The following is a 57,671-nucleotide window of genomic DNA, read 5'->3' as shown; positions in this document are numbered from 1 at the left end:
GCAAAGATTGAATGGTAGGTTGGGCTAAACAACGTGCAGCCCAACAATTTCATGTCATCCTAAGCGCCGCAAAGGATCTTTTAAGGTAGATAATAAAAAGGATTAGGTAGTTTAAATTCTTTTTTAGCATATCCACCTAATAAATCACTATACTGATCGCCAATGGTTGCAACAACAGTATAGCCTTGCTCGGTAATGAGTTTGCGTGTTTTTGCTTTAAAATTAACAATTGATGGTAAGGCATAGTTATCTGGTTTACAGTAAAGGCCTGCCCAATCTTTGTAACCTGCTATTAACAGGTTTTTTTCCGTCGCTCTACATTCAGATTGGCTTCTCCCGGTTACAAAGAAGACTTTTACACCATATTTTAAAGCGTCATTATAAAGCGAGAGCATAGGTTTAATTGGTGCTGAATCTGCAGCAAGTATTTCTTTATGAATAACATCCTGAGAACCAATAAAACCACGACGTACAAGCTTCTCATAATTGCTTAGACTGGTTTCATCAATATCTAAAACTAATGCCAGTTGTTGCTTGATTTGGTTTTGTTTATTGATTTCTACTTGCTTAAGCAAATATTGATGTGCTGTATTAATAGCATTAGTTAATTCTTTTTCATAATTTCCAGAATCATAGTAATGCTCAATTTCTTTCTTTACTAAGGTAAGATTAGGTGGCTCTGCTATTACAGCAAAAGATAAAAAACTAAAAAAAACTAAAAAAAGTTTGCTAAAAGGCATAAGTATAATCCAAACGTTTTTTGGCATTATATTCAGTAAAAACTGTTTGTCAATTGTTCATTCTGCTCATGGTGCTTGCACTAAATATCAATTAGTATAAATAAAGATTGAGCTGCCTATATTTTAAGCTATTAAAAGTTATGATTTTACCCTATGATATCCTTTTATTTTTAGGAGAAACCGTGTTTATTGTCTTTATTGGTGGGCCGTCTGGTGGTGGTAAAACTACCTTAGCAAATCAACTTAAGTCAGGATTTAAAAGCATTAATTTAGATGCAGAAATTTTAAAAATGGATAATTATTATAAAATACGCGATAACACTAAACCACGACAAAACTATGATACACCAGAGGCAGTTGACCTTGATCTTTTGGTTGAAAATTTAGAAAAATTACAAGCAGGACAAGCTATAGAAAGTCCATTATATTGCTTTAAAACAAGTGATAGACTTTCAGAAACCGAGCAAGTTAAACCAACTGATATTCTAATTGTTGAAGGTATTTTCGCGCTACTAATTGCTAATTGTTTAGAAACCTCAGATAAAATAGGCGCTTATATTCAACCTGATTCTTATTTGGCTAATATAGAAAGACGAGCAAGTCGTGATGAGGAAGAAAGAAATACTTCCATTGAAGAAACTAAGCGACGCGAATTAAAATCGTTTGTAAGAGATGGCTTTTTTAATTATATAGCGCGTACCAGATATCAAGCTGATATTGTTATAGCTAATAATGCGCCTGAAGATATTAATAGTGGTATTCATGAAATAATCACCCTTTGTAAAGGGCGACTTCAACAAGCTGGTCAAAATCCTGAATCTATAAGGCAAGGAATGCACTAATTATAAAAAGTGAAGGCTATTAATTTATTTAATTTGTCACCTTAATAGGCTTCACTTCATTTAAAGTTTTATTTATCAAAGGTGGGCATAAATTTTTTTAAAGTGCTTCCTTCATGCGCTTTAGCCGGATCGATTGTTAAAATGGGTGCACCGAAGGCAAAATTAATTTTGTTTAAATCAAGCCAAATTACGTTAGGGGTTGATGTAGAGTGAAAATAATAAGTTTTATTAGTTAAATCAGCTATGGTAATCCAGCGCGTTGGCCATGCTGATTCTTTACTACCTGAAAATTCCTCGGCACCAAAGGGTACCATGGCTGTTCTTATAACAGATAAAAGGTCGTTTACGGATTGAGTAAAATGAATTTCTTTTGGTAGAGTTTTTAAAAAAAATGCTACACGAACAAAGCGACTAATAGGGTCAACATCACCAGGAAGTGGTAGATTGCCGCCAAAGCCTTTATAATTTTTCAAGTTAGTAAGTTGAATATTATATGCTGGTTCATTAGTCATTATTTGGTATTGGTGACCATGATAAACATTCATTTTCCCGTTAATAAATTCAATAACTGCCGAATCTCCTGTTGCATCTTCCATCGTTAAATGAAGTGGCCAGACTTGTCCATCTAACTTTGTTGCTACAATTTCTAAATTTTTGGTACCTGCTAATGCTTCGTTGACAGTAGAGAAGTTATCTAAGATATATTTAGCCCACATTAGGTTAGAGATTTTAGGTCGATTATCATTATAATGTGGATACTGAGTATTCTTTAAATAAAGTAAATGAACAGCTAACCCTTTTTCATTTATCCCATCGGTAACAGTATTTCCATGAAGTGCTGTTACCGATGTGGTACCATATTTAGAGCGCCACTGTAATGAATTTTTATCTGTTTGGCCATTGTGTTCGGTACCACGAGGTTCGGCAATAATTAAAGGTAAATCAGAAATATATAGATCCATTGTGCGGGCTACTACTAAGGACTTAGATGTAGCATTGGAAAAAACGGTAGTACAGGCATAAACACTAAAAACATTTATTAATAAACACATTAAGATAATCGTACGCAAACTTGTTACATTCATTAACATAAGGTAGCCCTTTCGTTACTAATTTATTATTAAGCATAAATCAATATAAAAAATTATGTTGCTAAAGTAGGCTTACTGTAAAAAATAGTTTACAATATCGGCTGTTTTTACTGTAAATAGAACTAAATTGGTACTATATTATTAGTTATGAGGCACATTCATAATTAATGGATGATTTCTTGATACTTAATATTAATTTTCAGTAGATTTATAGTCTTGTTTTTAATTAAGGACCAATTTGGTACTAGATTATTTAAGGTGGTAGTGATATGCTGCGTATCAGCAAATTGGCCGATTATGGAACAGTGGTCATGGTGTATTTAGCGAGGCGTCACAATAAACTTTGTAATGCTCGTGATATTGCTTTACATACTCATCTTTCAGTACCAACAGTAAGCAAATTACTAAAACAGTTAACTGCTGCAAAATTATTAACTTCCGTGCGAGGTGTATCAGGTGGATACCGCCTCCAAAGAGTAGCAGCAGAGATTTCTGTTGCTGAGATTATTTATGCATTAGAAGAGCAAGAATTGGGTTTAACTGAATGCAGCATTCACCCCAATGAATGTTCTCTACAAGGCGTTTGTCATATCCAAGGAAATTGGCAATTGATAAGCCGAGCAATAAAGACAGCTTTAGATAGCGTAAGTTTAGAAATGCTAGCAAAACCTTCTTTACAGCCTATTGAAATTGAAAAAATTAAAGAGCTAGCAAGTGGAGTACATCGTGGCTAAAAGTAATGAGCAAATAAATACCCTTCTGGAAAGAGACTACCAGCATGGTTTTGTAACTGAGATTGAAGCTGAGACCTTTGCACCAGGCTTAAATGAAGAGGTGGTTCGACGATTATCTGCTATTAAAGGCGAGCCTGAGTTTATTTTAAATTGGCGCCTTAAAGCGTTAGAATACTGGCGAACTATGCCGCAGCCTACCTGGGCAAGTGTACATTATCCGCCTATTGATTATCAGGCTCTTTCTTATTATTCAGCGCCTAAACAAGTCAAAAATGCGCCTAAGAGTCTAGACGAAGTTGATCCAGAATTATTACGTACGTATGAAAAATTAGGTATTCCATTACGAGAACAAGAACTATTGGCAGGTGTTGCGGTAGATGCTGTATTTGATAGTGTCTCGGTGGCAACAACCTTTAAGGCGAAGTTAGCAGAAGTAGGCGTTATCTTTTGTTCTTTCTCAGAAGCTGTTCATAATCATCCTGATTTAATAGAACAATATTTAGGGTCAGTGGTGCCTTATCGTGATAATTTTTATGCAGCACTAAACTCAGCTGTATTTAGTGATGGATCATTTGTCTATATTCCTAAAGGTGTGCGTTGCCCCATGGAGTTATCAACTTACTTTCGAATTAATGCAGCTTCCACGGGACAATTTGAGCGAACCTTAATTATTGCTGACTGCAATAGTTATGTATCTTATTTAGAAGGTTGTACAGCACCTATGCGTGATGAAAATCAATTGCATGCGGCAGTAGTGGAATTAGTTGCACTTGAAGGTGCACAAATTAAATATTCTACAGTACAAAATTGGTATCCAGGGGATAAAGAGGGGAAGGGAGGAATCTATAATTTTGTAACCAAACGTGGCGCTTGTCGTGGTAAGCGTTCTAAAATTTCTTGGACGCAAATTGAAACAGGCTCGGCAATCACTTGGAAATATCCAAGTGTTATTTTGCAAGGTGATGATTCAGTAGGTGAATTTTACTCTGTAGCACTTACTAATAATTTTCAGCAAGCTGATACTGGTACTAAAATGATTCATTTAGGCAAAAATACTCGTTCTACCATTATCTCAAAAGGAATTAGTGCCGGAAAATCACATAATGCATATCGAGGGCTGGTTAGAATTGCGCCAACGGCAACTAACGCGCGTAATTTTACTCAATGTGATTCTTTATTAATGGGTGATGAATGTGCAGCGCATACGTTTCCCTATATCGAAGTCAAAAATCCCACAGCACAGCTTGAACATGAAGCGACAACATCAAAAATTAGTGAAGAGCAGTTGTTTTATTGTCAGCAACGCGGTATCGATACGGAAGATGCTGTATCAATGATTGTAAATGGTTTTTGCAAACAAGTCTTAAAAGAACTCCCAATGGAATTCGCGGTAGAAGCGACAAAATTGCTAGGTATTAGTTTGGAAGGGGCAGTAGGTTAATATGTTAAAAATTAAACAATTAAATGTAGCTATCAATGGACAGCCAATTTTAAAAGGAATTGATCTTAACGTTAATGCTGGTGAAGTTCACGCTATTATGGGCCCTAACGGCTCAGGAAAAAGTACCTTGTCTAAAGTGTTAGCTGGCCATCCTGCTTATACAGTGACAAGTGGCGAAATTAATTATCTAGGCCAAGATTTGCTACCTTTTTCGCCTGAAGAACGTGCAAGAGCTGGTGTCTTTATGTCTTTTCAATATCCTGTAGAAATTCCTGGTGTAACCAATATTAATTTTCTTAAAGCATCAGTCAATGCAGTGCGTAAAGGACAGGGCAAAGAGCCATTAGATGCTATCGAATTCTTAAATTTTATTCGTAAACTATGTCAGTTATTAGATATGGATGAAAGTTTTTTATATCGCAGTATTAACGAGGGTTTTTCAGGTGGGGAGAAGAAGCGTAACGAGATTTTACAGCTACTGGCCCTTGAACCTAAATTGGCAATTTTAGATGAAACTGATTCAGGCTTAGATATCGATGCACTGCGTATTATTTCCCAAGGTGTAAATGCGATGCGCTCACCAAGTCGCGCTATTATTTTGGTAACGCATTACCAGCGACTATTAGATTATATTGAACCTGATTTTATTCATGTTTTAGCAAATGGCCGAATTATTAAGTCTGGGGATAAGTCCTTAGCATTAGAATTAGAGAAGAAAGGCTATAGCTGGCTTGAGGAGAAAGAGCAAGTATGAGTGACATTCTTGAATTCTACCAAGGTCAAGCGAAAGCGAACTATTTAGCTGAACCATGGTTGGCATCTTTACAAAAACAGGCCTTAGAAGATTTTAATTATTTTGGCTTTCCAACGCGCAAACAAGAGGAATGGAAATATACAGCCCTAGATAGCTTTCTACAGCAACGTTTTCATAATCGCTTGCCATTAGATAGTTTTTGTCAAGATAAATTAGTTCACAATTTGCCCCCAGCAGGCTTAGGTATAACCATTTGTAATGGACAAATTGTTAAGCTCGATGAGCTTTCTTTACAATTACCCAAAGGGGTAATTATATTGCCTTTACTAGAAGCAGTTAAAGCCTATCCAGAGAAGGTAAAACCGTATCTTGCGCAATTATTAAAGCATGAACATGGTTTTCAAGCTTTAAATACAGCGTTTTTACAAACTGGTTTATTTATCTATTTGCCAGAAAATGTCCATTTAACTCAGCCTTTGTTGCTAACGCATTGGCAAGATGAACAAGAACAAGGTATTTACCCACGTCATTTAGTTATTGCAGAGGCAAATAGTCAAGCCACTATTATAGAAACTTTTAATGGGCAGGCAGATAGTAGCTATTTAACTAATACTGTAACTGAAATCTATTTAGCTAAACAGGCTAAATTGGTTCACTATAAAATTCAAAATGAAAGTAAGTCTGCATTTCATATTGGTCATTTAGCAGTAAAACAGGCGCTTGAAAGCCAGTTTGAAAGTCATTCTATTAGTTTAGGTGGCCGCTTAGTACGTAGCGATGTTTCAATCTATTTAGTAGAAGAAGAAGCAAAAAGTGTAATGAATGGACTTTATTTGCCTAATGATAATCAACATATCGATCATCACACTACGGTCTATCATCAAGTGCCTAATTGTCAAAGTGATCAAGATTATAAAGGTATTTTAGCAGGACGCTCACGTGCTGTTTTTAATGGAAAAGTAATTGTTGCTAAGCATGCACAACATACGCAAGCAAGGCAACAGAATAAAAATCTATTGTTATCAGCGCAAGCTGAAGTGGATACTAAACCACAATTAGAAATTTTTGCAAATGATGTTGTTTGTTCTCATGGTGCCACAGTGGGGCAGCTAGATGAAGAGGCACTATTTTATTTAGCTACACGTGGAATTTCACGTATGCAAGCTAAACTTTATCTAGTTCATGCCTTTGCTGCAGAAAATTTAAGTCAGATACCGCATACTGAAATAAGAGAATGGATAGCTACTTTAATCAACAATCAGTTGAGGTGATTATGAATACAGCTATTTTAAATACCAATTTTGATGTTGATGTTATCCGTAATGATTTTCCGGTTTTACAACAAAAAGTTAATAACTACCCGTTAATTTATTTTGATAATGCAGCCACAACACAAAAGCCTAAAGCAGTTATTGAAGCGATAAAACACTATTATACCTATGATAATGCGAATGTGCATCGTGGTGTCCATGCTTTAAGTGCTCGCGCTACATTACAATTTGAACGTGTTCGTAATAAAGTACAGCGATTTATTAATGCACCATCCGTTAATGAATGTATATTTGTACGTGGTACCACCGAGGCTATTAACTTAGTAGCCCAGAGTTTTGTAGCGCCTCGCATCAAACCTGATGAAGAAATTCTAATAACCCATATGGAACATCACTCCAATATTGTGCCATGGCAAATGGTTTGTAAGAAAACAGGGGCAAAATTGCAAGTAGCGCCTATTTCTTATAGTGGTGAGATATTGCTTGACGAATTTGAAAAAAAATTAAATGAGAATACGAAATTTGTAGCTATTACTTATGCGTCTAATGCATTGGGTACAGTAAATCCCATCAAGCAAATGATTGAAATGGCGCACGCTTATGGTGCGGTTGTGTTAGTCGATGGGGCTCAGGCAACAGCGCATTATCCTGTTGATGTAGTTGATTTAGGTTGTGATTTTTATGCCTTTTCTGGTCATAAAATGTATGGTCCAACTGGTATTGGCGTTTTATGGGGGAAAACGCATTTATTAGAAGATATGTCTCCCTATCAAGGTGGTGGCGAAATGATTAATTTTGTTACCTTTGATGCCACGGAATATGCGCCTATTCCTTATAAATTTGAAGCAGGTACACCAAACATTGCTGGTGTTATGGGATTAGGTGCGACACTAGATTATTTAGCTACCTTAGATATGGAAGCGGTTTCTGCTTATGAAGATTATTTGCTGCAGTATGCGACAGACGCTCTATTAAATGTAAAAGGTTATCATATTATTGGTACAGCAAGGCAGAAAGTTCCCATTATTTCATTTGTGCATGGTAAAATACACGCTCATGATATTGGTACAATTTTAGATAATGAAGGTATTGCTATTCGCAGTGGCCATCATTGTGCTATGCCTGTAATGAGCTTTTATGATGTCGCTGCCACAACTCGAATTTCTTTATCTTTCTACAATACAACAGCAGAGGTTGATCGTTGTATGAATGTACTAGAAAAAGTGAAAGAGGTATTTGCATGAACACGGAATTACGAGAATTATATCAAGAAATTATAATCGATCATAATCGTAATCCACGTAATCATTACCAAATGGAAGAACCTACGGCAACTGCTAATGGTTATAATCCTTTGTGTGGTGATAAATTAACTGTTTATCTAAAAGTAAGAGATAATATTGTTGAGAGTTTAAGCTTTGTTGGATGTGGTTGTGCTATCTCCCAAGCGTCGGCATCTTTAATGACAGAAGCTTTAAAAGGAAAAACTGTCGAAGAAGTAAAACATATTTTTGAAGGGTTTCATCATATGCTAACTAGTGATGAAGAAAGTCAATGGATAATAGTTGACAAATTATCAGTACTAGCAGGTGTTAAGGCATTTCCTGCTCGGGTTAAATGTGCGACACTCGCCTGGCATACCCTAAATGCCGCTTTAAACCATTGCCAAGACCCAGTTAGTACGGAGTAGTATTATGTTTGGCTTGAAGAAAAAATCTAATGATGAGGCATTAAAAGAGCAAGTGATTGCCGCATTAAAAACAGTCTATGATCCAGAGATCCCAGTTAATATTTATGATCTAGGCTTAATTTATGACGTTAGTATTAATGAAAAGCATCATGTTCATATTCAAATGACTCTGACAAGCCCTGGTTGTCCAGTCGCGCAAACTTTTCCTGCTACAGTAGAACAAGCGATTAATCAAGTTGAAGGTGTAAGTGATTGCACCGTAGAATTAGTCTGGGAGCCAATGTGGACGCAAGAGCGCATGTCTGAAGTGGCAAAACTTGAATTAGGAATTTTTTATTAATGACTTGGCAGCCCTCCGCAACTTTATCAACATTACGCCAACGTGCACTTTTAATTAATAATATTAGAGATTTCTTCAATAAACGGGGTTATCTTGAAGTAGAAACACCTTATATGGCGCAATTTGGTATTACCGATGTTTATTTAAGTAATATTAAAGCCTCGTTTCGTGGACAAACCTACTACTTACAAACTTCACCCGAATATCATATGAAAAGGCTACTTGCAGCAGGTAGCGGCCCTATTTTTCAATTAGCGCGAGCGTTTCGAGATGATGAGTTGGGCCGTTGGCATAATCCTGAATTTACTATGTTGGAATGGTATCAATTAGATATTGATCATCATGGTTTAATGACAGAAATGGATGAATTACTCCAATTAATATTATCGTCAGCCCCGCTAATTAAAAAAACCTATCAGCAAGTTTTTGCAGAAATTTGTGATTTTGACCCGCTAACTATCACAATTGAAGAATTAAAAATAAAGTTAAAAAATTATAATTTAGACAATGTTTTAGCTGCAGACGAGGAAGATAGAGATCAATATTTATTTTTATTAATGAGTCATATAATAGAGCCTGCATTAGCGAGTCTACCGGCACCGGTAGCTATTTATAATTTTCCTATATCACAAGCTGCCTTAGCCCAAGTAAATGATGGCGTTGCTGAACGTTTCGAAATTTATTTTAAAGGAATTGAACTTGCTAATGGATTTCATGAGTTAAGAGATGCAAATAATCAGAAAAAACGCTTTGAAACAGATATTTTTTTGCGTCAAGCGAAAGGGCTGGAAAGTGCAAAGATAGATAAAAATTTATTAGCTGCGCTAGAAGCAGGTTTGCCTGCTTGTAGCGGCGTAGCTTTAGGTGTAGATCGTTTAATTACTTTAGCATTACATCATGAAGATATAAGCTCGGTATTAGCATTTGATTTTGCACGCGCCTAATTAGTACTTACATAGATATGTGGAAAGTTTAATTAAGTTTACTTTTAATTTAAGTAACCACTTAGCTACTGTCTTAATGACTACTTGAAATTTACTATGACTAAAAACCGTGTTTTTTTAATGACCACCTTTACCGTAATTAATACGGTAAAATGTATGCTATGGCTCATGTATACTGCGCATTTTACAAAGTAGACATTTTTTGTACCTAAGGATAAGTTGTGACCCTATTTGTAGCAGAAAAAACCTCTTTAGTTAGAAATGCAACTCTCAATGATATAGAGCAATTAATTGAATTAAGAAAGCTATTACTTAGCCAAGGAACAGGACATTATGTAGCTCAAACGCCGGAAGATGAGCTAGCCTGGCAAAACAGTTATGATACTTGGTTAAAAACTAACCTCAATCAAAGTGCCAATATCAAAGTAATTGTTACGTACTCTGCTTCTGATGAGAATATTATTACGGGTTGTGCAATTGGAATTATTGATGCGCGTGTACCTTTTAAAGGATGCTTAAATGGGAAAATGGGTTGGGTGCAGACTGTGGTCGTGCGACCTAACTATCGAAGGCAAGGGCTGGCAGAACAGCTGATGAATCATCTTTTTAAATGGTTTCATAACAATGAAGTTGGTAAAGTGACCTTACAAACAACCTCAGTGGCTAAATCACTATATGACAAGCTAGGTTTTATAGATTCTGGCGAAGCCTTTTTAATTAAAACCTTATCTTAAGGAATTATAATGAATATTCTAATTGTTGGATTAGGCTATGCTGGTAATCGTTTCTTACGTGCTTTGCAATACGTAGCTTCGCAACATCAACTAACTAGTTCATTATCGATAGCTTATGTTGATAAGCAGCAAAAAAAGCCTGATCTTCCCTATTTTAATACTGTCTCTACAGCGCTAAGTTCTTTTCAACCCGATCTGATCATTGTTACAGTTAATGATGAGTTTCATGCAGAAATTTTAAATCAGTTAACTAATTTCAGCGGTTTTGTTATTTGCGAAAAACCTTTAGCCAATAACAAAGATGATTTGAATCACTTAGCTGAAAATTTAAGCAAAATTTCTGGCTTTTGTTTTGATTTAATTGAGCGCTATGCTGAGACTACAGTTTGCTTAAAAAATTACATTAAAGAACATAAGCTTAAATTACTTCGTGCCCATTTTTACTGGGGTAAAGATCGGATTAATGATTATCGGCCTACTTGTGGAGTAACTAGTGAAGTCATTCATGCTTTAGATTTAATTCAGTATTTAACTGAATGTAGGCAAGATTATAAATTAAGTAATGCATTAGGTACTTGCTCTGATTTTTCTATTTCTGGCAGCCAGGTTTTAGATAGCGTGATGCTTTCTGCTTATCTTAACGAGGCAGTGATTACGGGATATAGCAGCTTTGTCAATATTACACGTAAACGAGAAATTGATTTAACTTTTACTACATCTCAGCATCAACTAGTCTATGCCCACATGGTTTTTGATACACCTGAATGGGATATTGATTACTTACGAGTTTGGCAAAAAACCCGTCAAGGAGATGACGTTTTACTTGAATTGCACACTGAAAAAGTGACTCGTAATAAGCAATTACAAACTATTGAAAAATTATGTAAGCTTGTAAACGATGTGATGCTCTTTATTAAATACAAGGCAATACCAGAGCAGGATTTTCCAGACCTTGCAGCTGCATTAAGCTTACAAAAATTACTAAATTCTATTGAATCTAGAGTTCAGACTATAGGCCCTATAACTTATACAGGACCGGTACGAGAGTTTTTAGTTGATGAGAGTGATTTAGAACGGCTTGGTTAAACAAGCGCTCACACGTATGTAACGAAAGGCTTTAAACTAAAATAAAGCCTTTCATCAAAATTTAAGATCACTTAATCTATTAAGCTGCAGAAAGCTTGGAAGCTTGTGATTTTTGCATAACAATAAGCAGCTGGCATATAGCTGCAACTAAAGCAACAATTCCAGCAGCATAAGGCAAATTAGTTGGCAACAATCCAAACCCTATGGCCAGACCACCAAGCGCTGAACCAATAGCGCTACCTAAATAATTAGCGGAACTATTTAATGCAACTGCTGCAGCGCCATGTTCTGGCTGGATTGATAATAGGGTATGTTGTTGTGGTGCTAGCGAAGACCATCCAGACGCTCCCCATAAAAAAATAGGCAAAAAGCATAAAATGGAATAAGGTAGTAGAGAAGGCAAAAATAGCATAGATGACGCCATAACTAATAATATTCCTGCCATTAATGCTTTAGGATGTCCGGTATAATCAATTAAAAAACCTATTGAAAAACTGCCTACGATACCTCCTAATCCCCATGCCCATAAATAGGGGGTTATAAAATTAACACCAATACTGTCAAATACAACAGGTGATAAATAAGTATAAAGGCCCAAACTAGAAATACTTGCGAGTATGGAAATTCCTACTGTTCGCGCAATTTTATAGTTTGTAAGCATTTTAATACGCTCGTTAAGCGTAGGCGGGGTTTTAGCAGCAAATGTAGGAAATTGCCAATAGATGCCAATTAAAGCTAAGATACCTAGCAGAGTAACAAACCAAAATGTATATTGCCAGTTAGAGTGTTGAGCAATTAACAATCCTAAGGGTACTCCGATTACAGTGCCTGTGCTCATTCCTCCTAATATAAAGCCAATTGCCCGCCCTTTCTTTTCATTAGACACTAATGAAACAGCAGCTGCTGCAGCCATGGGTGAAAATAATCCTGCTCCAATACCAGCAAAAGCACGAGCAATTAATAAGCCCATGAAGCTATGGGTAAGTCCACTTGCAGCATTAGCAAGTGTAAATATAGCCATGGCAATAAGAAGAATTTGGCGTATTGGCCGCCCAGATAATAGAGTAGAGAAAATTGGGGCAGATAAAGCATAACATAAAGTAAATACTGTAACAGTTTGGCCAATCTTAGATATACCTACCTGAAAAGAGGTATCAAGTGCCGGTATTAATCCGGCAATTACATAAGCATCTAATCCAAGAGCAAACATTCCTAGGACAAGAATGGTAATTTTTTTCATATTTTATAACCTTAATTCTGTAGCAGAGCCTTTTGATGGCATATTTAGGTTTTTGTAAACAAATTTCTTTTTAGCATTAGCTTGTTTATATGGAATACTAAAGTATTCAAAAACTTCGATTAAGGCATCTACTAACTGATTTATTTGTGTCTCGGTATGATTTGGCGTCACATTAACTCTAAAGCGTTCTGTCCCTACTGGAACTGTAGGTGAATTAATCGGTTGTAAATAGACTTGATGTAATTCAAGTAATCGGCGCCCAGCTGCTTTACATTTTTCTGCATTGCCAACTAATACAGGTAAGATATGCGTTTGACTTTGCTCAAGTATAGGAATACCTGCCGTATTTAATGCAGAACGAAGTAGTTGAGTTTTTTTATGTAACAGCTTCCGTTCATAGTCTGATTTTTTCAAATGCTCGATGCTAGTATAACACGCTGCTACGACTGCAGGTGGTAAAGAGGTCGTAAAAATAAATCCTGAAGCAAATGATCTAATTGCATCAATCATCAGTGAAGAGGCCGCAATATAACCTCCTATAACTCCTATGGCTTTTGCCATGGTGCCCTGAATAATATCAATTTGATCGGCTATGCCTAATTTGGCAGCAATTCCAGCGCCGCGAGGGCCATACATTCCTATAGCATGTACTTCATCAAGAAAAGTTATGGCATTATACTTTTTCGCAAGTTCTACTATTTTTTCAATTGGAGCAATATCGCCATCCATTGAATAAACGGATTCAAAAACAATAATTTTCGGGCGGTCATAAGGTACAGCTTCTAGCAAAGATTTTAAATGCTCAATATTATTATGCTTAAATATTATACGCTCTACAGGTGCATTGCGTATACCATTAATAATAGAGGCATGATTTAAGGCATCAGAAAATACTACACAATCAGGAAAGATGCGCAGTAAACACTGCAAGGTAGCATCATTGGAACTATAGCCAGTCGGAAAAACAAGCGCATTTTCTTTCTTATGCCAATCGGCTATAGCTGTTTCAAGTAAACTGTAATAAGCATGTGTACCACCAATATTCCTTGATCCGCCGGACCCAGCACCATAAAGTTGAATCGCATTTTGCATTGCTTCAATAACTTTTTGGTTCTGCGACATACCTAAATAATCGTTACTGCACCAAACAACAGTCTGTTCTTTAAAACCATCAACCCAGGCCATAGGATAACTACCTCTTATCCGATTAATAGTAATAAATTCACGATATTGTCCACTATTTTTTAGTTTTTGCAGCTTCTCTTCAAGAATACTGTTATACATATTTTACCTCCAATTTTAATACAATGCTTCCTGGCCCGTATGCTCCTAATTAAATTATTAATGTGTATAGATATGAAATTTTGCTGTTTGATAGCAGTATTGGCTGCAAATCTATTGATACCCCAGCTGCTTTGGTAATAAATATTTTTGTTCCTCTTTCGGTGTTTGATGATAAAAAAAGGTACTTCCATTAGTTCCATAGTTCTTGTTTTTAGGCGTAGGCTCAGTATGAGCAGGAGCGGTGGGCTCATTAGGTTCATCAGGTAATTCTTCTATTGTTACCGTTGACTTTTCTTTAAGCTCAGGCTCATGATTTTTCATAAGCCATCTAATACTTACCGCAAAAGCTGCAGCTAAAATTCCAACATCTCTAGTAATAAATAGCCAATTGGCATCTAAATCGAAATGCTCTGTTAACAGCGCACCAACGCCTAATGCCATCATTGACATAGTTAACAAACTAATAAGGGGAGCAAACATAACATCTTTGGAGCCACTTAATGCAGAAGCTGACATATTACGTACGGTGTCAAAAATTAACCCCACCGCATTAGTGATTAACATCGCTTGTGCCATAATCATAATTTCTTGATATTCAGGATCATCATGACTGACAAAAACTGATTGAATTTGTTTGGGCATACTTACTAAAAATGCCATAAGTCCCGTAGTAGCGAGCGCACCTGTTACAATTCCAGCATTACCAATACGCTTAAGATTTTTATTGATAACTTTTAGCTCATTAAATTTCCCTAATTGCTCAGCAATTTTCATTTTTCCTAATTGCTCTGAAATTTTAATACTAATACCTTGGCCAAGCGCTGCAGTAATTAATGTCGCTGCGGTAATAATTTGAAAAGAGCCATTAGCAGCCATAGAAGCGTTGCCGCCTTTACGAGCAATTAAAGCTGATAGGAAAAACATATTTCCCCATTCAGTAAGTGCTTGAAAACCTAAAGGTAAGCCCAATTTAAGCAAATCAGAAAATTGATTGAATAAGCCACGAAATTGAACTTTGTAGATTCTATAAGGTTCAAATTCAGGTTTTAAGAAATAAAGCCTTAAGGCTGCAAAACTTAACCAAGCAGCAGCAGACATGCCATAACCCAAACCAGCAGTTCCTAATTTAGGCAACCCAAACGAACCTAAGGCAAATGGATAGCCAAAACCCATAGATAAGAGTGGAAATAACGTACCAAAAATCATAGGGATGTATTTATGGCCTATAGCCATAGCAAATTGTTGATCACTAGTAGACCAATATATGGGTAGAAGTCCAGTTGCTGTACTATTTAAAAAACCTTCAATTTCTGTGACGAGCGCTGGAGCGATACCTGCAGCTCTTAATATAGGGCCCATACCAACCATAAAGGCAATTGAAGGAATTGCCAACATAGTGCCAAACGTCGTACTTTGTCTTAATTGATCACCTATAGCTTCTTGTATTTCTTTCGCTTCTAGAGTTTTTCCTGATTTAAGCAGTTCTTGCAGTTCACCATATTTTTTACCTACTAAAATGCCAGTGGCTAATAAAATTGATCTGCCTGGGCCAAGTACTGCATAAACTATACTAATCATTTGCGGGCCTGCAGCTGCAGCATTAGGTCCTATTTTAGGAGTAATAGAACCGTTCGTGAGTACATTGACTGCAACTGCTAGCCTTGAAATAGTAAAGGGTAGAGAAAAACTTGTTACATTCCATGCTGCTTGTGGATAGCTAACTGGGGATGGGCTTATTTGATTAGCTTCTAGATCCTGAGATTGCTCATTATTCTGTTCATCATTTTTTTTAGGATTTAATGGGCTTGATTCAGAAATTTTTTTGGGTTTCATGTAACAACTCGCCAATATTTTAAAGAAAAAAATTTGCGCGATATTAACTAATTATGATCATTTTTAACACCGTAGTATTTACGGTAATATTGCAATTTTTAAGGCATGTTGGGAATTTAAAAGTCAATTAGAAAGGGAAGCAAAATGAATTTTGTTGTAATTTAGTAATTTTTATTCATAAAAAGTACATTCTGGGTTTATTTGTGCATAGTTTAAGTATAATGCTAAATTAATTCTGGGTATAAATTGAAAGCTCTGGGTAATAGCTCAGAACGTTTTTTTACACCAAATTTAGATTTAATATTTTCAAGATAATATTCTATAGTTCGATGAGATAAGTTTAGAATATTCGCAATATATTTTAGAGAGTAACCTTTCATATAGAGTTGTAAGCATTGTACTTCTCTAGGAGTTAACTTTATTTTTACAGTTTTTGTAGAGTTTAACTGAGCAAGTTTAGTCTCACTTTCCAAGTCATTTTCTAAAATATTACCAATATTAGAAATAAGATCATTAAACTCTGAAAGGTTGTAGTTATCTACAATTATAGAAATACCACATAAGCCAATTATTTCGTTTTCTCTATATAAAGGGGCTTTTATCGACAAAAATTGGGCTTGTTTTTTTTCAGTAATAGCAAGTTCCATAAACACTTGCACAGACTTTTTTTCTAAAATTAATCTATCGTTAGCTAATACACTTTCGAGTGAAATAGCATTTTTTATAATATCGCTATCTTTAAAACGCCCTGATACCTCTTCAGGAGATAAATCTAAAAAAGATAACATTTGATTATTACTGGCCAGGTATATTCCCTCAATACTCTTAAAATAGATATGATGATAAACTTGTGCGAGCTCCGGAATGCAGCGATTATTTAATAAAAATTTTTCTAAAAAAGTATAACTGGCCATATTAAATACATCTATATAAAAACAAGAATCCTTATTTAATCTAACTTAAAGGACTTTAAATAATTAAAGAAAAAGATATTATAAGGAAGTTGACATTTTTTTCTATAAAATAAATAGAATCATATTGAAAAAATTAGGAACAAGCCGTAAAAATTTTTTCTATACACTTTTAAAGAAAAAATTTTGCTGGAATTAGTAGCTAAATAGTAAATTATAACTTTTAAACCGATTAGTTTGATACTTTATTTGTGAATGATTAATATCGCTTAGCGAGAGGAAATTATAATTAATAAATAATTTTCATTTAGCTATCTTCAATACAGTAAGGTAGTTAATTCTATACTAAGAGCCCTAACAGATTATTCATTAAGATTTATTAGAAAATTTAGTAATAAAATTAATTAATTACTAAACACTTTATTGAGTATAAGAATAAGAAAGCTTATAGTGACTACTTAAAATTAATTTATCAGTTGTTCTAATTAAGTTTACTTTCAGGGATTTTCATGTTTAAGCAATTAAAAATATCTGCTCAAACCACTACATCTATGCAATCAGCTCGGAAAAAAATATTATTCTTGCTCAGTAGTGTTTTTTTATTGATTGGCTTACTTTATTTTATTTATTGGGTAGTTTATGCACGTTATTTTCAAACTACAGATAATGCTTATGTTGCCGGCAATGTTATTCCAGTTTCAGCACAGATTACAGGCAATGTTATAGAATTGAATGTTGATGATACCCAACTTGTGCAAGCAGGACAAAGTTTAATTAAATTAGACCCCACAGATAGCGCAGTAGCTTTAGATCAGGCGAAAGCTAATTTAGCGCTTGCATTAAGGCAAACTCAGCAATATTTTATTAATAATAGAGAATTACAAGCAATTATTCAGTCTCGACAATCTGATTTACAAAAAGCTAAAGTGGACTTACAGCGCCGACAAACGGCTATCAAGCGGGGTGCCATTTCTCAGGAAGAATTAACCCATGCTGAGGATAGTTTTAATGTAGCTAATGCAGCATTGTTGCAATCCCAAGCCCATTGGGAGGCAAACCTTGCACTGACGCATCGAACCAATAGTATTAATCATCCCCATGTCCGACAAGCTATGGCTGCTTTAAGACAAGCTTACCTTAATTATATTCGTAGTACGATTCGTGCTCCTTTATCTGGCTATGTAGCAAAGCGAGCTGTTCAAATAGGCCAGCGGATCATTCCAGGCCAAATATTATTAGCTATTATCCCCTTAAATCAGATTTGGGTTGATGCCAATTTTAAAGAAAAACAGCTTGGTAAAATACAAATTGGTCAGCAGGTAACATTAACATCAGATCTCTATGGCGCTAAAGTAAAATATCATGGACGTATTACCGGTTTTTCAGCAGGAACGGGTAGTGCTTTTGCTTTGCTGCCGCCGCAAAATGCGACGGGTAACTGGATTAAAGTAGTGCAGCGTTTACCAGTTCGGATAAGCCTTGATGAACAAGAATTAAATGCACATCCCTTGCGCATTGGTTTGTCTATGAAAGTCACGGTAGATACACGCAATAAAAATGACAACCAGGTGACTCAATTGGCTAACTCTCGCTATCAAACTACTATTTTTAATAATTTAATGAAACAAGCAGACAATATTATTAATGATATTGTGCAAGAAAATATTTTAAGATCTAGTGACTTAAAAATTGCAGATAAAGAGTCTTTTATTAATATTAAATTAAATAATACCAATGCAAACATCTAATCTTGTAAATTACCCGCCTCTTGCGGGTAGTAAATTAGTTATAGCGACGATTGCTGTTGCCTTAGCTACTTTTATGATAGTGCTTGATTCGTCGATTGCTAACGTTGCTATTCCAACCATTGCAGGTTCTTTAGGAGTATCTGTAGATGAAGGGACTTGGGTAATCACACTTTTTTCTGCTGCAAATGCTATTTCTATACCTTTAACTGGTTGGCTTACGCAGCGGTTAGGACAAGTAAAACTTTTTATCAGTGCTATTTTCCTATTTGTTTTTGCTTCATTTTGCTGTGGAGTTGCAACTAATTTAACAATGTTATTAGCTGCACGTATTTTACAAGGTTTAGTTGCAGGCCCACTTATTCCTCTTTCTCAAGCTATTTTACTAGGCTCCTATCCTAAAGAAAAAAGCGCTATTGCGTTAGCTTTATGGGGAATGACTGCTACTGTCGGGCCTATCGCAGGGCCTACTTTAGGCGGCTGGATTACTGATAGTTATAGTTGGTCTTGGATTTTTTATATTAATTTACCAATTGGAATATTTGCAGGAATTGTAACTTGGATGATCTATCGTGATCGCGAAACCCCAATACTTAAGCTACCGATTGATAAATTAGGCTTATTTTTGCTTATCCTTTGGGTAGGGGCTTTTCAAATTATGCTTGATAAAGGTAAAGACTTAGATTGGTTTAACTCTTCTACAATTATTATCTTAGCGATCCTTGCTTTTATTAGTTTTTGTTATTTTTTAGTTTGGGAATTAACCACAGAAAATCCCGTTATCGATTTAAGGCTTTTTAAAGGCCGCAACTTTGCCGGTGGAACTATTGCTATCTCAGTAGCTTATGGCGTTTTTTTTGGCACTTTTGTCTTATTACCACAGTGGATACAGCAGGACTTAGGTTATCCCTCCTTACATGCTGGCCTAGTTATGGCTCCATTAGGGATTTTTGCAGTAATTTTATCGCCTATATTAGGTAAAATTTTGCCAAAAACTGATGCGCGTATTATTGTAACTTGTGCATTTATTTTATTTGGTGCGGTTTTTTACATGCGGTCCTTGTATACAACGACAATTGACATTAATCATCTGATAATACCAACCTTATTACAAGGTATTCCAATGGCTATGTTTTTTATACCTTTAACTACAATTATCCTTTCTGGACTTAGCCCGGAAAAAGTACCGGCTGCAGCTGGCTTATCGAATTTTGTGCGAATTTTTTCAGGTGCTATCGGTACATCCATTACAAATACTTTATGGAGTCATCGCGCGATTGTGCATCATGCGCAACTAACCGAGCAGGCCACTTTATTTACTTCTACTTTTACCGATTATTTGTCAAATTTGCATAATTTGTTAGGTCTTAATCAGGAGCAACAATACGCAATTTTTAATTACATGGTAAATATTCAAGCTAATATGCTAGGCCTTAATGATATCTTTAGAGTGTCTGCCTTTATTTTTATTACTTTAATTCCTTTAATTTGGATTACTAAACCTAAAAAAGTGAAGCTTGATGATCTAAGTTCTGTTGCTCATTAACTTAATAGATTTCATCCCAAACTCTATCACAGAAGCCAGTCGGCAAGTTGCGGCAGTGCTTAAATTCTTATGTATTCTTGTACACTTCGCTCTGTGCTGGCGCAACTTATCACTTAGTGCGCTCTAACAAGTTTGGAAAGAATTCTAATACCAATTAAAAATTAAATATAATCTTTAATTTAGCACATTACTTATAAAATAATAATAACAATATTAAAAGCTTAAATAACGAGCTTTCGATATTATTAAGGCGCCTTTAATAAGTTTGCACATGAGTTAAGAGAAGGTTTTTGGGGTTGTAAAGTATATGACGCTAAGCCTATTAATAAATGATCGAGGGCATTAACTCTATACAAAACGATTATAACTGACTAGCCTTGAAAATTCACAGTTCAAATGTTTTTGAATATGTTGTGTGTAATACTTCTTAAATCATGAAATCTAAATTGATGGAAGTAAATCATAATCGTCATGATTTGCTTGGTGGATTGAGGGAGCCGGTTTTTTCAGAATGTTTTACACCACATACAAGCATCTGTATTCTAAAACAAGTATTTTTAAGCTATTTAACTAATATATAGCAACCCAAGGGATTTTATTTTGAGCTTTGCTTCTTAGGACGGTTAATAGCTTTCTTGAGCTTGCTATGATGGCTACTTTTCCAAGTTTACCCTTGCTTTTCAGCTTATTATAAAACGATTTAATCAGTGGGTTGCATTTTATTGCTGAGATAGTCGCTAAGTACAATAGACGCCTAATTTTAGCTCTACCTGCTATTATCCGCCGATAACCACGCATCTTACCACTATCGTTATTCATTGGTGCAACACCTATCAATGCTGCTAATTGTTTATCGGTGTGAGTAAGCAGTTCAGGTAAATCAGCTATTAGCCGAACCGCTGTGATTAGCCCAATACCTGGAATAGAGGTATATAGCTCAAATAAAAATTTAACTGAATCGTTGCTGTTTACACACTTAACTAATTGCGCCTCAATGTTTTCTATTTGTTTTTCAATCCATTTAATATGTGCTCTAAATGATTTAATAAGAACTTTATTAGTCATGGTTTCTAATCGATTTGACTCTTCAATGCGCATAGCAATAAGTTGCTCTCGACGATTTAATAGATCCCTAATATCTTGGTTTTCATTTTTTGAGCTTGCTGCATCTAAGGAAACTGCCATGACATAATCATGAATTACTTTTGCATCAAGTTTATCTGTTTTAGCGAGAATACCTAATGCTTTAGCATAAGCTCTAATATGATTTGCATGCAGCATCCGATAAGGTAAATAAAGCGCTTCAAAACAATTAATTAATTTTTCTCATAGCCTCCTGTTGCCTCAAAAGCACATAAGGTTATTTGTTTATGCTTATAGGGAACAAAAATAGGATGGAGTACTACGACTACATTACGAGGCATTATCCTCAAATGAACCCTTAGTACCTCCATCCGGCCCAATACAATGATCAATTCTAATGGACCTCTCTTCTCTTTACGAAAAGATATATTCAATATACAAATGAACCATCCTGCATACTGAGTTGGTGATTTATTGTTACCAACTTAGTATGCAAATTGAGTGTTTGATATAGATGAGAGATTCATTAATAAATATTAACGTATTGGGTATTAATATATTAACCCGGTACTAAATTATAACAAGGCTGTTACCCCTTTATAATGCAAGAAATTTTGGTTTTAAAGTGTAAGAATGGACGATAGAAAACTAATGATATTCGAATTACAGTAATCAAGAAGAAAAGCGGTGATAAAAGAAGGTCTAACGCAATCCAAAGCTGTAGCCTTATTTGGATTTACAACTGAGACGTAAAAGGTGCAGTTCATTAAATCCCAAATGGTTACTTTGAATAATGGGCAAACCTAAATTATTTATTTTAGACAAAATCATAGCCACGTAAATTTTTTGATGGTTTGCAACTAATTAGACAAGGCCATTTTTTGAGAGCCATATTTTTCTAGTAGAGTTAGTATGCTATTATCTTGGCGTTTAAAAGTTAATGATAAGCTTTGTTACCTTATTTTTACCATTGTTTATGCTATTAAATTAAATGCCAATGGCTTGCATAGTGTTTTTTATACCAGCCGAATCGTTTTTTTAATTCAGTCACATAGTATTGTATCCAAAAATAAATACTAGTGTGATCAATTAAAAGACCTCGCTCAGCCATCATTTTTTAAGAAATGGTAACTGATGCCATATTTACACTGCCAACGCACACATTGCCAGAATTACTTCGCCATGAAAATGATGCCATTTAAAATCAATTAGACTTTTAAGCTCATAATTGCTCTAAATAAAAACAATTATAACGTTACTTTATTTTTTGCAACAGGACCCTAAATAGTAAACATTGCTCCTACATTTAAGGTAATTAATTTAAATTTTTCTAATCTATAATTTAAAAATATATAAATTTTTGAACAAAACGAGCAATAAATGAATAAAATTACTTTGATTTCTCAAAAAACTATGCGCCAAATCCATGCAGCTATTTTAGAAAGTTCCTCCCTACATAATGCAGCAGGTCGGTTAGGTGTGGCAGATGCCACACTGCAGAGTCATCTCGGCAAAGTTACCTATTTAGATGCCCAAGGAATAGCGCAGCCCTTAACTTATGAAGCCATGAAAACTGTCTGGCCTAGCGAGGAGGTAGGCAAAGCAGCTTGGGGGGAGGCGTATGAGGGTCCCATGAACGCCATAAAAATTGATCTTACTCAAAAAACCATGCGCCAAATCCATGCAGCTATTTTACAAAGCAATTCTCTACAAGAGGCAGCAGGTCGGCTAGGTGTAGCACAGTCCACACTGCAGAGACATCTTGGCAAAGTTACCTATTTAGATGCCCAAGGAATAGCGCAGCCCTTAACTTATGAAGCCATGAAAACTGTCTGGCCTAGCGAGGAGGTAGGCAAAGCAGCTTGGGGGGAGGCGTATGAGGGCCCCATGAACGCCATAAAAATTGATCTTACTCAAAAAACCATGCGCCAAATCCATGCAGTTATTTTAGAAAGTTCCTCCCTAAATAAGGCAGCAGGTCAGTTAGGTGTAAGAAATGCCACACTGCAGAGACATCTTGGCAAGGTTACCTATTTAGATGCCCAAGGGATAGCGCAGCCCTTAACTTATGAAGCCATGAAAACTGTCTGGCCTAGCGAGGAGGTAGGTAAAGCAGCTTGGGGGGAGGCGTATGAGGGCCCCATGAATGCCATAAAAATTGACCTTACTCAAAAAACCATGCGCCAAATCCATGAAGCTATTTTACAAAACAGTTCTTTACAAGGGGCAGCGGGTCGGTTAGGTGTGTCAGAACGCACACTGCGAAGTCATCTCGGCAAAGTTACCTATTTAGATGCCCAAGGAATAGCGCAGCCCTTAACTTATGAAGCCATGAAAACTGTCTGGCCTAGCGAGGAGGTAGGCAAAGCGGCTTGGGGAGAGGCGTATGAGGAACCTATGAATGCCACAGAAAGAATTGACCTTACTCAAAAAACCATGCGCCAAATCCATGCAGTTATTTTACAAAGCAATTCTCTACAAGAGGCAGCAGGTCGGTTAGGTATAATAGATGCCACACTACAGAGACATCTTGGCAAAGTTACCTATTTAGACGCCCAAGGAATAGCGCAGTCCTTAACTTATGAAGTCATGAAAACTGTCTGGCCTAGCGAGGGGTTAGGCAAAGCAGCTTGGGGAGAGGTGTATGAGGAACCCATGAATGCCATAAAAATTGACCTTACTCAAAAAACCATGCGCCAAATCCATGCAGTTATTTTACAAAGCAATTCTCTACAAGAGGCAGCAGGTCGGTTAGGTGTAATAGATGCCACACTGCAGAGACATCTTGGCAAAGTTACCTATTTAGACGCCCAAGGAATAGCGCAGCCCTTAACTTATGAAGCCATGAAAACTGTCTGGCCTAGCGAGGAGGTAGGCAAAGCAGCTTGGGGGGAGGCGTATGAGGGCCCCATGAACGCCATAAAAATTGATCTTACTCAAAAAACCATGCGCCAAATCCATGCAGCTATCTTAGAAAGCTCCTCTCTACATAATGCGGTAGGTCGGTTAGGTGTGGCAGATGCCACACTGCAGAGTCATCTCGGCAAATTTACCTATTTAGATGCCCAAGGGATAGCGCAGTCCTTAACTTATGAAGCCATGAAAACTGTCTGGCCTAGCGAGGAGGTAGGCAAAGCAGCTTGGGGGAAGGCGTATGAAGAGCCTATGAACACCACAAAAAGAATTGATCTTACTCAAAAAACCATGCGCCAAATCCATGCAGCTATTTTAGAAAGTTCCTCCCTAAATAAGGCAGCAGGTCAGTTAGGTGTAAGAAATGCCACACTGCAGAGTCATCTCGGCAAAGTTACCTATTTAGATGCCCAAGGAATAGCGCAGCCCTTAACTTATGAAGCTATGAAAACTGTCTGGCCTAGCGAGGAGGTAGGCAAAGCAGCTTGGGGGGAGGCGTATGAGGGCCCCATGAATGCCACAAAAAGAATTGACCTTACTCAAAAAACCATGCGCCAAATTCATGCAGCTATTTTACAAAGCAATTCTCTACAAGAGGCAGCAGGTCGGTTAGGTGTAACAGATGCCACATTGCGAAGTCATCTTGGGAAAGTTACCTATTTAGATGCCCAAGGAATAGCGCAGCCCTTAACTTATGAAGCCATGAAAACTGTCTGGCCTAGCGAGGAGGTAGGCAAAGCAGCTTGGGGGGAGGCATATGAGGGACCCATGAAGGCCACAAAAAGAATTGATCTTTCTCAAAAAACCATGCGCCAAATCCATGCAGTTATTTTACAAAACAGTTCTTTACAAGGGGCAGCGGGTCGGTTAGGTGTGGCACATGCGACACTGCGAAGTCATCTCGGCAAATTTACCTATTTAGACGCCCAAGGGATAGCGCAGCCCTTAACTTATGAAGTTATGAAAACTGTCTGGCCTAGCGAGGAGGTAGGTAAAGCGGCTTGGGGGGAGGTGTATGAGGAACCCATGAAGGCCACAAAAAGAATTGGCCTTACTCAAAAAACCATGCGCCAAATCCATGCAGCTATTTTACAAAGCAATTCTCTACAAGAGGCAGCAGGTCGGTTAGGTGTAAGAGATACCACACTGCAGAGACATCTTGGCAAAGTTACCTATTTAGATGCCCAAGAGAGATAGCGCAGTCCTTAACTTATGAAGTCATGAAAACTGTCTGGCCTAGCGAGGGGTTAGGCAAAGCAGCTTGGGGGGAGGCGTATGAGGGACCCATGAACGCCATAAAAATTGACCTTACTCAAAAAACCATGCGCCAAATCCATGCAGTTATTTTACAAAGCAATTCTCTACAAGAGGCAGCAGGTCGGTTAGGTGTAACAGATGCCACATTGCGAAATCATCTCGGCAAAGTTACCTATTTAGATGCCCAAGGGATGGCACAGTCCTTAACTTATGAAGTTATGAAAACTGTCTGGCCTAGCGAGGAGGTAGGCAAAGCAGCTTGGAATGAGGCGTATGAGGAGGCCATGAAGGCCACAAAAAGAATTGACCTTACTCAAAAAACCATGCGCCAAATTCATGCAGTTATTTTACAAAGCAATTCTCTACAAGAGGCAGCAGGCCGGTTAGGTGTAGGACAGGCCACACTGCAGAGACATCTTGGCAAAGTTACCTATTTAGATGCCCAAGGGATGGCGCAGCCCTTAACTTATGAAGCCATGAAAACTGTCTGGCCTAGCGAGGAGGTAGGTAAAGCGGCTTGGGGAGAGGCGTATGAGGAACCTATGAAGGCCACAAAAAGAATTGATCTTACTCAAAAAACCATACGCCAAATCCATGCAGCTATTTTACAAAGCAATTCTTTACAAGAGGCAGCAGGTCGGTTAGGTGTAACAGATGCCACATTGCGAAGTCATCTTGGCAAAGTTACCTATTTAGATGCCCAAGGAATAGCGCAGCCCTTAACTTATGAAGCCATGAAAACTGTCTGGCCTAGCGAGGAGGTAGGCAAAGCAGCTTGGGGGGAGGCATATGAGGGACCCATGAAGGCCACAAAAAGAATTGATCTTTCTCAAAAAACCATGCGCCAAATCCATGCAGTTATTTTACAAAGCAATTCTCTACAAGAGGCAGCAGGTCGGTTAGGTGTAAGAGATACCACACTGCAGAGACATCTTGGCAAAGTTACCTATTTAGACGCCCAAGGGATGGCGCAGCCCTTAACTTATGAAGCCATGAGAACTGTCTGGCCTAGCGAGGAGGTAGGTAAAGCGGCTTGGGGAGAGGCGTATGAGGAGCTCATGAAGGCCACAAAAAGAATTGACCTTACTCAAAAAACCATGCGCCAAATTCATGCAGTTATTTTACAAAGCAATTCTCTACAAGAGGCAGCAGGTCGGTTAGGTGTGGCACATGCGACACTGCGAAGTCATCTCGGCAAAGTTACTTATTTAGATGCCCACGGGACGGCGCAGCCCTTAACCTATGAAGCCATGAAAACTGTCTGGCCTAACGAGGAGGTAGGTAAAGCAGCTTGGAATGAGGCGTATGAGGAGCCCATGAACGCCATAAAAATTGACCTTACTCAAAAAACCATGCGCCAAATCCATGCAGCTATTTTACAAAGCAATTCTCTACAAGAGGCAGCAGGTCGGTTAGGTGTAAGAGATACCACACTGCAGAGACATCTTGGCAAAGTTACCTATTTAGACGCCCAAGGGATGGCGCAGCCCTTAACTTATGAAGTCATGAAAACTGTCTGGCCTAGCGAGGAGGTAGGTAAAGCAGCTTGGGGAGAGGCGTATGAGGAGCCCATGAATGTCATAAAAATTGACCTTACTCAAAAAACCATGCGCCAAATCCATGCAGTTATTTTACAAAGCAATTCTCTACAAGAGGCAGCAGGTCGGTTAGGTGTAGGACAGGCCACACTGCAGAGACATCTTGGCAAAGTTACCTATTTAGATGCCCATGGGGTGGCAAAGCCCTTAACTTATGAAGTTATGAAAACTGTCTGGCCTAGCGAGGAGGTAGGTAAAGCGGCTTGGAGGGAGGCGTATGACGGGCTCATGGACGTTGCAAAAATTAATAGAACAGATCTTGACACTATCGTAGCAGATGATCTAGACATAAGTGCTAGCTCAGAAATTACAGATACTATAGAAAGTAATTTTTCCCAAGACAGTTTAGAAGGGGCACAAAGAGAGGTAGAGGCTTGGGAGGAGGCGTATGACGAGCTCATAGAGGTTGCAAAAATTAATAGAGTAAATCTTGACACTATCGTAGCAGATGATCTAGACATAAGTGCTAGGTCAGAAATTACAGATAATATAGAAAGTAATTTTTCTCAAGACAGCTTGGAAGGGGACCAAATAATAGAAGCTGGGCAAGGATTAACACCAGAGCCTTCTGTTTCTTCTGCAGCTTCCATATCAGTGACAACTTACGCTTTCTTTAAAGAAACTCACAATTTAAAAAGAAAACTACCTCCTAAAGAAATCAAAGCAATGCCTCTTAATGACGTAGCTACCATAATATTTTCTACAAACTCAGTAAGCGAAGCTGCTGAAGAATTAGAAACAACACCTGATTTGTTGATAACCTCATTATTAGAAGCCGCTAACATCGATTATGAGGATATAAAAAGTCAAACTGAAAAATATAAAGCACTATCTTTCGTAGATAATGTTTTAACAGTAAATATAATGACCTCAAGTGCAACTGCTAAATCCCAACGTATAAAATAATAATAAAGTTAACAAACCATTTTAAGTAAATGGTAATTGCCATTAACCCGGTTCCTTTTTTGAGACTTACGCCTTATTATTCTGCCATAATATTTATTGCTTTAATTTCTTTAATTTGGATTACTAAACCTAAAAAAGTGAAGCTCGATAACTTAAGTTCCGTTGCATATTAGAGTTAACAATGGAAAGTCAACTAAATCCTGCAGGCAATTTTAATTTAGCACATTACCAAAAGATAGGTATATTAGGTTCAAGTTATAAATCGAATTCTCGTTTAAAATTTTTAGTATATTAAAGTTAATCTATAGCAATCCCAAACCGACAAAGGCTTTGATAGTCACATTGTTGGCATATTGAAGAATGAATAGGTTTAGGTGGGCAGTGTCCGTCGCTGTATTCTTTTATTAACTGATAAAGTTGCTCTTTCCATAACGTTAATCGGCTAGACCAAGCTTCGTCTTCTCCGAGATAGGTCAAGCCCTCAATGGGCCAGTGTTCCTCACTTAAACCTTTTAAGCTAATTTCTCCTTCTTTAAGGCCTATAAAAAGTAAAGTATTAATAGTTTCATCAAGTAAGGCATATAACAGTAATTGTGGTTCACGTGGGCGTTCTTCTCGCCATGGTAAATACGTAGGAATACTGGTTTTATAATCAATTACCCATTTTTTGCCATGAGTAAGCTTATCGAGCCTATCAATACGTAGATTAAACTCAATATCTGCTAGTTTTACCATAAAGGCATGTTCCAGTGCTTCCACTTCAAAAGGAGGGCGTTGCTTTTCCCATTCAAGACAACAGGTTACTAGCAGCTTAATTCGCGCTACTTCAATTTCTTGAATGACAGAAGGAAAAGAATATTGTCGTAATTCCTTATAAGGGGTTAAGGCTTTTTCTATTGCCTGTTCAATTAAAAGATTTAATTCCTGCTGCTGAGATAAGGACAGTAATGTTTGTTGATCTTTAAGTGTTTCCCAAATAAGTTCCATGGCACGATGAATAATTTGACCGCGTTCTAAAGCATTAGGTCCATTAGAGGTCTCTATTGCTTTTTTAACCTGTAAACGGTGGGCAGCGAAGGCACGAAACGGACATTTTGCTTGATTAGCTAAAAGAGCCGTTCCGCCGCTTACAGCTTCATTATCATCTAAAGGTATTTGATAAGTTTCTATATAACTTTCCCAATAAGATGTAGGTATTGTTTTCTGTGGTTGAAGATAATTAGCAGTTAAATTAACTAATAACGGACTTGGCAAATTAGCTTTATCTTTTGATAAACGTGAATAGCTAATTACACAATGCCTACTGCTGCATTTTAAGCGTTCAAACAATTTTTGCGCTAACTCAAGTTGGTAACTAGGATTAAATAGGGGAATATTTTTTTCTTTTAGTAATTTTATTGGAATAAAAGCCGGTAAGTTAAATTTTGTTGGGCATATTCTCGTCAGTCATATGCATAATCCACAAGGCATCAAATAATGAGCCATTGGCTTCTATCGTGTTATAGATTTGCACTGGTGCAGGGTTTTTCTCAGGCTGAAAAATAGTTGTAGCAGCTAATGCTTCAAGCGAATTAAGCGCTTCACTTAGTAACATGCTATCTATTAATAAACTCAGTTGTTTAAATTCTTCAAAAAGTGCGAGGAGCCGTTGATAACATTGATAGTTAACAGAGTCTAGAGAGTAATCGCCAGGAAAGCCTAACAAGGATAAGCGTTTAATAAATAAGTTAATCCATTCTTGTGGTGAAGCTGAATGAGGATAGGCTGGTAAGGATTTTAATAGATTCACTAAATAAGGCGCGCTGTTTTGCACCTCTTTTAGCCAAACTGCTTGATCGAAGGTTTCCTCTTGCAAAAAACGTGAGTCTTGCATAACTTGGCTGCGGTTAAATAATTCCTGATAAGAGCCACTCAGGTAAGGCGAGTAAAGAAGTAAATTTGCTTGGTGGTTGGTTAAGGTTTTGCCATTTAAATTTAACCAACATAGCGCATGAGCAACTAGCTCATAGCTATTTAACGCTTGGCCTAAGGATATATTAAATAACTCAGGTTCAAAATGTTGGTAGAGCAGTCTTTTTAACGGTTGGATTTGAATTTCTAAATCAGGAACAATAATGCCAATTTTACGTTTACCTTCACTTAACTGTTTCCTAAGCCAATAAATAAGTTGCAGGTCTTCTGCAAAATCATCTTCGGCAATGTATAAATAGGATAAGGATTCACTTATTGGTAAATCTAAATAATAAAGCTCACAACCCTGCTTACTGATGTAGCTTTGTAGTGTTTCTTGCTCAGGTGTGTAGTAATCAAAACAGTACCATACAAGGCTATTTAAATTTATTTCAATTTGTTGCTGTAAAAAAAAGGAAACTAATTGCTCCTCGGAGATAGCAGATAAGGCTGCCAGCGCTGTTTGTAGTTGCTCTACCAGTGTTGAAATTTTTGACTCTGTTGAGTATAGGTAAAGGTAGGATGCTTAATATCAAGTTGCCAATGTTGACAATAAGTCCAGGCACTCTGCACCTCATCTATAAGCGCTGAATTATATACATTTTGATTAATAATTTTTTTAAGTAAATGACGTAACTGCTGGTTATTAAGAAGCCATGGATTGTTATCAGCAAAAGGTTCTGAATAAATATATTTCTTAAATAAATCAAATAAAAATTCATTATAGGAAAAGCAATGAGGCTTAGTATGTCTAAGCTCTGGATAAGCATGGTAGAAATCAGCAAGTAAAGTTTGGGCAAGACGCTGATTTGGAGTAATAATTGTCGCGCCTTGCTGCATAAAAGCAAATACATTGGCTCTTTGATTCATTATGAGCCTTATTAAGGAGTGTTGGATTTGGAATTTTTATCAATAGCTAATAGGGTAGGCCAAAAACGTTTATTAAAATAAACGCAAGCAAGGCCGGTAAATAAAGCTAGCCAAAAACCTAGAATTAAAGTTAATGATAAGAAAATAGTGCCATAGAAGATAAAGTAGTCTTGCCAATGGTGAATTCGATTGATAAGAGTGAGATCATAAAAATAAAGATGAAGAATGATAGCGAGGCTAACAAGAATTAAAGCAATTATGGCGATGATAAAACCTATTAAGAAAATAGAAAGCCAATGCTTTGGATAAATAAGAAAGGGTCCAAAAATGTAACCTAACAAACCACCCGTAATTAATGCCACCAACAAGGAAGGCAAGAAAGGCATAACTGCACTTTGTTGTAAGGAAAGTAAAATATATTTTGTTAAAAGCAAGAAACAAAATCCAAAAACAGCAAAGAAAATTGTTCCTACCCACCTTGGATCTAAAGGGTGATTATTATTTTTATTATTCATTAACTTACCCATTATAGGCCTTTCCAACTACGCATTATTTCACATTACAGCGCTTGTCTGTTGGTAACTGAATTTTTAGTTATTAGCGGCTTATGATGAAAAGACTATTATTATTTGTTATTAATTTTTAAATTTAGCGAACTAATTAATTTACCTTATATTTTCAGCTGAGATTGACGTTAAGGGCCGTTTCCGAAAAGTCTATTAGGTAAAGTCCAATTAGACGCTTTATAATGTTAAACTGAATAAAGGGACAAAAAAATAGTTTTAATTAATTTTTATTTACTCAGCTTCAGGATAGCTAATAGAAGGTAAACACTCAAAGCCAGGTCTTGCTAATAGATAGCCTTGAAATAAACTAATCCCTTGCTTTTTTAACCAATTATATTCAGCTAATGTTTCTACTCCTTCCGCAATAACATCAATACCAAGTGCTGTACAAACTTCTAGAATTGCTCTAACAACAGCCTGCCTAGGGCCGTGAGTATCAATTTTGCGAATAAGTTGCATATCTAACTTAATAAATTCGGGTTGGAAATTTACTAAGAGATTTAAGCCCGAGTAACCTGCTCCAAAATCATCTACAGCAATTCTTATACCTTTACGTCTACACTGATTGACCCCATAGAAAAAATCACTGTGGTAATGAATAAATTCAGACTCAGTAATTTCGATAATAAGTTGCTCAGGTTTAAAATGATTTTCTATTAAAGTAGCTATAGTTTTATCGATATATTTATTTTCAGCTAAGCTATTTGGTAAAAAATTAAGGTTAAGATTACAATTAAGACCTAATCTGGCAGCTAAGCCGATAGCGAATTCACGGGCTTCTTGATCAAAATCGGGAAAACTTATTCTGCTTACGTGCGCGAATACATTGGTAGGAGGTTCATTATTAATCCCTCTAATTAACGCTTCATAAGAAAAAGGTATTTTGTTGACTACATCAACAATAGGCTGAAAAGCATAAGAAAATTTAACTTTTGAAGCCATCGTATAACCTTATGTAATATTCTGCCGCCAGTATCCTTGAGAAAAGGCCCATAAAACTTTTTTTGCTCGCCCTGAATTTATATCAGTAAGGCAGATATGATTGCTAAAAAAATCATTAAAACCGACTATCTCATTGAATTTATCCTTTTCTAATTTAACAAAACCCATACTCCATTCAGAAAAAGTTCTTTTAAGAATATTTTCATAAATAATTTGCGTTATATTAATATGTCTTGAATCCTTATTAAGCTTTTCTATTAATAGTTTGACTGCTGTTTCCCATCCTTCAATAATTTGAAAAAAACTATCTTCCGTATAAAGTAATATACCCGTTATTTGCGCTTTATAATTATTGGCTCGACTTTGATTTAATAAGTTAATGAGCATGGTATTGCTAAACTTTTCTGTTGCTCTACTTGTATAAATTAAATGTACCAAATTATCCATGCCAATCTCTTTATTATTAACCAAATGGGTTTCACCTCTTATCACAAATTTAGCTTAATTTTGTAAATTTATCCAAAAAATATACTTTTTGATAAAAAAATAACAGTATATTGCGCTTTTAATTATTTTATCTAAACTTTTAAAGAGAAAGGAATCATAGGTGATAATGTGGATATTACGCCATTTTTTAAATTAATGGTTGATAAAAGTGCTTCTGATTTATTTTTTAGTGTGGGTGCGCCGCCCTATATTAAAATACAAGGTATAGCCACGCCTGTAGGACAAACCCCTTTAAAATCAATGCAGATGGCTGAAATTGCAGCGTCAGTCATGAACGATAGCCAGCGTAAAGAATTTGAAGCCAATATGGAATTAAATATGGCTATTTCTTTAGCTAATATTGGCCGTTTTCGGGTTAATGTCTTTAGGCAACGCGGCGAGATTGCCATGGTTGTTCGCTATATTAAAGGCACTATTCCTAGTATGGAGGAATTAGACTTGCCACCGATACTAAAGCAGCTCATCATGGAGCTACGAGGTTTACTGTTAGTTGTAGGTGCGACTGGCTCCGGTAAATCTACCACACTTGCTTCCATGATTGATTACCGTAATGAAAATCATCGGGGGCACATTTTAACTATTGAGGATCCTATCAATACCTTTATAAGCATAAAAAAAGTATTGTTGATCAACGTGAAGTAGGTATTGATACTTTAAGCTATGAAAATGCACTAAAAAATGCCATGCGAGAAGCACCAGATGTTATTTTAATCGGGGAAATCCTAGAAAGAAATACAATGAAGCATGCTATTTCCTATGCGCAAACGGGTCATCTTTGCCTAGCCACCTTACATTCCAATAATTCAAACCAAGCGTTAGAACGGATTGTTAATTTCTTTCCCGATGAGGCTAGACAACAATTATTACAAGACCTGGCCCAGAATTTACGTGCTATTATTTCATTACGACTAATTCCTGGTTTATCGGCAAAACGTGTTCCTGCAGTAGAAATTCTGATTAACACACCTTATATCGCTGATTTAATCGAAAAAGGTAAAATAGAAGAAGTCAAAGAAGCTATGGTTAAAAGCCGCCAAGTTGGTATGCAAACTTTTGATCAAGCTTTATTTGACTTATATAAAGCCGGAAAAATCAGTGAAGAAAATGCTATAGGTTATGCTGATTCTAAGAATAACGTAGGCTTACAAATTCGCTTAACACAAGAAAAAGGATTAGATGAATTAGACTCACATGATTTGACTATTGATGAAGGTGAAGGCTAAGGCTCTTTTCTACTGGCCTACTAAGCCAGTAGAAAAGAGTTAATTAATAACTCCAGTCACTAACATAAGCGCTAGGGCCATAATAACCGCCGTACCAAGTATTATACGCATGACCAGCATAATACCCATTTCCCCAATAAGGACTTGTCCCATAATAACCAATATCAGATACGTAATTGGTTGTTGAGACGGCAGGAACATAATTTGATTCTATAATGGTGCAGCTACTTAAAAGTACAACAGGTATAAGCATACATAATGAAGACCCTATTTTTATCATAATGTTTCCCTCCAATATGCTTGTAATTAAATTATACATAGTAGTTTTTAAATAAACAAGGAAGGCAAAGAAAGCAATATAAGATAAAATGATTAATCTATGTGCTTATAATGCATAATGTCTAAATGGAAATCAGATTAATTCTACTAGGTTATTTAAGTGTAAAAAATAATAGTTATTGTTGTTTGGTACGCTTTGAATTGGGTTTATTTTCATAACTTGTTATTAATAGCTGCCTGATTTCATGCGGCCTTAGGTTGTCGCTTAGGATTTTCTAGAAAACCACTAACAAGTGCATTTTCTTAATAATTTCTACCCTAACTTCGTACATAACTAATCTCTCTTTTGTGTATAAAATTATTATGCAATTTTTTTCAATTTTATGATGAAAATTTAACACGTTGTATCTGCCTTAATCTTGCTCTAAAATTAAACTAAGTTAATTATTGAGAATGCTTATGAAAAAACAAGATAAAAACCCTGCTCATCCCGAAGTAGAAGGCTTAGAAAATATTTGTCATGTCACACCTAAGTCAGACTCAGCCAAAGAGGTTTGTGATACTATAAAAAAAGATAAGAAGAATTCTGAAAAGACATCTAATAAAAAATCATCTTAAATTAAAATTCTATTTACTTTTTTGCAAAATAAGTCAAAAGTCATTAGTTTTTGCCTACATCCTAGGGATTATTCGCAAAGCATAACACCTCGATAACTTTTTTTTCCTACGTCCTGCGACTTGTTCGCAGGATCCAGGAAGTTAGTTAAATCACTGGATCCTGTGGCTAAACCACAGGACGTAGGCCTGGTAGAGTAACCTAGTTAAGTCTTTGCATTAGTAGATAAGTCGCAGAATATCAGCCTGAAAAAATTCTTATTTGTTCTTCCCCCGTAACTTTCTGCCTACGCCCTAGGGATTATTCGCAAGTCATAACACCTCGATAACTTTTTTGCCTACGTCCTAGGACTTATTTGCAAGGCATAACAACTCGGTAACTTTTTTGCCTACGTCCTGCGACTTATTTGCAAGACATAACACCTCGGTAACTTTCTGCCTACGTCCTGCGACTTGTTCGCAGGATCCAGTGATCTAGCTCTCTGAATTGCACTATCAGAGTTGAATAGGTAAAAGGACTTAATTATGCTTTGTAATTCTTGTCTTTAGTCAATGCGTCATCAAGGCTAACTACTATAAGAACTAAGTAAAGACTTAATCCTCTTCTATACTAAGTAATATTACTGCTGTCATCACAAAGGAGCGCTGATGTGCCGCTTAGTTGCTTATCTTGGAACAGATGTTTTACTGGAAGAAATTCTAGTAAAGCCTAGCAATTCTATTATTATGCAAAGTTTAAAGGCTCGTGAATCAACAGTACCTACCAATGGTGATGGGTTTGGTTTAGGGTGGTATGCGCCTACAATAAGTTTAGAGCCTGCATTATTTGTTTCAATTTTTCCAGCATGGAGTGATCGAAATTTATTATATTTAACTGCAAAAATTAAGTCGGGGAGCTTTTTTGCTCATGTTCGAGCGGCCAGTGTAGGTGGTACTAATAATTATAACTGTCATCCTTTCGTTTATAAACAATGGATGTTAATGCACAATGGTGGAATTAGTGATTTTATGTCTGTTAAACGCCATTTACGTCACTTACTAGATGATGATATTTATAATTGGATTCAAGGTGAAACCGATTCAGAACATTTATTTGCTTTGTTTTTACAGTTTGCTAAGGGTAAAGATTTAACACAACTTTCTGTTGTAGCAGAGACATTAGAACAAACTTTTAAACAAATCAATCAGCTGGTAGCTGAATATGGTACAACAGACGATCCCTCCTTATTTAATGTCTGTCTAACTGACGGGCAACGTATCATTGCCAGTCGTTATTCATCTAATAAAAAAACGAAGCCTGAATCACTACATTATTCAGCAGGATCAATTTGGTTAACACCAAAAGATAGATATTACAGGCCAAAGCGCGCTGAAGTGCATGATTGTGTTTTAATTACTTCTGAGAGATTAAATGATTTCAGTGCCGCCTGGCAGTCAGTGCCTCCTAACCATCTTTTATTAGTTGATACAGAGCGTCGTCGTATTCATTTTCATAAACTAAAAATATAATATAAGTAATTGAAATAGTGCATTAATTTAAGAATTTCGTTAAAGTATCATCCAAATTAATTTAATCTAGTTTGGGCCTTGGTCCAACAATAGAAACTAGTAACCGTTATTTAATGGCATCAAATTAAGAATTCTGTCATTCCCGCGTAGGCGGGAATCTATTTTAATAGTTGCAATATGCCTGTATAGAAATAGAGATTCTTGCCTATACGGGAATGCAGAGGTTTTTTAAGCTGACGCTATTATATAAACAATTAAAAAAAATTAGGAGTAAGGATATTGGCAACAATTATTAGTTTATTAGTGATCGTAATAATTTGGAATCTTATTTACCATGTCATTAGAGGGCGAACACCTTTTAGAAAAAAACTTAAAACGACTATTGTAGTGTTATTATTTTCTGCGCTAATTATAAGATTTAGCCATGATATTTATGCTAGCTTTTCGCGCATGGCTTTTTCTTATAACAAACAAGGTGAAGTTGAACTAGTTAATTCACCGCTTAAAATTCCACCTAACCAGAACGCAGCTTATTGTCACGAATTTACTGATCAAAACGGCCGTATGATTGAAAAAGTTTCTGTTCGCAATGACGGCAAATATTGTGGTGAGTTTTGGCATTTTAACGATAAGGGAACCCTATTTATTCCTTATAAAAATTTAAATAACAATCAAACGATTTATTGGGCATCACCGTCTTTGCAGATTATTGGCCCTAAATTTCAATAATTAATTTGAATACTTAGGCGGTTTAAAGATAATAATTAATTCAATTTATTTATATGTCTTTTAAATTAATAGTTATTTGCTCTGATTCAAGGGTAGCTGATAGAGCTTGCAAGGAAATATGGCGGCAGGAATTAAGAGATTTACCTAACTGTGAGATAATGCAAATTGATCAAAAAAAACAGTGGGTACCATTACTAGATAAAACTGATGCACAAGATACACAAGTTCTCTTAATTACCGGTGAGCATGGCAGCCTAAATACAAGGATGTTTAATGAGGTTTCGTTATATACCTGGCAAAACTGGGTTAGAATAAATAAAAAAAATGTTCAGTTTGATTTAATCATAACAGATCTATGTGATTCAACGACTTTATTAGCAATAGGCATGGCATCCTTATTGAAAACTAGTGGTATGTTTATTAGCGCTATTTCTACTTGTCATGGAATGCGAAGCGCCATTATAGCGGCAAAGCCTCGTTGCTTGTCTGATATACAAAATGCGTTAAAAAATTATATTGATAATACTAGTATACTAGGGGGCACCAACATTTCTTTTGCGAAAAGAAAAATAGCCCCTTTTCCCCGTTCCTTATTTTTTTCTGAATATATTAAGGAAATTCATGATAAAAGAGTGCCTATGGCACTTAATATTAATATTTCTGAAGAAGAACAAAGGCAAAAAGTAATCAAACTTATTAAATCCAAAGGAATTTCTTCAAAGGAAAGTGAATGCTTGGAGCGATACATTAATTCCGAAAAAGTTTTAAAGGAACTATATTCTAATCAACTAAATTGGTTAAAAGTAGGCGTCTGGGGAAGTAGCTTTCTCATTTTTGCAGGATTAGTTAAATTGTATGCCATGTTATATGCAATGGCTGACAGCCTTGAAATTAGCTATATTAATGATTTTACATTTAAATAGAAACAAGTAAATTACCGCGGTTAAACCGCGGTATCGACTGTTTATTTTAAATAATCATGGACAACCTTACCATAAGGTAGAGTTAAGTCAGATAAGATATGAATAGCTGAAACAATCCGCTTAACTGGCAGTGAAGCAATAGGCGCCATGGCATGATGAAATAATTCAAGTTGAGCTGGGCCTGTCCAAGCGCCTTTAATAACGACGTCGGTCAGTTCATACTCCACTAATTCACAAATTCGTGTCGTACCATCTACATGAGGAATGATTTTTAAAAGATAAGAAGGGCCTGTAAGCGCTGTACGAACTTTTTCTTCTTCTACTGATTTGTATTTATAACCCATAGTAGCTGCCGCTATTCGTGTACAGCCATAATCCAGTGTACCAATTAAGGTTTCTTGTTCAACAAAAAGTTTAGGATTGGCCAATTTTTTGGGAAATCCCCATATTTCTCGACCACCAGCAATAGGCGATAAATCATCTAAATACATAGCATGAGAGTAACTTCCTTGAGTACCATTAAAATAAACAGGAATAACTTGTCCGGATTCGGTATAGCTACCAAATCCAGTGCTATCTGGCATATGAATAACCTCAAACTTAACTATCGGTTCGGTAACTTCTAAAGGAGCAGGCACCACCTCACGCAGTAAGTCCATATCGGTTTCATAGGTAATAATAAAATATTCTCGATTAATAAATCGATAAGGGCCTCTTGGGTAAGAAGGGCAATTTAAAGGCATCGCAAAAGCATTTTCTCTAATTTGAGCTTCATTCATAATGGACTCCACTTACATGTTTGATGTCAAAAGCAGTTTTTATTCCATAAACCAGCCATGGGAAACGATCAGTGATTGCCCAGTTAACGCATTAGATTCAAAGGCTGCAAAAAAGAGTGCTGTTTGGGCTACATCATCTGTAGTTGTAAATTCGCCATCGACTGTCTCTTTTAACATAACATTTTTAATAACTTGTTCTTCCGTTATTCCAAGTTCTTTGGCTTGTTCAGGTATTTGTTTATCAACTAAAGGTGTTCGCACAAAACCTGGGCAAATTACATTAGAGCGTACACCATGTTCAGCCCCTTCTTTAGCCACCACTTTACACAGCCCAATTAAGCCATGTTTGGCAGTGACATAAGGCGCTTTAAGTTTTGAAGCTTCTTTTGAATGTACAGAACCCATGTAAATAATAGAGCCGCCTCGTTTGCCTGCATACATATGTTTAAGGCAAGCGCGGGTGGTGAGAAAAGCACCGTCTAGATGAATCGAAAGTAATTTTTTCCAATTTGCATAAGAAAGCTTATCAATTGCATCAATAATTTGAATACCTGCATTACTAACTAAAACATCTATACCACCTAACTGATCAGCAACGGAATCGATACCATTATTAACTTGCTCTTCATTAGTTACATCCATTGCTACAGCAATAGCACTATGACCTTTACCTTTGATTTCTTCAGCAACTTCCTCTGCTTGATTAAGGTTTAAGTCAGCAATAGCAACTTTAGCTCCTTCACTGGCATAAACTTCTGCAATTCTTTTTCCAATCCCACTTGCAGCACCAGTCACAATCGCTACTTTATCTTGCAAACGCATAGTTAAATATCCTTATTTAAAGTAGTATTGTTACCAGTATAGCAATGATTTTAAAATTTGCTTTAAGTACAAACGGGATTAAAAAAAGACTTTTAGTAATCTTAGAAGATTAATCACTAAAAGCCTTAAATTAAGAAATAAAAATCACATAGGATATTAAATTAGTAATAATAAGGATAATAACTATTATAATAGCCATAATTACTGTAAGGATAGTAACCACTATAATAGTAACGGTTATAGTAATAACGGTCTTGAGATTGACCAACTGCATTACCAATTAAAGCACCAGCGCCAGCACCTACGGCAGTACCCCAAGCTCGGCCACCAGAAGCAGCATAGCCAATACCAGCACCTGCAAGGCCACCACCTACTGTACCTACTTCAGTGTTTGTGCAGCCTTCAAGTAAAGGCATTGATAATCCTACTACAAGCATAAAAGGTAATGTTTTTTTCATAGTTTTCTTCCTATTGTTAGTTCCCTCAATACACATATTAGTACAAATTTGAATAAAATGTATAAAATAAAATCATACACATATGAAATATCCTTGTGAAAATGTGGGAGCATGAGTAGTATTAAAGAATGGACTTTTAGGAGAAGATATTATGTTTCGCGGTAGCATGGTTGCTTTGGTTACACCACTAGAAAATGATACAGTAGATGTAGGGCGTTTGCGGGAGTTAGTGGAGTTTCATATTGAAGCAGGCACGCATGCAATTGTTGCTGCCGGTACAACAGGTGAGGCTGCAACATTAAACAGTGAAGAAAAACGTTTAGTTATTCGAACTGTTATCGAGCAAGCGCGCGAACGAATTCCTGTAATAGCTGGAACGGCTGCTAATGCTACTAAAGAATGTATTCAATTAACCAAAATGGCAATGGAATGTGGTGCCCATGCAGCTTTAATTATGACTCCAGCTTATATTAAACCAACGCAAGAAGGGCTTTATCAGCATTACAGTCATATTGCTGCAGCAGTTCCTATACCATTAATTCTATATAATGTACCAAGCCGTACTGCCTGTGACTTATTGCCTGAAACGGTAGCAAGGCTTGCTCAAATATCTAATATAGTTGGTATTAAGGAGGCAACGGGTAAGCTTGAGCGTTTAAAAGATATTGAGCGCTTATGTAATTGCAGTCTTGATATCTATAGTGGTGATGATGACACGGCAGCAGAGTGGCTCCTAGCGGGCGCTCGAGGAGTTATTTCTGTGACTGCAAACGTTGTACCTAAAGAGATGGCTGCTTTATGTGAAGCAGGGCTTGCCGGCGAGCGTGACCAAGTAAGCAGTATAAATCGGCAATTACAGCCATTACATCGATTACTTTTTAGTGAGGCAAACCCAATTCCCACTAAATGGGCTTTAAGCAAAATGGGATTAATAGCAAATGAATTGCGTTTACCGTTAACGCCTTTATCTAAAGAATATCAAGTACCTTTAGAGCAGGCATTAAATCAACTACAATTAATTTAATGAGGTTCGTTGTGAAAAAATTGGTTTTACTCTCGTTGACAACATTACTTGTATCTTGTTCGAAATATACTACTAATGCTGAAAAAATGTATTTGCACAGTAGAAATGGCGCAACCATTAACGTGCCTTCACCCTTAACTACAGCAAACATTAGCCATTTTTATGATTTGCCTTCACCAGGTCAAAATGTAGACGTAGACATTACATCACCGCCAACAAAAATTACAGCTTAAATGCTATAAGCTAAGGTAAGATTATGGAATCAACTGAATTAGCTGTTATTCAAGAATTATCAAATCGACTTATTGACGCACAGAGTCAAATTCGCATTTTAGACAGCATTAAATGGGATGATTCCATTCGCCAGCAATTTTTTAATGATAAGGCTACAAAACTTCCGGCAGTGGATAAAGCCTATTATGATAATAGGCCACTTCCTTTTGACGCGCAGGAAAAGCAAGAAGAATTTCGATCAATTCTGCGGGATGCTCAAAACCAATTAGGACAATACTCGCCCGTAACGCGCCTACTTAAACGCCAATGTGAAGAATATATCAAAGCTGTAGATATGTTAGCGGCTCGCGGTACACCGGCGTTTAGTCAACTGGCTACTGAACTTTATGGTAGCCCGGATGATGTTTTCTACTTGGGTGGTCCTCGCTTATGCGATCTAGGAACACTTCTTTTTGATGTTTTGACAGTTCTCGATGTGCAATTGCAATCTGATGCTGATTTAAAAAGATATACACCTGAAGAAGCACAGCAAAGTTTACAGACTCGTTTGAGTTCTTTTTTTAATTTACATCCTGGTAAAATTACCGTCATGGTAAGTGATGATATGATCGCAGATGCCTCAGCAGGGGCGGATAATATTAAATTAAGTCAACATGCTAAATTCAGTGACAGAGATGTTAAATACTTAGAGGTTCATGAGGGTTGGGTTCATGTAGGAACCACTTTAAATGGTAGCATGCAACCTTATTGTACGTTTCTATCCAAAGGCTCTCCTTCCTGCAGTGTTATTCAAGAGGGCCTCGCTGTGATCACTGAAGTAGTAACTTTTTCTTCTTATCCAGGACGAATACGAAAAATTACCAATCGTGTTATTGCACTTGATAAAGTAAGGCAGGGTGCTGACTTTTTAGATATTTACCATTATTTTCTGGAGTGTGGTTTAAGTCCTAGAGACAGTTATAATCATACCGTACGCGTTTTTCGCGGAAGTACACCTACGGGTGGACCTTTTACTAAAGATTTATCTTATACTAAAGGTTTTTTATTAATTTATAATTTTATTCGTTTTGCCATCAGCCAGCATCGCGTAGAAACAATTCCACTTTTGTTTGTCGGTAAATTAGTTCTTGACGATTTACCTTTATTACTTGAGCTTTTAGAAAGAGAGCTTATTGCACCACCTGTATATCTTCCACCACCTTTTAAAGATTTAGCCGCTTTAAGTGCTTGGATGAGTTTTTCTTTATTTCTTAATAAATTTGATTTAAACGAAATTCAAAAGAATTTTCGTTTTTTATTAGCTTAAAAAGCGACAATAGAAGGATTGGTTAAAATCGAAAAAAGCCAATGCTATTATTTTATTATAAAGAGCTTTAATTTAGCGCTGATTTAGGCAATCCTTATCGAGAGTGTGCGTTTAAAATAAGAGGAAAAAATATGGGGCTTTTGGTTGATGGGCAGTGGCAAGATAAATGGTATGACACTACAAAAACACATGGGTCATTTAAGCGTGAACCTGCAAAATTTCATCAGGCAATAAGTGCTGAGCCTGATGCAATGTTTCCAGCAGAGCCTAATCGCTATCACCTGTATGTCTCTCTAGCTTGCCCTTGGGCTCATCGTACGTTAATTTTTCGAATGCTTAAAAAGTTAACAGATTTTATTGATATCTCTATTGTTCATCCACATATGCTAGAACATGGATGGGAATTTAAAACCGGTATGGGTGCTACGGGTGATAAACTTTATGGTCTTCGTTACTTATATGAGATTTATTGTAAGGCTGACCCCAATTATACTGGTCGCGTCACTGTACCGGTGTTATGGGATAAAAAGAAAGAGACTATTGTGAGTAATGAGTCTGCTGAAATCATTCGCCAATTTAATCAAGCTTTTAATCATTTAACAGGCGACATGCAGGATTTTTATCCACCCTCATTATGCGCTGAAATTGATACTATTAATGAAAAGATTTATCAAACAGTAAATAATGGTGTTTATCGCTGTGGTTTTGCAACAACACAAGAAGCTTATGAAGAAGCATTTGAACAATTGTTTGCAACATTAGATGAGCTAGAAGAGCATTTGAAGCAACATAGTTATCTGGTTGGAGGACAAATTACAGAAGCTGATTGGCGCTTGTTTACGACCTTAATTCGTTTCGATGCGGTTTATTATGGGCATTTTAAAACTAATAAACGACGAATTATGGATTACCCGGCTTTGCAAGATTATCTTAAGCGACTCTATCATTATCCAGGTATCCGAGAAACAGTTAATTTTACCCATATTAAGCAACATTACTACTATAGCCATCAAACCATTAATCCAACTCGTATTGTACCTGTTGGACCAGTCTTGGCTTTGGATGATTAAATAGAGTGGCGCATCTATTTTTCTGAAGCGCCTCGTCACAATTTCTATTTTCCTAAGTCGCATGATCTACCTATTCCCTACATCCCGCAACTGGCAACTTTATGTCCTGCAACTTGCTAACCCTACATTTCGCGACTTGCCAACTCTTCGTCCTGCGATTTACCAATCCTATTATATCCAACGACTTGCTAACCCTACGTCCCGCGACTCGTTCGCGGGATCCAGGCTTTACCATCTTTCTAAATTACGCAATTTAATAAAAAGAATAAACTAGCCGAGATAAGGTAAATTATGTTTTAATTACTATTATTTGAAACTTTGGCGATTTTAAAATGACTTTTGTTGTGACTGAAAGTTGTATTAAATGTAAATACACAGACTGTGTTGAAGTATGCCCCGTGGATTGCTTTTATGAAGGGCCTAATTTTTTAGTCATTCATCCCGATGAATGCATTGATTGTGCACTTTGTGAGCCTGAGTGTCCAGTGCAAGCGATTATGTCTGAAGATGATTTAACACCTGAGCAAAAGCAATTTCAGGAATTAAATGCAAACCTTGCACAGCAGTGGCCCAACATTACTGCTAAAAAAGAAGCACCAGCTGACGCTAAAGAATGGGAAGAGGTTAAAGATAAACTGCAGTTTCTTGAAAAAGAGTGGAAATAAAGCAACTAACTGATGATGTATCATTACATTGTCAGCAGGTGTTAAGCGAGAAAGGGCGCCTATCTACGGCAATTCCAGGCTTTGTTGCGCGTGAATCACAAATTACATTAGCATTATCTGTTGCCAATACTATTGCGCAAAAAAAAATTCTTGTCGCAGAAGCAGGCACAGGTACTGGGAAAACATTTGCCTATCTTATTCCTTCATTATTAAGTGGTAAGAAAACGGTTATTTCAACTGCTACAAAGACGCTACAAGATCAATTATTTCAAAAAGATTTACCTTTGCTTGCCCGTGCGCTAGGACGGGCGGTCAGCGTACAAAATTTAAAGGGTAGAGCTAATTATTTGTGTCGCTATCGCATTGAACAACATGCGGAAGAAGATTTCTTTGTGGCCCCGCATTTGATTCACGATATTTTAAAAGTTAAAGAGAAAATACCGCAGTTAATTTATGGCGAGCGTAGTGAATTACTTGAGCTTAAAGAAGATTCACCCATTTGGCCCTATATTACTTCAACTATTGATAATTGTTTGGGTAGTGAATGTAATTACTATAACGATTGTTTTTTAGTTAAAGCAAGGAAACGGGCACTAGAAGCTGATTTAATTATTATCAATCATCATTTATTTTTTGCCGATTCACGCTTAAAAGAAGAAGGCTTTGGTGAGTTATTGCCGGGTGTTGAAGTTATTATTTTTGATGAAGCACATCAGTTAGCTGAAATTGCTGCTCACTTTAACGAAGAACGTCTAGGCACCAGGCAATTCCGTGACTTAGTTGATGACATCCTTCATGAGTGGCCTGTACTTGACTTAGCTAATCAACCCTTAAAAAAACTAAGTTTAGAAACTGATCAAATTATCGAGCAGTTAATAAGTAGTTTAACGGGTAGGGAGGATAAGATAAGTTGGGATGTGGTTGAGCGTAACCAATCTTTTCAAAAAGCTTGGCAACAATTAATTGAATTAATGGATGCATTGCTCAATTGTATTAAAGAAATGGAGCAGGAAGAAAGTGCAGGTCTTAAGCGATGTCTTAAACGCCTTGAAGCATTTAAAGTTACCGCTCTCGCTTTTCAACAAGCGGATAAAACTCTTATTCGTTGGCTTGAGCGTTATAAACAATCTTTAGTACTACACGCAACGCCTTACGATATTGCTGATTCCTTTAGAGAGCTATTAAAGCAACAGGTCTCTTGTGCTTATGTTTTTACGTCAGCAACCCTGACTATGGGCGCTTCTTTTAATTGCTTTACTAAACCGCTTGGATTAGAAAAAGCAGAAACACTACTTCTACCTAGCCCCTTTAATTATGCTAAACAAGCACTATTGTACTTACCGCGATTCTTACCTGACCCTAATGACCCTTCTTATTATCAAGAGTTGGTTAAAAAAGCATTACCTATTATTAATGCTTGTCAGGGGCGCTGTTTTTTTCTTTTTACTAGCCACCGAGCTTTGAAATTGGTTGCTGAGCTTTTAATTGATAATTTAGACTATCCCTTATTAATTCAAGGCGAAGAAGCTAAGCCCATTTTGTTAGCTCGTTTTCGACAATTAGGAAATGCGGTGTTATTAGGGACTTCTACCTTTTGGGAAGGAGTAGATGTTAAGGGTGAAGCCTTATCTTGTGTTATTATTGATAAATTACCCTTTGCCAGTCCCGTTGACCCTGTTATGCAAGGTAAAATGAGTTATTTAAAAGCCCGTGGTTTATCGAGCTTTGATGAATTATCGCTACCTAATGCGGTATTGGCTTTAAAGCAGGGTGTGGGTCGTTTGATTCGCGATGTTACGGATAAAGGAGTATTGATGATTGCTGATCCTAGGCTTACTGGTAGAACGTATGGACAGCAAATTTTTGCAAGTCTACCACCTATACAAAAAACCCGTGATGAGCGATGTGTATTAGAATTTATTAATCAGTTGGTATTTAATCATGAAGTTGTTAGCACTTGATACCTCGACCCAGATAGCCTCTATTGCCTTAATTAGTCAAGATGAAATTATAGAACGCCAGCAAGTTGGGCCTGGACAACATGCGCAAGTTATTTTAACAATTATTGATCAACTGTTGGCGCAAGCATCTTTATCTATAGGGCAATTAGATGGTATAGTGCTTGGACGCGGGCCGGGCAGTTTTACCGGTTTGCGAATTGCTTGTAGTATTGCTCAAGGATTAGCTTATCCCTATGATTTACCTATTTTTCCGGTAAGTAGTTTGGCAACGCTTGCTTATGAATTAAAATTAAAGCAGCCAGGAGAGGATTTTTCTATTTTAGCACTCATTGATGCGCGCATGCAGCAAGTCTATTGGGCTTATTATGATAGCTTCTCTTTAGTTGGTGTATCTGAACACGTTTCAGCAGCTAAAGATATTGATATCAGCCCTAATTTGCCTTTGCAATTAGTAGGTATCAATTATCAGCCGTACTTTGCCGAGTTACCCTCATTAATCCAGACACAAATCAGCAGTCAACAAGAAATTTCTGTAAGCGCAAGCACCATGCTTCGTTTAGTTAAAGCACAAAAAATCACCCCAATTACCGCAGCCCAAGCGCTACCAACTTATATTCGTAATCAAGTGGCTCACCTACCAAGTAGCCTGGGTGAAACGAAGTGAAACCCGGGTTTCGGCCCGGTAGGCCTACACCCAGGTTTGCTCCTAAGTACATAAAAACTTATATACCCTACGTCCCGCGACCTGTTCGCGGGATCCAGCGCTCTACCAACTTTGTTGGATTCTGCGGATAAATCACCAAGCGTAGGTCGTAACAAAATTTTACCTAACTTGACCAATATGGTAAGACCACTTATCATCCTTTTCAGTTTAGGTTATGCACTAAATAATAAAACTTAAAAGCAAGTAGCCTGGGTGAAACGACGTGAAACCCGGGTTTCGGCCCGGTAGGCCTACACCCAGGCTACGTTTGCAAAATATTAAAATTTAAAGGAGCTCTTTTGGATAAGCGTCTATTAGAACTATTAGTATGTCCTTTATGTAAAGGAAAATTATTGCTAAAAAATGAAGAGCTTATTTGTCGTTTTGACCGATTAGCTTACCCTATAAGAGATGGTATTCCAGTCATGCTTGAGCAAGAAGCCCGTTTAATCCCCTTAGAGGAAAAGGAATCCTTATGAGCTCTACTTTTCACGTTGTTATTCCTGCACGCTATCAATCTTCACGCCTGCCAGGCAAATTAATGATGGAAATTGGGGGTAAAACAGTTATTCAACGCGTCTATGAGCAAGCGCTACAGGCGTCACCAAAAACAATTACCATTGCAACTGATAATGAGCAAATTGCAACGCATGCTAAAGATTTTGGCGCCCAAGTAGAAATGACTGCAACTTCTCATGCAACAGGAACTGACCGCATTGCCGAAGTGATTAGCCGCGGTTTTTACACCCAAGATGATATTATCGTTAATGTGCAGGGTGATGAGCCTTTTATTGAGCCGGCTTTAATTAGCCAAGTCGCGCGTATCTTAACTAATCCAGAAATAAACATGGCAACCCTATGTTGGCCTATTGAAAAGCAAGAGCAATTGGTAAACCCCAATATTGTTAAAGTCGTTCGCGATCGTTTCAATAATGCCCTTTATTTTTCACGAGCGCCAATACCTATGCATCGCGATGAACCTGATAGTATTAGCCATGTTTACCGACATATTGGTTTATATGCCTATAGAGCACAATTTTTGGTTGATTTTGTGAGTTGGCCTGAGTGTAAGCTAGAGCAATGTGAAGCATTAGAACAATTACGAGCTTTATGGGCAGGTCATAAAATAAGAGTTGACGTCGCGTGCGCTATTCCCCAGCAAGATATTAATACCGCAGATGATCTCGCCAGAGCGCGGGATGCCGCGTTGACGAAATCAGTAGGGTAGTAAAGTTAATTTTTATTTAACATTAGGTCCTGGCACTATAATTTCAACTAAGTTATTAGCTGCATCTGCTATTACTTTTTCCGTACGGCAGGCACGTACTTCAGGTTTAAAAAACAGATTGTTTCTATTAATAACAGCTGGGACAGCATCAGGGTTCTCATTATCAGCTGGGACAGTATCAGGGTTCTCATTAACAGCTTGGAGAAGAGGTGCTACTTGTTTTTTATCACTTGTAAATAGTCGAGCTATAGCTCGTATAATGCTTGCAAACCAAGCTCTATTTTCACTAGCTATACCTTTCATGCCATTGGTATGTAGCTCTTTGACTTTATTAACTAGAGCGTCTTTGTAGTCTGATGCAGCTGTACCTTTATTATTTTCAAGATAAGCTTGATTAATTTTACTAAAATCTTGATATAAGGAAGCTAATTTACTGAGCCTTGAATCAATTGAGTCTCGGGCTCTTGTAAATATTTTGCCACCTACAATACTATTATGATCTAGTAGATGGGCTTCACGACCGCGAATCTCATTTTCTTTAAAATGGTCATCATATGACTCTCCCAATACTCTTAAGTCTAGTCTTAATTGAAGATCATTATTATATTCAGCATCAAATTTAGCTTCAGGATAATATTGTCTTATAATTCGCACATATTCTAATTCAATGGTCCTTAAAACCATAAGCGTAGCTTGGTATTCGGGGGTATTTGTTTTTTCAATAAAATTTTTATATTTCGTTGCTGCTTCTTTTAATTCATTTGTGGCCTCATTGACCTTATCGACCTGCTCTTCAACTTCCTCTGTTGAGGCGAATGCTATACTATCTACATTGTCTGGTATACCACTATTCAATTTCTCTATACTATTATCTAATTTCTCATTAGCAACTTTAATTTTGACTAATAAATTAGATTCTTGTATAAGTAATCTATTTCTTAAAGTTGCATTTTTAATTCCTGGCAATTGGAGGTTAGAATTTTTACTTAATTTTTCCCTTAAACTACTTCTATCTTCATCTTTAATCTTCGATATAAGTTCGTTTTCTCCTTGGTTTGCTTGTTGTATTACTTCCCTGTGTGTCTGGTGTATCATTGTCTTTTGTTCTATTTTATTAGCTTTTATCTTTTGTTTAGATTGTTTTAATCTTAGTTCTAAGTCGCCTTTCAAGAGTTCTAATTGTTGATTGAAATCTGTTAAATTAGCTTGTTGCTCAGTATTTTTATAGGGTTCCTCTTTCAATAGTGCCTCAAAGTAGCGCTCCCGTTGCTCTAAAAAACCAAGCGCCGCAGTTTTATACTCTATGTCTTCCCAAGAATTTAGTGTTAAAATGGCTCTTAACTTTGCAAAAATTTCAGTGACTTTCTTTTTTTCATAAGCATCGGCTTTTAAGTGGTTAAATTCTTCTTTAAGAGCATCTATTGCGTCAGGAATAGTAGCCTCTATTATAAGTAAATCTTTTTCAAAATCTTTTAATTGCTTGAGAGATTTTTCTGCGGCTTCCAAGACTAGTTCTGCTTTACTCATCTCGCTAGATTTGTTCAGCGAAAATTGCGGTAGCTCTTTAGGTATAGAAATGCTGTTTACTTGTTTTAATAATTCCGTAATTAATTTTTGTTCATTAACTATAGTAGCCTGAACAATCTTGTTTTCTGTGTCTTTAGGAAATAGATTTATAAATTTTTCTAAATTAACCTGATGTTCTTTAAGCCTTTCTGAAAGAGTTGACGATAGTTGTTGAGCTTCTTTAATAATTTTTTTAAATTTTATATTCAATATATCTTTTTTTAGAGATTTAAGAGTTTTTTGAAATTCTTGAGTGACTTCTGTTAAATTTGGTTGAGGTTCTTTATGATACTGCTCTAATTGAGCTCTTGGCTTCTTCAATAATTCTGTAACATCTAATTGACCGTCAGTATTCAAGGCTTGAAGTTGTTTTTCTATATCTTCAAGTTCTACTCTATGCTTTTCAATTAATTCTACTTTTGCGTCAGCAAAATTTTTCATAGCATTTTCGACGACGTTACCACTTCTTTTAATAGATATATTATCCTCTATAGATTTGAATTCTTCTAATAATTTTTGTTGTAAGGATAATTTATCTGTCGTAGTTAGAGAAGCTGTTTGGTACTCTTTATATTTTTCTACTATAGATTGATGAGTTAACTGTAGAAAACTTTTATAATCACTTTCCTCTAACTTAGATGTTCTTTCAGTAGTAAAAGAGTCAAGGACACCAGTTAATTTGTCAAGATCATCTTTAAGAATAAATTGCATATTCATAAATAACTGACTAATTAAATTTTCTTGGAGGATTTTAAATTTTTCATCTAACTCGTTTTGCAGTTGATTTAAGTTTAATTTTTCTTTCGAATCACTTAATTCTTTAAGCATATCCTGAAAGGAAGTTAATAAGTTATTTGGTTCTAGGTGTGAAGCATGGTCTTCTAATAATTTTTTAATATTCCCTTCGTATTTCTGAATTAAAGTTTCTTTTTGTAGTGAATATAAATCCTCAAAAGATTTAATTATAGAATCAAGATGGAGATCTTGTAATGATTTTTCTTTACTTTTTAGTAAATTAAGCTTTTCTATTGCAACTGTTTGTAAATTTGTAACTTTGGTATAGTACGCGTTATTAGGCTCATGTTTTTTTTCCATGAGTTTTTTTAAATTTAGGTAATATTCCTCATAGATTAACTGCATTTCTGCTTGAAAAGCGGTTATCTCGTCTAAAGTTTTTTTAGAAATAAGCTCTTTATCATCAGAAAGAAGTAATCTAAATAATTTTTGCGCGCTCTCAATCTCCGGTTGTAAAAAATTCTTGTTAAATGAATCAGAAATATCCTGATATGATTTTTCTATTGCTTTTGTATTATTTTCTGCTGTTTGCTTAAGCGTTTCAAGCTCAGAGTAATTTTCAATTGAAAAGTCATTTAATTCATTTAGTAAGCTATGTAACGAATTAATTCGTTTTTTTATCTTTAGTTGTTCTCCTTCTTTAAGAAATTGATACATATAAAGAATTGTTTCTTGATCTTCTTGTAATTTACCCTTATTGAGTTGGGCTAAAAGCGATGCCTCTATTGACTTAATTGTCGTTTGATCAAAGCCAAGATCTTTCGTAAACTTTTTGCAAAAGACTTTAATAAATTCTTCAACGTCTTTTTTAAATGTGGAAAAATTATTTTGAGTAGCAAGGGATTGAAGCTGTTTAGAAAATTCAGTTAGTTGTTTCTGTAAACTATTTAAAGCATCAGATTCACATAAAGTGTTAGCTAATTCTTTGGAAGATGAGTTACCTGTCTTCAGCTCTTCATAAGCCCCTTCAATATCAATAGCTAATAAATTTCCCAGATCAATGTATAAATTAGTTAATTCATTATTAATTACTTTAAAAATATTTAGAGTAAACTCGTTAGTTTTTGTAGAAAATGAGGCTGTGTATTCCTTATAAAATGCAATTTTTTTTGCTATTACTGCCTTTTTTTGCTCAAATAAATTAAGCTTGACTTTAAATTCCCAATTAAATTTCGCTTCATCAGATGAAAATATCTCCTCTTTATCTTGCCCCAAGGATTCATGTTTTTGAATTAATTTATCAAAAGTTTGTTTAAGAATTTTGAATTCTGCTGCTAAAGCGGTTTGATTTTCAGTATTAATAGAAACTTGAGCTACTTGGGTAAATGTATTATCAGGAATAATTACTGGAACAACTGAAGAATGTATTGTAATAGGTGACGCATTCCCTTTTTTAACCTTTTTATTACTTATAATATCCTTTAATATAATTTGTAAGTTTTGTATATGATCTTTTAGAGATGCAGGTTCGCCGGGACCTATATAGGTTTTCTTTCTGTTACTTGCTAGGCTTTCAAGGGTAGCTAGTATTTCTTTAAATACTGGTTTAAGTTCGTCAAGTATAGTGTCATCTGTTACTATCTCGGTATTGTCGTCTTTATTTTGGGTTTCATTTTGATATTTTTTGAAAATATCGTCAAACGCAGTCGAAATAGGAGTTTCTTTAGATAGACTTTCATTAATTTGCTTAATCAAATCTTGTAATTGTTTCAGATGTGATAATAAAACAACTTTTGTTAACATAACTACATCACTTCAAGTTAGTATGTATAAAAATATAGCATTTTAACCTTAAGGGATTGTTAATTTTTTGGCTTTATATTAAAAAATAGTTACAAGTAGGGTATTATTTTAACAAAAAGGATTTGCAGCAAGTCGAATGCTTGCTGATAGATAGACAAATCTCTTTAAAAAGTAATTAAAAAATTGATTTACGCTGGGCTGTTTTCTTCTATTTTAACAAAGGTATTAAGCTTTTTTTTACGAAAATAAAGTAAAAAAGCCGGGAGCAGCATAATCATAATGCCTAAGCTAAATACGAAGCGAAAACGGCTTGCACCGCCAATATCCATACTAGTTTCAGGGGGAATAAAACCTACGAGCAGAGTAATAAAACAGCCTATTAGGCCTAAAATACAGGTTAAATAATAGCCTAATTTACCACCCGGAATAGCAAAAGGGCGCGTAAAATGGGCAAATTTGGTTTTAAGCCGCCACGCAGCAATGAACATGAGTACATACATCATCATGTAGAGCTCGGTACTTAAATCAGTAAATAGCCAATAAATAGCATTAACACTTGGAAAAAGTAAAAAGCCACTACAAAGAAGGGTAACCAATACGGCTTGTAAAATGAGAATGCGCGAAGCAATCCCATGCTTGTTTAAGCGATAGAGCCAGTGCGGTAAAAAGCCGTGATCAGCAGCTAATAAAAGCCCTTTAGCAGGCGAGATTATCCAGTTAACCATACTGCCAAGGCTACCTAATAAAAGGAGTATAATGAGTACAGGGGTTAAAAAGGTTAAATGATAGGCTTGAAAAAAATTATCAAAAGCCTGCATCACCCCACCAACCAAGCTAATTTTTTCAGCAGGCAGTACAAAAGCAATAGCAAGGGAGCCAAAAATCATCGTAATTAAAATTAGAATGACTGATAAAAACATAGCCCGTGGAAAGTTACGTTGTGGTTCATGAACATTACGGACATGCACTGCGGCAAGTTCCATTCCAAGAAAAGATGTCATAATAGCCGTTAACGATACCCATGATTGGCTATCACTCCAATGCGGAAGGAGGTGACTTATACTTAAATTAATAGCAAGTGGCTCACCTTTAATAAGCCAAATAAAGGCTAAAATAATAATAAAGGCCATAGGTAAAATCATGCCAACTACCGCACAAAAACTAGCAAAGATGGCAGAAGCACGAAGACCTGTTAAACCTAAGAGGGTTAGTGACCAAAAAACAATTAAAATAATCGAAATTAAATAGTATTTATTTTGAATAAGTTCAGGATTAATTAAATAGGCGAGTGTACCGGCAATAAAGGATATAATAGTTGGATACCAAACCATGGTATTTATCCATTGTAACCAGATAGTAAAAAAAGCCGCATTCTCACCAAAAGCAGATTTGACCCAACTATAAACACCGCCTTCTTCTTCAGGCCAAGTTGATGACAACTCGGCAGAAACTAAAGCAACAGGAATTAAAAAGACAATAGCTGAGAAAATGAAAAAGAAAATAAGTGAGGACCCAAATAAAGCAGTGCCGGGTAAATTACGAATACTGTCAATAGCCCCGGTAATTAATAAAACTAGAGCTAACACGGATATTTTTTCAGAAGACCATGCTTTCATTAAAGGCTGTACCTGGCAAATAAGTCCATAAAGGATAGCTATTATAGGACAAATAATGACTAGTATAAAATAATTTTATTAACAAAAAATGATTTATACCTTACAGGTTACATACCCAGGGTGTCAGTAGATAATTAGAAATTCAAAAACCAATCTCACCGCCTACGTTCTACGTTTATCCTTAGAATCCAGCAGAGGGATAGAAGCTGGATCCCGTGAACAAAGTCGCGGGACATAGATAGATGAGTTTTTGTGTACTTAGTAGTAGATGTAGGGGTTTAGGCCTATTGGACCAAAGCCCGGGGTTCACGTCGTTTCACTCAGGCTACTTGCTGTCGCTAATTATTAATCCCCCCTCACCCTAACCCTCTCCCCTCAGGGGCGAGGGGATTGTCAGTACTCTATTTAAATACTTAAGCTTAAATTCATCCCATAAGTTCTTTATCTAGGAGGCGAAGGAATTTCAAGTTCAATTTTTAAGCACTTAAACTTAAATTTAACTCATAAGTCCCCTCGCCCCTTAGGGGGAGAGGGTTAGGGTGAGGGGGGAGGAATTAATTATGCAACAGCAACTATCTTATCCCTTGCAGCGTAATAATAATGTGACGTGCCGTAGCATGATTGCGATGCTCACATAAAAAGATACCTTGCCATTGGCCTAAGGCCATTTTTCCTTGGGTAATTGGAATAATTAAGCTACTACCTAGATGAGCATTTTTGATATGAGCTGGCATATCATCAGCGCCTTCTATAGTGTGTCGATATAATTGTTTATTGTCTGGGGCTAATTGGTTTAGATGAGTTTCTAAATCAAGCCATACATCCTCCGATGCATTCTCATTAATCAGCAAGGATGCTGAGGTATGCTGTAAAAATAAATGTACTAAACCGATTTTGAGGCTAGGTAATTGCGCTAGGGCTTCTTCTATTTGAGCGGTAATTAGATGCACGCCGCGCGCTTTAGGGCTTAAACTACATTTAATCTGCCCATAATAAGGTAAATTAGCTTCAGTCATGATCATACCCACCACGACATGCCGGCGATAGAGGAATTTGCCCGTGTTTATTTTTCCATTCGATAGGTGAATATAGATGCAAGCTTAGGGCATGTAAGCCGTTTTTAAGCTCTTCTGTTAAAAGGTTATTGACTTTACGATGTCTATCTAACCGATCTAATTGTTGGAATAATTCTGCAACTACCGTTAATTTAAAATGAGTTTCGCTGTTGGCTGGCACATGATGATTATGAGATTCATTTTCAACGTTAAGAAACACAGGATTTAAGGCTTCAACCAGCTTATTTTCAATTCGTTCTTTTCGCATGCTAAGACTAATAATGAATAATGTTATTAAATTATAGGTCTTATTTTAAAGGATAATATTTTCTTTAGGTACTAAAAAGCTCTAAATTGGCTTAATTTTATTAAGCCATAAGTGATAAGGTTAATAGTAACTTTCTTTACAAAGACTAATCTGGTCAAAAAGTGACATTTTTTGTCACTTAATTAATCTTCTTTCCCCCTATAGTAAATTGGATGAATTAAATAAATTTTAATAACCTTCAGGATAGCAGCAATTTTTTGTTATAAATGATATTGTTACCGCCCTAAAAGGGGATTTTAAATTAATGCAACTAAATTAGCCAAGGTCTGGCCTATAAGTTGCATTATTTTAAACTAAGGATAATTTTTAATGCTCAAAGGAGTACGGATAATGAAACAGCGCGGTTTTACTTTAATTGAATTAATGATTGTAGTGGCAATTGTCGGCATTTTAGCAGCTATTGCTATTCCTGCTTACCAAGACTATACCATCAGAGCCCGAGTCACTGAAGGTTTAAGTCTGGCAACAGCTGCAAAAACTGCTGTATCTGAGACGACGCAGTCAACAGGCACTTTACCTGCTGATGCGGCAGCAGCAGGCTATACGCCACCAACTGCCACAGCCAATGTTCAGTCAATTGATATAGCTAATGGCGTTATAACTATTACCTATACTGCAACTGCTGGCGGTGGTACTTTATTACTAACACCTACCTTAGACCCTGCAACTAAACAAATTACATGGTCTTGCAGTACTGGCGGAACACTTGCTGCTAAATATCGTCCAGCAAATTGTCGATAAAGGGTATGATATAGATAATTAATAGAGTTTAGACAGTATCGCCATAAAGAAGTAACCTTCTTTATGGCGAATTTAAATAAATTTCGTAGTTAAGTTAAAGTTAAAAGCACCAGGCAGACTAATAGAACGTTTATTTCATAATAAACCAGATAATCCTATTTTATTAATATACAAGACAGTCCAGAATTTGCGATGTTGCCTTTGTTTGAGAAATTGCTAGCGCTTGAGGATAGTTTAACTTTAATAAATGATCTAATTTATACGATAGTAACGATGGCCATAGTAGGAATGGCCATTGCTAAACAGTTAAGAGATTAAAATTTATAGTTTTTTTTCAACTAATTTATTTTGCAGACGAACATACATAGGCAATCCATTTTCATAAGGTGGATAGGCTTCTCCACCAATTAAAGGTGCTAAATAGCGCTTGCAAGCATCCGTAATACCCATACCATCTTCGGCAATATAATCTGGTGGCATTTTCTTTTCTTGATTGGCAACATCTTTAAGGTCAACATGGCTAATAGACCAACGATATGGTGTATCTTGCTCACGTTTGACAATGGGCATAATTGCATTTTTTCCTGCAATAGCTAATTCAACTGCTGCTTTACCAAGAGCATAAGCTTGCTCTAAATCAACTTGGGAGGCGATATGCCTTGCCGCACGTTGTAAGTAATCTGCTACAGCCCAATGATATTTATACCCTAACTTGCTTTTAATTAATTGCGCGATTATGGGCGCTACACCGCCTAATTGAGCGTGTCCGAAGGCATCTTGAATACCTGCTTCGCTTAAAAATTTTCCTTGCTCATTACGAATACCTTCTGAAACAACGATAACACAATAGCCAAAATTCTTGACTGATTCAGCAACCTTATTTAAAAATCGTTGTTCATCAAAAGTAACTTCCGGTAAAAGGATAATATGTGGAGGCTCATTTTTATCTTGTTTAATTAATCCACTGGCTGCAGCTATCCAACCGGCATGACGGCCCATTACTTCAAGAATAAATACTTTAGTTGAGGATTGGGCCATAGAAGCCACATCAAAGCTTGCTTCAAGCGTAGAAATGGCAACATATTTCGCGACTGAACCAAAACCTGGACAGTTATCTGTAAAAGGGAGATCATTGTCGACTGTTTTAGGAATGCCAACACAAGTAATAGGGTAGCCTAAATTTTTACCTATCTGTGAAATTTTATAAGCTGTATCTTGTGAGTCGCCACCCCCATTATAAAAGAAATAACCGATATTATGCGCTTGAAAAACAGCAATTAAGCGCTCGTATTCAGCGCCATTATCCTTTAGTTTATAACGGCAAGAACCAAACGCACCAGCAGGAGTATGCATAAGCCCTGCAATAGCTGCTTCTGTTTCTAAGGAGGTGTCAATTAATTGCTCTTCCAGCGCACCTATTATTCCGTTTTGTGCTGCATAAACTTTACCAATTTGAGTTGGATATTGACGAGCTGTTTGAA

52 protein-coding genes and 1 pseudogene (2 of these 53 running past the window's edge) are annotated in these 57,671 nt (G+C 36.4%); 31 read left to right on the top strand and 22 right to left on the bottom strand.

What is annotated here, in order from left to right; genetic code table 11:
* Window position 1 carries a 1-nt sliver of a transcription elongation factor GreA gene (gene greA / locus ACNVED_RS10385; RefSeq protein ID WP_419418948.1) on the top strand. Its footprint begins 476 nt before the window's first position, so only 1 of the gene's 477 nt is visible here; the start codon falls outside the window, past its left edge; the stop codon is cut by the window's left edge — 1 of its three bases falls inside, at window position 1.
* Between the two features lie 79 nt (window positions 2-80).
* On the opposite strand, the gene ACNVED_RS10380 is transcribed toward greA, so the two are convergent.
* Window positions 81-740, bottom strand: a complete 660-nt coding sequence (locus ACNVED_RS10380; protein WP_419418947.1) for an HAD family acid phosphatase — start codon at window positions 738-740, stop codon at window positions 81-83.
* 182 nt (window positions 741-922) lie between these two features.
* Here ACNVED_RS10380 and ACNVED_RS10375 point away from each other — a divergent pair, with 182 nt between their 5' ends.
* The gene (locus ACNVED_RS10375; RefSeq protein ID WP_419418946.1) at window positions 923-1,582 is read left to right on the top strand and encodes a uridine kinase family protein; all 660 of its coding nucleotides are present in this window, start codon (window positions 923-925) and stop codon (window positions 1,580-1,582) included.
* Between the two features lie 68 nt (window positions 1,583-1,650).
* Here the strand turns inward: ACNVED_RS10375 and ACNVED_RS10370 are convergent, their stop codons facing one another.
* On the bottom strand, window positions 1,651-2,673 hold the full coding sequence (locus ACNVED_RS10370) for a linear amide C-N hydrolase (RefSeq protein ID WP_419418945.1): 1,023 nt from the start codon (window positions 2,671-2,673) through the stop codon (window positions 1,651-1,653).
* Between the two features lie 269 nt (window positions 2,674-2,942).
* On the opposite strand from ACNVED_RS10370, the gene ACNVED_RS10365 reads away from it, so the two are divergent.
* The 10 genes from ACNVED_RS10365 to ACNVED_RS10320 all read left to right on the top strand — a co-directional run bounded on the left by ACNVED_RS10365 (window position 2,943) and on the right by ACNVED_RS10320 (window position 11,667).
* On the top strand, window positions 2,943-3,407 hold the full coding sequence (locus tag ACNVED_RS10365; protein ID WP_419418944.1) for an SUF system Fe-S cluster assembly regulator: 465 nt from the start codon (window positions 2,943-2,945) through the stop codon (window positions 3,405-3,407).
* The gene (gene sufB, locus ACNVED_RS10360) at window positions 3,400-4,848 is read left to right on the top strand and encodes a Fe-S cluster assembly protein SufB (protein WP_419418943.1); all 1,449 of its coding nucleotides are present in this window, start codon (window positions 3,400-3,402) and stop codon (window positions 4,846-4,848) included. Before ACNVED_RS10365 ends, sufB begins: the two co-directional genes overlap by 8 nt.
* Window position 4,849: 1 nt before the next feature.
* Window positions 4,850-5,602, top strand: coding sequence for a Fe-S cluster assembly ATPase SufC (gene sufC, locus ACNVED_RS10355; protein WP_419418942.1), 753 nt, complete (start codon window positions 4,850-4,852; stop codon window positions 5,600-5,602).
* Window positions 5,599-6,873, top strand: a complete 1,275-nt coding sequence (sufD, locus tag ACNVED_RS10350) for a Fe-S cluster assembly protein SufD (protein ID WP_419418941.1) — start codon at window positions 5,599-5,601, stop codon at window positions 6,871-6,873. The genes sufC and sufD overlap by 4 nt, the downstream gene beginning before the upstream one ends.
* Window positions 6,873-8,117: a SufS family cysteine desulfurase gene (locus ACNVED_RS10345; protein ID WP_419421174.1), complete on the top strand. Its 1,245-nt coding sequence runs from the start codon at window positions 6,873-6,875 to the stop codon at window positions 8,115-8,117. Before sufD ends, ACNVED_RS10345 begins: the two co-directional genes overlap by 1 nt.
* On the top strand, window positions 8,114-8,563 hold the full coding sequence (gene sufU, locus ACNVED_RS10340) for a Fe-S cluster assembly sulfur transfer protein SufU (RefSeq protein ID WP_419418940.1): 450 nt from the start codon (window positions 8,114-8,116) through the stop codon (window positions 8,561-8,563). The genes ACNVED_RS10345 and sufU overlap by 4 nt, the downstream gene beginning before the upstream one ends.
* A 4-nt stretch (window positions 8,564-8,567) precedes the next feature.
* On the top strand, window positions 8,568-8,903 hold the full coding sequence (locus ACNVED_RS10335; protein ID WP_419418939.1) for an SUF system Fe-S cluster assembly protein: 336 nt from the start codon (window positions 8,568-8,570) through the stop codon (window positions 8,901-8,903).
* On the top strand, window positions 8,903-9,847 hold the full coding sequence (epmA, locus tag ACNVED_RS10330) for an elongation factor P--(R)-beta-lysine ligase (protein ID WP_419418938.1): 945 nt from the start codon (window positions 8,903-8,905) through the stop codon (window positions 9,845-9,847). Before ACNVED_RS10335 ends, epmA begins: the two co-directional genes overlap by 1 nt.
* 221 nt (window positions 9,848-10,068) lie before the next feature.
* A complete protein-coding gene (locus ACNVED_RS10325) occupies window positions 10,069-10,581 on the top strand; it encodes a GNAT family N-acetyltransferase (RefSeq protein ID WP_419418937.1) in 513 nt (170 codons plus the stop codon).
* A 9-nt stretch (window positions 10,582-10,590) separates the two neighbouring features.
* Entirely contained in the window at window positions 10,591-11,667 is a 1,077-nt protein-coding gene (locus tag ACNVED_RS10320; RefSeq protein WP_419418936.1) for a Gfo/Idh/MocA family oxidoreductase, read from the top strand.
* 79 nt (window positions 11,668-11,746) lie between these two features.
* Here the strand turns inward: ACNVED_RS10320 and ACNVED_RS10315 are convergent, their stop codons facing one another.
* From ACNVED_RS10315 to ACNVED_RS10300, 4 genes are all read right to left on the bottom strand, one after another.
* Entirely contained in the window at window positions 11,747-12,907 is a 1,161-nt protein-coding gene (locus ACNVED_RS10315; protein WP_419418935.1) for an MFS transporter, read from the bottom strand.
* A gap of 3 nt (window positions 12,908-12,910) precedes the next feature.
* Window positions 12,911-14,191 (bottom strand): 5-aminolevulinate synthase, encoded by a 1,281-nt coding sequence (gene hemA, locus ACNVED_RS10310; protein WP_419418934.1) that lies wholly within the window; start codon window positions 14,189-14,191, stop codon window positions 12,911-12,913.
* Window positions 14,192-14,302: 111 nt separating this feature from the next.
* Window positions 14,303-16,024: a hypothetical protein gene (locus ACNVED_RS10305; protein WP_419418933.1), complete on the bottom strand. Its 1,722-nt coding sequence runs from the start codon at window positions 16,022-16,024 to the stop codon at window positions 14,303-14,305.
* 224 nt (window positions 16,025-16,248) lie between these two features.
* Window positions 16,249-16,938, bottom strand: a complete 690-nt coding sequence (locus tag ACNVED_RS10300; protein ID WP_419418932.1) for a helix-turn-helix transcriptional regulator — start codon at window positions 16,936-16,938, stop codon at window positions 16,249-16,251.
* A gap of 506 nt (window positions 16,939-17,444) precedes the next feature.
* Here ACNVED_RS10300 and ACNVED_RS10295 point away from each other — a divergent pair.
* Window positions 17,445-18,683, top strand: coding sequence for an efflux RND transporter periplasmic adaptor subunit (locus tag ACNVED_RS10295; protein WP_419418931.1), 1,239 nt, complete (start codon window positions 17,445-17,447; stop codon window positions 18,681-18,683).
* A complete protein-coding gene (locus ACNVED_RS10290) occupies window positions 18,670-20,226 on the top strand; it encodes a DHA2 family efflux MFS transporter permease subunit (protein WP_419418930.1) in 1,557 nt (518 codons plus the stop codon). Before ACNVED_RS10295 ends, ACNVED_RS10290 begins: the two co-directional genes overlap by 14 nt.
* 570 nt (window positions 20,227-20,796) lie before the next feature.
* Here ACNVED_RS10290 and ACNVED_RS10285 read toward each other — a convergent pair.
* The gene (locus ACNVED_RS10285) at window positions 20,797-21,507 is read right to left on the bottom strand and encodes a transposase (RefSeq protein WP_419418929.1); all 711 of its coding nucleotides are present in this window, start codon (window positions 21,505-21,507) and stop codon (window positions 20,797-20,799) included.
* Between the two features lie 1,182 nt (window positions 21,508-22,689).
* On the opposite strand from ACNVED_RS10285, the gene ACNVED_RS10280 reads away from it, so the two are divergent.
* Window positions 22,690-25,419 (top strand): hypothetical protein, encoded by a 2,730-nt coding sequence (locus tag ACNVED_RS10280; protein WP_419418928.1) that lies wholly within the window; start codon window positions 22,690-22,692, stop codon window positions 25,417-25,419.
* A 23-nt stretch (window positions 25,420-25,442) separates the two neighbouring features.
* Entirely contained in the window at window positions 25,443-27,983 is a 2,541-nt protein-coding gene (locus ACNVED_RS10275; protein WP_419418927.1) for a hypothetical protein, read from the top strand.
* Window positions 27,984-28,280: 297 nt separating this feature from the next.
* Here the strand turns inward: ACNVED_RS10275 and ACNVED_RS10270 are convergent, their stop codons facing one another.
* From ACNVED_RS10270 to ACNVED_RS10245, 6 genes are all read right to left on the bottom strand, one after another.
* The gene (locus ACNVED_RS10270) at window positions 28,281-29,357 is read right to left on the bottom strand and encodes a PD-(D/E)XK nuclease family protein (protein WP_419421173.1); all 1,077 of its coding nucleotides are present in this window, start codon (window positions 29,355-29,357) and stop codon (window positions 28,281-28,283) included.
* Between the two features lie 43 nt (window positions 29,358-29,400).
* Window positions 29,401-29,856, bottom strand: a complete 456-nt coding sequence (locus ACNVED_RS10265) for a hypothetical protein (RefSeq protein ID WP_419418926.1) — start codon at window positions 29,854-29,856, stop codon at window positions 29,401-29,403.
* A gap of 551 nt (window positions 29,857-30,407) precedes the next feature.
* Window positions 30,408-30,803 carry a hypothetical protein gene (locus tag ACNVED_RS10260; protein ID WP_419418925.1) on the bottom strand — a complete coding sequence of 132 codons (396 nt, stop codon included), beginning with the start codon at window positions 30,801-30,803 and terminating at the stop codon, window positions 30,408-30,410.
* Window positions 30,804-30,814: 11 nt separating this feature from the next.
* Complete coding sequence (locus ACNVED_RS10255; protein WP_419418924.1) at window positions 30,815-31,318, bottom strand: hypothetical protein; 504 nt, start codon at window positions 31,316-31,318, stop codon at window positions 30,815-30,817.
* Between the two features lie 282 nt (window positions 31,319-31,600).
* On the bottom strand, window positions 31,601-32,311 hold the full coding sequence (locus ACNVED_RS10250; RefSeq protein ID WP_419418923.1) for an EAL domain-containing protein: 711 nt from the start codon (window positions 32,309-32,311) through the stop codon (window positions 31,601-31,603).
* A gap of 9 nt (window positions 32,312-32,320) precedes the next feature.
* Window positions 32,321-32,758 carry a BLUF domain-containing protein gene (locus ACNVED_RS10245; RefSeq protein WP_419418922.1) on the bottom strand — a complete coding sequence of 146 codons (438 nt, stop codon included), beginning with the start codon at window positions 32,756-32,758 and terminating at the stop codon, window positions 32,321-32,323.
* Window positions 32,759-32,926: 168 nt separating this feature from the next.
* Between ACNVED_RS10245 and ACNVED_RS10240 the strand changes: the two are divergent.
* A pseudogene (locus ACNVED_RS10240) lies at window positions 32,927-34,041 on the top strand (PilT/PilU family type 4a pilus ATPase).
* A gap of 43 nt (window positions 34,042-34,084) precedes the next feature.
* Here ACNVED_RS10240 and ACNVED_RS10235 read toward each other — a convergent pair.
* Window positions 34,085-34,321 (bottom strand): hypothetical protein, encoded by a 237-nt coding sequence (locus ACNVED_RS10235; RefSeq protein WP_419418921.1) that lies wholly within the window; start codon window positions 34,319-34,321, stop codon window positions 34,085-34,087.
* A gap of 458 nt (window positions 34,322-34,779) precedes the next feature.
* Between ACNVED_RS10235 and ACNVED_RS10230 the strand changes: the two genes are divergently transcribed.
* The 4 genes from ACNVED_RS10230 (at window position 34,780) to ACNVED_RS10215 (ending at window position 38,096) form a co-directional block, all read left to right on the top strand.
* The gene (locus ACNVED_RS10230; RefSeq protein ID WP_419418920.1) at window positions 34,780-34,938 is read left to right on the top strand and encodes a hypothetical protein; all 159 of its coding nucleotides are present in this window, start codon (window positions 34,780-34,782) and stop codon (window positions 34,936-34,938) included.
* Window positions 34,939-35,583: 645 nt separating this feature from the next.
* Window positions 35,584-36,444, top strand: coding sequence for a class II glutamine amidotransferase (locus tag ACNVED_RS10225; protein ID WP_419418919.1), 861 nt, complete (start codon window positions 35,584-35,586; stop codon window positions 36,442-36,444).
* A gap of 279 nt (window positions 36,445-36,723) precedes the next feature.
* The gene (locus tag ACNVED_RS10220) at window positions 36,724-37,173 is read left to right on the top strand and encodes a hypothetical protein (protein ID WP_419418918.1); all 450 of its coding nucleotides are present in this window, start codon (window positions 36,724-36,726) and stop codon (window positions 37,171-37,173) included.
* A gap of 53 nt (window positions 37,174-37,226) precedes the next feature.
* Window positions 37,227-38,096 (top strand): hypothetical protein, encoded by an 870-nt coding sequence (locus ACNVED_RS10215; protein WP_419418917.1) that lies wholly within the window; start codon window positions 37,227-37,229, stop codon window positions 38,094-38,096.
* Between the two features lie 41 nt (window positions 38,097-38,137).
* Here ACNVED_RS10215 and ACNVED_RS10210 read toward each other — a convergent pair whose 3' ends face one another.
* The 3 genes from ACNVED_RS10210 to ACNVED_RS10200 form a co-directional block, all read right to left on the bottom strand.
* Entirely contained in the window at window positions 38,138-38,875 is a 738-nt protein-coding gene (locus ACNVED_RS10210) for an acetoacetate decarboxylase (RefSeq protein WP_419418916.1), read from the bottom strand.
* Between the two features lie 39 nt (window positions 38,876-38,914).
* Window positions 38,915-39,697: a 3-hydroxybutyrate dehydrogenase gene (locus ACNVED_RS10205; RefSeq protein ID WP_419418915.1), complete on the bottom strand. Its 783-nt coding sequence runs from the start codon at window positions 39,695-39,697 to the stop codon at window positions 38,915-38,917.
* 161 nt (window positions 39,698-39,858) lie between these two features.
* Window positions 39,859-40,155 (bottom strand): glycine zipper domain-containing protein, encoded by a 297-nt coding sequence (locus tag ACNVED_RS10200; RefSeq protein WP_419418914.1) that lies wholly within the window; start codon window positions 40,153-40,155, stop codon window positions 39,859-39,861.
* A 151-nt stretch (window positions 40,156-40,306) separates the two neighbouring features.
* On the opposite strand from ACNVED_RS10200, the gene dapA reads away from it, so the two are divergent.
* The 9 genes from dapA to kdsB all read left to right on the top strand — a co-directional run bounded on the left by dapA (window position 40,307) and on the right by kdsB (window position 48,346).
* Window positions 40,307-41,179 (top strand): 4-hydroxy-tetrahydrodipicolinate synthase, encoded by an 873-nt coding sequence (dapA, locus tag ACNVED_RS10195; RefSeq protein WP_419418913.1) that lies wholly within the window; start codon window positions 40,307-40,309, stop codon window positions 41,177-41,179.
* Window positions 41,180-41,190: 11 nt separating this feature from the next.
* Complete coding sequence (locus ACNVED_RS10190) at window positions 41,191-41,412, top strand: hypothetical protein (RefSeq protein ID WP_419418912.1); 222 nt, start codon at window positions 41,191-41,193, stop codon at window positions 41,410-41,412.
* Window positions 41,413-41,435: 23 nt separating this feature from the next.
* Window positions 41,436-42,719: a flavohemoglobin expression-modulating QEGLA motif protein gene (locus ACNVED_RS10185; protein WP_419418911.1), complete on the top strand. Its 1,284-nt coding sequence runs from the start codon at window positions 41,436-41,438 to the stop codon at window positions 42,717-42,719.
* Window positions 42,720-42,850: 131 nt separating this feature from the next.
* Window positions 42,851-43,789, top strand: a complete 939-nt coding sequence (locus ACNVED_RS10180) for a glutathione S-transferase family protein (RefSeq protein WP_419418910.1) — start codon at window positions 42,851-42,853, stop codon at window positions 43,787-43,789.
* A 332-nt stretch (window positions 43,790-44,121) separates the two neighbouring features.
* Window positions 44,122-44,454 carry a ferredoxin FdxA gene (gene fdxA, locus ACNVED_RS10175; RefSeq protein WP_419418909.1) on the top strand — a complete coding sequence of 111 codons (333 nt, stop codon included), beginning with the start codon at window positions 44,122-44,124 and terminating at the stop codon, window positions 44,452-44,454.
* A complete protein-coding gene (locus ACNVED_RS10170) occupies window positions 44,445-46,415 on the top strand; it encodes an ATP-dependent DNA helicase (RefSeq protein ID WP_419418908.1) in 1,971 nt (656 codons plus the stop codon). Before fdxA ends, ACNVED_RS10170 begins: the two co-directional genes overlap by 10 nt.
* Window positions 46,396-47,079, top strand: a complete 684-nt coding sequence (gene tsaB, locus ACNVED_RS10165) for a tRNA (adenosine(37)-N6)-threonylcarbamoyltransferase complex dimerization subunit type 1 TsaB (RefSeq protein ID WP_419418907.1) — start codon at window positions 46,396-46,398, stop codon at window positions 47,077-47,079. Before ACNVED_RS10170 ends, tsaB begins: the two co-directional genes overlap by 20 nt.
* A 338-nt stretch (window positions 47,080-47,417) precedes the next feature.
* Entirely contained in the window at window positions 47,418-47,597 is a 180-nt protein-coding gene (locus ACNVED_RS10160; RefSeq protein WP_419418906.1) for a Trm112 family protein, read from the top strand.
* On the top strand, window positions 47,594-48,346 hold the full coding sequence (gene kdsB, locus ACNVED_RS10155) for a 3-deoxy-manno-octulosonate cytidylyltransferase (RefSeq protein WP_419418905.1): 753 nt from the start codon (window positions 47,594-47,596) through the stop codon (window positions 48,344-48,346). The genes ACNVED_RS10160 and kdsB overlap by 4 nt, the downstream gene beginning before the upstream one ends.
* 12 nt (window positions 48,347-48,358) lie before the next feature.
* Here the strand turns inward: kdsB and ACNVED_RS10150 are convergent, their stop codons facing one another.
* From ACNVED_RS10150 to ACNVED_RS10135, 4 genes are all read right to left on the bottom strand, one after another.
* Window positions 48,359-52,450: a hypothetical protein gene (locus tag ACNVED_RS10150; RefSeq protein ID WP_419418904.1), complete on the bottom strand. Its 4,092-nt coding sequence runs from the start codon at window positions 52,448-52,450 to the stop codon at window positions 48,359-48,361.
* A gap of 188 nt (window positions 52,451-52,638) precedes the next feature.
* Window positions 52,639-54,066, bottom strand: coding sequence for an APC family permease (locus ACNVED_RS10145; protein ID WP_419418903.1), 1,428 nt, complete (start codon window positions 54,064-54,066; stop codon window positions 52,639-52,641).
* A 572-nt stretch (window positions 54,067-54,638) separates the two neighbouring features.
* A complete protein-coding gene (locus ACNVED_RS10140; protein ID WP_419418902.1) occupies window positions 54,639-55,082 on the bottom strand; it encodes a secondary thiamine-phosphate synthase enzyme YjbQ in 444 nt (147 codons plus the stop codon).
* Window positions 55,075-55,389 (bottom strand): BolA family protein, encoded by a 315-nt coding sequence (locus ACNVED_RS10135; protein ID WP_419418901.1) that lies wholly within the window; start codon window positions 55,387-55,389, stop codon window positions 55,075-55,077. The genes ACNVED_RS10140 and ACNVED_RS10135 overlap by 8 nt, the downstream gene beginning before the upstream one ends.
* 390 nt (window positions 55,390-55,779) lie before the next feature.
* Between ACNVED_RS10135 and ACNVED_RS10130 the strand changes: the two genes are divergently transcribed.
* On the top strand, window positions 55,780-56,190 hold the full coding sequence (locus ACNVED_RS10130) for a pilin (protein WP_419418900.1): 411 nt from the start codon (window positions 55,780-55,782) through the stop codon (window positions 56,188-56,190).
* A 321-nt stretch (window positions 56,191-56,511) separates the two neighbouring features.
* Here the strand turns inward: ACNVED_RS10130 and ACNVED_RS10125 are convergent, their stop codons facing one another.
* Window positions 56,512-57,671, bottom strand: the 3' portion of a protein-coding gene (locus ACNVED_RS10125; protein WP_419418899.1) for a 6-phosphofructokinase. The gene runs 76 nt beyond the window's last position; the window shows 1,160 of its 1,236 coding nt (coding positions 77-1,236); the start codon falls outside the window, past its right edge — the gene reads right to left on this strand; it ends in the stop codon at window positions 56,512-56,514.

Source organism: Legionella sp. D16C41 (assembly GCF_048541585.1).
GTDB lineage: Bacteria > Pseudomonadota > Gammaproteobacteria > Legionellales > Legionellaceae > Legionella_C.
The sequence above is the reverse complement of the archived record's forward strand: the minus strand, read 5'-3'. Positions and strand labels throughout refer to the sequence as shown.

Coding starts and splice junctions, on each gene's coding strand:
- ACNVED_RS10380 (WP_419418947.1), bottom strand. CDS start 740: ATGCCTTTTAGCAAACTTTTTTTAGTTTTTTTTAGTTTTTTATCTTTT.
- ACNVED_RS10370 (WP_419418945.1), bottom strand. CDS start 2,673: ATGTTAATGAATGTAACAAGTTTGCGTACGATTATCTTAATGTGTTTA.
- ACNVED_RS10365 (WP_419418944.1), top strand. CDS start 2,943: ATGCTGCGTATCAGCAAATTGGCCGATTATGGAACAGTGGTCATGGTG.
- sufC (WP_419418942.1), top strand. CDS start 4,850: ATGTTAAAAATTAAACAATTAAATGTAGCTATCAATGGACAGCCAATT.
- sufD (WP_419418941.1), top strand. CDS start 5,599: ATGAGTGACATTCTTGAATTCTACCAAGGTCAAGCGAAAGCGAACTAT.
- sufU (WP_419418940.1), top strand. CDS start 8,114: ATGAACACGGAATTACGAGAATTATATCAAGAAATTATAATCGATCAT.
- ACNVED_RS10335 (WP_419418939.1), top strand. CDS start 8,568: ATGTTTGGCTTGAAGAAAAAATCTAATGATGAGGCATTAAAAGAGCAA.
- epmA (WP_419418938.1), top strand. CDS start 8,903: ATGACTTGGCAGCCCTCCGCAACTTTATCAACATTACGCCAACGTGCA.
- ACNVED_RS10320 (WP_419418936.1), top strand. CDS start 10,591: ATGAATATTCTAATTGTTGGATTAGGCTATGCTGGTAATCGTTTCTTA.
- ACNVED_RS10315 (WP_419418935.1), bottom strand. CDS start 12,907: ATGAAAAAAATTACCATTCTTGTCCTAGGAATGTTTGCTCTTGGATTA.
- hemA (WP_419418934.1), bottom strand. CDS start 14,191: ATGTATAACAGTATTCTTGAAGAGAAGCTGCAAAAACTAAAAAATAGT.
- ACNVED_RS10305 (WP_419418933.1), bottom strand. CDS start 16,024: ATGAAACCCAAAAAAATTTCTGAATCAAGCCCATTAAATCCTAAAAAA.
- ACNVED_RS10300 (WP_419418932.1), bottom strand. CDS start 16,938: ATGGCCAGTTATACTTTTTTAGAAAAATTTTTATTAAATAATCGCTGC.
- ACNVED_RS10295 (WP_419418931.1), top strand. CDS start 17,445: ATGTTTAAGCAATTAAAAATATCTGCTCAAACCACTACATCTATGCAA.
- ACNVED_RS10290 (WP_419418930.1), top strand. CDS start 18,670: ATGCAAACATCTAATCTTGTAAATTACCCGCCTCTTGCGGGTAGTAAA.
- ACNVED_RS10285 (WP_419418929.1), bottom strand. CDS start 21,507: ATGCTGCATGCAAATCATATTAGAGCTTATGCTAAAGCATTAGGTATT.
- ACNVED_RS10280 (WP_419418928.1), top strand. CDS start 22,690: ATGAATAAAATTACTTTGATTTCTCAAAAAACTATGCGCCAAATCCAT.
- ACNVED_RS10275 (WP_419418927.1), top strand. CDS start 25,443: ATGAAAACTGTCTGGCCTAGCGAGGGGTTAGGCAAAGCAGCTTGGGGG.
- ACNVED_RS10265 (WP_419418926.1), bottom strand. CDS start 29,856: ATGCAAGACTCACGTTTTTTGCAAGAGGAAACCTTCGATCAAGCAGTT.
- ACNVED_RS10260 (WP_419418925.1), bottom strand. CDS start 30,803: ATGAATCAAAGAGCCAATGTATTTGCTTTTATGCAGCAAGGCGCGACA.
- ACNVED_RS10255 (WP_419418924.1), bottom strand. CDS start 31,318: ATGAATAATAAAAATAATAATCACCCTTTAGATCCAAGGTGGGTAGGA.
- ACNVED_RS10250 (WP_419418923.1), bottom strand. CDS start 32,311: ATGGCTTCAAAAGTTAAATTTTCTTATGCTTTTCAGCCTATTGTTGAT.
- ACNVED_RS10245 (WP_419418922.1), bottom strand. CDS start 32,758: ATGGATAATTTGGTACATTTAATTTATACAAGTAGAGCAACAGAAAAG.
- ACNVED_RS10235 (WP_419418921.1), bottom strand. CDS start 34,321: ATGATAAAAATAGGGTCTTCATTATGTATGCTTATACCTGTTGTACTT.
- ACNVED_RS10230 (WP_419418920.1), top strand. CDS start 34,780: ATGAAAAAACAAGATAAAAACCCTGCTCATCCCGAAGTAGAAGGCTTA.
- ACNVED_RS10225 (WP_419418919.1), top strand. CDS start 35,584: ATGTGCCGCTTAGTTGCTTATCTTGGAACAGATGTTTTACTGGAAGAA.
- ACNVED_RS10215 (WP_419418917.1), top strand. CDS start 37,227: ATGTCTTTTAAATTAATAGTTATTTGCTCTGATTCAAGGGTAGCTGAT.
- ACNVED_RS10210 (WP_419418916.1), bottom strand. CDS start 38,875: ATGAATGAAGCTCAAATTAGAGAAAATGCTTTTGCGATGCCTTTAAAT.
- ACNVED_RS10205 (WP_419418915.1), bottom strand. CDS start 39,697: ATGCGTTTGCAAGATAAAGTAGCGATTGTGACTGGTGCTGCAAGTGGG.
- ACNVED_RS10200 (WP_419418914.1), bottom strand. CDS start 40,155: ATGAAAAAAACATTACCTTTTATGCTTGTAGTAGGATTATCAATGCCT.
- dapA (WP_419418913.1), top strand. CDS start 40,307: ATGTTTCGCGGTAGCATGGTTGCTTTGGTTACACCACTAGAAAATGAT.
- ACNVED_RS10185 (WP_419418911.1), top strand. CDS start 41,436: ATGGAATCAACTGAATTAGCTGTTATTCAAGAATTATCAAATCGACTT.
- ACNVED_RS10180 (WP_419418910.1), top strand. CDS start 42,851: ATGGGGCTTTTGGTTGATGGGCAGTGGCAAGATAAATGGTATGACACT.
- fdxA (WP_419418909.1), top strand. CDS start 44,122: ATGACTTTTGTTGTGACTGAAAGTTGTATTAAATGTAAATACACAGAC.
- tsaB (WP_419418907.1), top strand. CDS start 46,396: ATGAAGTTGTTAGCACTTGATACCTCGACCCAGATAGCCTCTATTGCC.
- kdsB (WP_419418905.1), top strand. CDS start 47,594: ATGAGCTCTACTTTTCACGTTGTTATTCCTGCACGCTATCAATCTTCA.
- ACNVED_RS10150 (WP_419418904.1), bottom strand. CDS start 52,450: ATGTTAACAAAAGTTGTTTTATTATCACATCTGAAACAATTACAAGAT.
- ACNVED_RS10145 (WP_419418903.1), bottom strand. CDS start 54,066: ATGAAAGCATGGTCTTCTGAAAAAATATCCGTGTTAGCTCTAGTTTTA.
- ACNVED_RS10140 (WP_419418902.1), bottom strand. CDS start 55,082: ATGACTGAAGCTAATTTACCTTATTATGGGCAGATTAAATGTAGTTTA.
- ACNVED_RS10135 (WP_419418901.1), bottom strand. CDS start 55,389: ATGCGAAAAGAACGAATTGAAAATAAGCTGGTTGAAGCCTTAAATCCT.
- ACNVED_RS10130 (WP_419418900.1), top strand. CDS start 55,780: ATGAAACAGCGCGGTTTTACTTTAATTGAATTAATGATTGTAGTGGCA.